Origin of the sequence: Pseudomonas sp. JDS08PS003, from assembly GCF_045013505.1 — a bacterium.
Classification (GTDB): Bacteria; Pseudomonadota; Gammaproteobacteria; order Pseudomonadales; family Pseudomonadaceae; genus Aquipseudomonas; species Aquipseudomonas protegens_B.
Window position 1 is genome coordinate 57,672 of sequence record NZ_CP120724.1, and the last position, 56,554, is coordinate 114,225.

The following is a 56,554-nucleotide window of genomic DNA, read 5'->3' on the forward strand; positions in this document are numbered from 1 at the left end:
GCCCGGCTCACCGGGTGACTGCTGGCGGAGCCCAGGCTGGCGGCAAGACTGAGCATGCCCAGCTGATCGTCCAGGGGGCTGTCGATGGCCTGCAGGCGCAAGGTGCCGAAGGTCAGGGTGCCGGTCTTGTCCACCACCAGGGAGGTCAGGTCCGCCAGCTCTTCGAGGAACGCCGAGCTGCGGATCAGAATGCCGTGGCGTGCGGCCACGGCGATCCCGGCGATGGCGGTGGCCGGAGCCGACAGCACCAGAGCACAGGGACACGCCGCCACCAGCACCGCGAGCATGGCCTGGGCATCGTTGGTGATGAACCAGGTCACCGCCGCCAACAGCAGCACCAGCACCAGATAGCTGCCGGCATAACGCTCCAGCAAACGGGTGATGGGCGGCTTGGCCCGTTCGGCGCTTTGCATCAGGGCGATCACTTTGCCCAGGGTCGACTCTTCGCCCGTGCGGGTCACTTGCAACCGCAGCAAGCCATCGAGGTTGATCGCCCCGCCAAACACCTGCATGCCCACTGAAGCTTCCAAGGGCACCGACTCGCCAGTGATCGGCGCCGTGTCCAGGCTTGCCTGGCCGGAGATCACCAGGCCATCGGCGGGCACCCGATCACCGGCGCGCACCTCCACCCGATCCCCGGCCTTGAGGCTCGCGTTGTCCACCTCCAGCACGCTGCCATCGGCCTGGACCCGACGCGCCAGGCTGCGGGTCAATCGGCCCAGAGCATCGATGGCTTCCTGGGAGCCAACCACACTGCGCTCCTCCAGCACGTGGCCGAAGATCATGATGATCGGCAACAAGGCGGCGGTCAGCAGATCACCGGTGGCCCAGGCGCCGAGCATGGCCAGGGCGATCAATTGGTCGGTGATGCCGTGCAGGCTGGGGTAACGCAGGCTGAACCAGGCCGAACGCATCACCGGCATGGCCACCAGCAGCGAGGCCACGCCCAGCAGCAATTGGCTGACGCCCACCTGCTCCGGGGCCAGCCAGCGCCACACCAGGCCAAGACCCAGCAACCCCAGGGCCAGCATGGCCAGGGTCAGTTGGCGCGCGGCGCTGCGTTGCTCGGCGCTGGTCAGCATGCTGGCGGGGGCCGCCGCCGGGGTAGAAGCAGTCATTGTTCGGCTCCCTGAATGATCAGGCGGGAATCGTCTTTAGGGTTGACCGTGGTCACCGAGCCGGCCTGGCCGAGAATCTTCGGCAAGCGCTCGCGGTAGATGCGCAGGAGCATTTGCGGATCGGTGCCATCGCGTTGTGCTTGGGCGAGGCTCTGCACCGTGGCGGTCTGGGCTTGGGCCAGGGCCAGTCGTTCACTGGCTTGGGCATGGGCCACTTGCAGGCTGCGGTCAGCTTGCTCATTGGCGCCCTGGGTCAGTTTCTCCGCCTCGGTACGGGCATTGGCCACCGCCTTGTCGGCTTGCTGGCTGGCGGTCAACACCGCATTGAAGGCACTCACTGCCGGGCCGGGCAGGCTCGACTGCACATCCACCCGCGTCACTTCGACACCCATTCCCTGGCCACTGGCCGTCAGGTCCGCCAGGCGCTGATTGATGCCTTGCAGCAAATCGCCCCGCAGCCGTTCACGACGTTCAGCAGCTTGATTGTCACTGCCGATCAATTCCGGACGGGCCACCAGAATGGTGTCCAGATCCCGACCGGCAGTCAGGGCCAGGGCACTGCGGGTCACCAGGCGATCCAGGGCCGGCAGCACATGCTCGCCCTGCAACACATAGGCGTAAGGCTCGCTGACCTTGTAGAACACCCGCACATCCAACTGCACCACCCCGGCGTCACCGGTGAGCAAGTAACCCGACCCGGCCAGAGCATCGTTCAAGGGGGTGGCCAGCGTGGCCACCCGGTCCCCTGCCAGAGCGGCGTCGGAACGCAACAAGCCTTCAATCCGGCGCTCTAGAACCCGATCGGCGGCCGGCAGCAATACCACCTGTTCAAAAGGACGGGGCCAGGCCAGCAGCAACCCAGCGTCCTGCACGCGCTGCAACGCGCCAAAGTGCAGGACCAGTGCCCGATTCTGCGGATCGATTTGCCGCACGTTGGAGAGTGCCCACGCCACCGCAGCCACTACCGTAATCGCGTACAGAGCGATAAATGCCAGACGGCCGGCCTGAATCCACGGGCTACTGAGTTCATTTGTTCCACGTGGAACCTTACTCATGGTTGCGATCCGGATGCTTTGTTCGGCAGGCTCGGCGGGCCATCCACCAGCACCCGGAACGGCGCCGCGTCGGTGCGCAAGATCAGTTTGGTGCCCGGAGTGACCACGGTTCCCAGGGTGTCCAGGGAACGCAGCAGGTTATACAGCTGGGGTGAACTGGCGTAGGCGCGACCGTAAATCTGCGCCGCTTCCACCCGGGATTGCGCTTCGATGTCCGCAGCCTTCACCGTGGCATCGGCTTGGACAATTCGCGCGTCGCGTTCAGCGGCAGAGCGGATCTGCGCCGCTTCGCGCTTGCCGATGGCGGTACGCTCAGTGGCGATGGTTTCCCGCTCGGCGCGCATGCGGTCCACGGTGGCGGTCAGTGTCACCGACGGCAGGGTCAGACGCTCGATGCCCACCTGCACCACTCGCACGCCGTAAGTGGCCAACAATTGCTGGTCGATCTGTTTGCGCAGTTGCGCTTCAAAATCGGCAATCCGCACCTTGCCGGCATCGGTGTTCACCAGATCGGCCAGATCGAAACTGCTGGCGGTGGTTTCCAGGGCCGAGCCGACAAAGGTGCGAATCTGCCGCGCCGCTTCGTCGGGCTGGTTCTGCACAGCGCGCATAAAGCGCTGCACGTTGTCCGGATCGCCCTGTACCCGCCACGCCACATACGCCTGGACGATGATGCGCAAACCGTCGCGGGTGCCCACATCCTGCAAACCGCTGGAGGTGGTGCGCAGGCGCAGATCCACCGCAATCGCCGCCTCGAAAGGCGCCGGCCAGCGCCAACTCAGGCCCGGCTCCAGCAGCACTCGCGCCGGGTTGCCAAAGCGGGTGATCACCGTGGCCTCGCCCGAGCGCACTTGCACCAGGCTGGCGGCTGCCACGGCAAACAGCACCAGCAGCAACGCCCAGCCCATGCGCCGCCAGGGAAAAGGCCCCGCCTCGGCCGGCGCACCCTGATGATGGTGGTGATGCCCGTGATGGTGATGATGGCCATGCCCATGGTCGTGAGCGGCGTGATCGTGAGAGTGGGAAGACTGGCTCAATGGACGGCTCCTGGCTGAGCGGCGTTACGCGGCGCCAACGGGTCGGCCGGCAAGGTAAATGTACGCAGGTCGAGGGTCGGCGCGCTGTCGCCCCCCAAACGGTGATCGAGGATCAGCAATCTGGCCCGGCTCAGGCCCTGGCTCAGTTGGCTCAAGTACTGCTCCAGGACGAAGGCCTGCCCTGCGCTGGCATAGGCTTTTTGCTCGGCAGCAAAACGCAGGTCGGCGGCCTCGGCGGTGGCCTGCACTTCCCGGGCAGCGGCCCGGGCCTTGTCGCTGACAACGCTGGCCTGCAACTGCGCCTGGTTGGTCTGTTCGGCGGCGGCGCCGCGCTCCCGGGAAATCAGCGCCTGGGCGCCAATCTGTGCCGCTTGCACGCTGTGGTAAGCGTTGGCGGCGCCGGCCGGCGGATGAATGGCCTCCACCACCGTGGCGAGAATCTCCACGCCACTGTCGAGCCTGGCCAGATCGGTCTGCACGGCCCTGCCGATGTCGTCCGCCAACGCCGTGCGATCCGCGCCCAGCAAACCGTCGAGGGTGCGCGAAGCAAAGTCGTGCACCAGTACCCGGCTGGCGGTGCTGCGAATCAGGGTCGGCACATCGCTGCTGTTATAGGTGGCGGCCAATGCCGCATGATCGTCCAGGCCGATGCGATAGACGAAGCGCACGTCCATGTTGACGATCTGGAAGCTCTGTTGCTGGGCGCTACCACTGGCAATCACCTGGGATTTGTCATTCACATGGCTGGCGTCCCACAGGCGATTGGCAATCGAGGGGGCGGGGCCTTCGGCCGAGGCCGGCTGCAGCGGTTGCGGGCTCTCGGCGACGCTGGTGGCCAGCTCGTGGACCACCCCGTTTTCCACACTCAAGACCCGCCCCAAAGGCCAGGGCAGCCCCACATGCAAGCCGGGACCGAAGACTTCGACCGGCTTGCCAAAGCGCTCGTAAATGCCACGATTTTGCATCGATAACTCATGAACACCGGTCAACAGCCAACCCACCAGCAGCACCAGGGCCAATACCGGGGCGAAGGCCCGGCGCATATAGGCAAAGGCCCAGATCTGCCGCAAGTCGATGCCGAACCGGTTGTGCAATTCGTGTTGCAGGCTGAGCAGGGGCTGGGGCGGCCAACGCAACATATCGGCGATAAAACTGTGGGCCAGCAAGCGCGGCTCAAGCTGTTCCCGCTGGGGGCTGAACAGCGACAACAGTGCGCGCAACAGCAGTTCACCCGCCACCAGCGCCGGCAGCACGCCGATCAATACCGCCAGGCGCGCCGGCCACAGCGCCGTCTCACTGCTGAACAACAGGCACAGGGCACTGACCAGCAAACACACAATGGCCACCCGCAGCAGTTGCGCCAGGGCCGCGGCTTCCGGCCACGCCCCTGAGTGTTCCTGAGCCAACTGACGCTCCAGCACCAGCAGGGCGAAGGCCAGCAGCAACCCCAGCACCGCCGCGACACTGGCACTCAAACCCAGGCCAGCGGCCGGCAACGCCAGGTTGAACACCTGCACCACGCTGTAGAGGATCAGCAGCGACCAGCCGGCGAGCCACAAGGTCGGTGCACCGATCTGCTGCAACACGCGGCGCCAGCGCACAGCCAGGGCTGCCGAGAGTCCTTCGTGCGGCGGCTCTGTAGTCGGTGGCGCCAGCGCCGGTGAAGGGTTGATCGCCTCTTCCCGCCAGCGACTGACCCAGCAGGCCGATTGCAGGCCTGCCACCGCCACCAGCAAAGCACAGGACAGGTTCACCAACACCGCCGGCCAGATCGTCAGCGCCGCGAACAGGTCGACAAACACCGCCGACACCAGCCCCAGCACCGCCAGCCCGAGCAAGACCGTCCCCCAGCGCTGTAGTCGACCGGCGTGGAACGCCGCCCGCTGAAACCGTGGCAAGGTCGCCACTTCGGCCCCTTGCGTCTCAAGATCGACTTGCATACCACCCCGCCGCTCTAGTCCGGCCCTGTGGATAAATCCGCGGCCGAAGAAAATCGAAATAATTCGTTACTTTATAACGCAGCAGGTGAAATTTTTGTCGCACTCCATGCCTTTTCATCCGGTGCGTGCGTCGTAGACACAGAGACAGCTGTTTGATCTGTGCAAAAACTTCTGATGTCAGCCCCCTGGCATTTAAGGCAATAATCCAGCCCTGCTCACCGCGTGCGACAAGGAACGGTCCCATCATGCTCTCGATTTACCAGCTCAAACCGCGCTTTCAGAACTTGCTGCGGCCGTTGGTGCAGCGCTTGTACGACAACGGCACCACGGCCAACCAGATCACCGTGCTGGCCGCCGTCATCTCGTTGCTGGTGGGCGCCCTGATCGCCCTGTTCGCCAGCCACACCTGGCTCTTCGTCCTGATCCCCCTGTGGATGATCCTGCGCATGGCGCTGAACGCCATCGACGGCATGCTGGCCCGGGAATTCGGCCAGCAATCGCGCCTGGGCGCCTACCTCAATGAACTCTGCGACGTGATCGCCGACAGCGCCCTGATCCTGCCTTTCGCTCTGCTCCCCGGCGTCAGCCTGCTGCTGGTGCTGGCGGTGACCCTGCTGGCGCTGTTCAGCGAATACGCCGGAGTGCTCGGGCCGATGGTTGGGGCCTCGCGGCGCTACGACGGCCCCATGGGCAAAAGCGACCGGGCCTTCATCCTCGGCGTGCTGGCCACCGGCATCGCCCTGGGCTGGCTCAGCGCCCTGTGGATAAACGGCGTGCTGGCGCTGGTCGCCGCACTGCTGGTCTACACCCTGATCAATCGGGTCCGCCAGGGCCTCAAAGAAGAAGTTCAGCACAACGCTCCCTCTGCATAAGGAAATGGTAATGCGCGACGCTCAACACCAGACGTTCCGGACCCATGACGGCGTCGAACTGTTTTACCGCCACTGGCCGGCCACTGAAGTGGTCCCTGGCGAACCGCGTCAGGCGGTGATGCTGTTCCATCGCGGTCACGAACACTCCGGGCGCATTGCCCATCTGGTGGACGAGCTGAACCTGCCGCAGTTCGACTTCTTCGCCTGGGACGCTCGCGGCCACGGCCAATCGCCGGGCGCCCGGGGCGACAGCCCGAGCTTCGCCACCAGCGTGCGTGACGTGCAGACCTTCTGCGACCACCTGGGCAGCGCTCACCAGATCGACGAAGAAAACATCGCCGTGGTGGCCCAGAGCGTTGGCGCGGTGATCGCCTCCACCTGGGTCCACGACTACGCCCCAAGGATTCGCTCCCTGGTGCTGGCGTCCCCGGCGTTCAAGGTCAAGCTGTACGTACCTTTCGCCCGCCCCGGCCTGGCCCTGATGCGGCGTTTTCGCGGCAACTTCTTCGTCAACAGCTACGTCAAGGCGCGCTTCTTGAGCCACGACCCGGAACGGGTCCACAGCTACGACGCCGACCCGCTGATCACCAAGGCCATCTCGGTCAACGTGCTGCTGGGCCTGTATGAAGCCGCCGACCGGGTAGTGGCCGACGCCCAGGCCATCCAGGTGCCGACCCAATTGCTGATCTCCGGCTCGGACTTCGTGGTGCACCGCAAGCCGCAGGAGCAGTTCTTCGAACGCCTGGGCAGCCTGCACAAGGAAAAACACATCCTTCCGGGCTTCTTCCACGACACCCTGGGGGAAAAGAACCGGGCGCCGGCCATGGCCAGCATCCGCCGCTTCATCCTGCAGAACTTCGCACGCCCGCTGAACCGCCCTGCCCTGCTGGATGCCGACCGCCTGGGCGTGACATGCGCCGAATCCGAGGCCCTGGCCGCGCCACTGCCCCACAACTCCCTGCGCGACCTGTACTGGCGCGCCACCCGCGCCAGCATGCGCCTGGGCAGCCAGCTGTCGGCGGGAGTCAAGCTGGGCTTCGACACCGGCTTCGACTCCGGCAGCACCCTGGACTACGTCTACCGCAACCAGCCCACCGGGCATTCCGCCCTGGGTCGGATGATCGACCAGAACTACCTGAACTCCATCGGCTGGCGCGGCATTCGCCAGCGCAAGCTGCACGTGGAAGAGCTGCTGCGCCAGGCCATGGAAAAGCTCCGTGAGCAGGACAGCGCAGTACGCATCGTCGACATCGCCGCCGGCCATGGCCGCTATATCCTCGAAGCCCTGCAGGGGGTCAGCCCGCTGCCGGAGTCGATCCTGCTGCGCGACTACAGCGACATCAACGTGCGCGACGGCAGTGCCCTGATCCAGGAGAAAGGCCTGGGTGACATCGCCCGCTTCGTCAAAGGCAACGCCTTCGACCGCGAGGACCTCGCCGCCCTTGATCCCAAGCCGACCCTGGCGGTGGTCTCCGGGCTCTATGAACTGTTCGCCGACAACCAGATGGTCGGCGGCTCCCTGGCCGGCCTGGCCAGCGCCGTGGAACCCGGCGGCTACCTGGTGTACACCGGCCAGCCGTGGCACCCGCAACTGGAACTGATCGCTCGCGCCCTGACCAGCCACCGCGAAGGCCAGGCCTGGGTCATGCGCCGCCGGACTCAGGCGGAAATGGATCAGTTAGTGGAGGCCGCAGGCTTTCGCAAGATCAACATGCGGGTGGATGAATGGGGGATCTTCAGCGTGTCCCTGGCGCAACGGGTGCAATGATGGCCGCTGGCGCCTTGCCGGCGCGGGAGTCGGGCCTGCTCAAGCCCGCGGTGCTCTGGCTGCTGTTGCTGGCACCGTTGTTCTTCAGCACCTACGGCTTCGCCACCTGGGTCACTGCCCAGCGCGACGACGTCGGCAGCCTGGTCTTCGACTGGGAGCGGCACATGCCGTTCTGGGCCTGGACCATCGTGCCCTATTGGTCCATCGACCTGCTCTACGGCTTCTCCCTGCTGCTGCCCCGCAGCCGGGACGAGCTCAAGCGCCACGCCCTGCGCCTGCTCACCGCCCAGGTGATCGCGGTCAGTTGCTTCCTGCTCTGGCCGCTGCGCTTCACCTTCCCCCGGCCGGAGCTGGACGGGGTTTTCGGCTGGCTGTTCGAGGTGCTGGCCGGCTTCGACAAACCCTTCAACCAGGCCCCTTCCCTGCACATCGCCCTGCTGGTGGTGCTCTGGGTCTGCTACGCACGGCATAGCCAGGGCTTCTGGCGCTGGCTGGTGCATGGCTGGTTCGGGTTGATCGGGGTTTCGGTACTCACCACTTATCAACACCACTTTGTCGATGTGCCCACCGGCGCCCTGGCCGGTTGGCTGTGCGTCTGGCTGTGGCCGCTGGATCGCCCCAGCCCGCTGTTCAGCGCACAACAAGCCCAAGACCCGCGGCGCCGTCAGCTGGCCTGGCGCTACGGCCTGGGAGCGGCGCTGTTGGCGCTGGCCGCCTTCAGCTGGGGCGGCACCGGGCTGTGGCTGATCTGGCCTGCGGTGGCCCTGCTGCTGGTGGCCCTGAACTACGGGCTGCTGGGCGCCGCAGGGTTCCAGAAGCGCGAGGACGGACGCCTGAGCCCGGCCGCCCGCTGGTTGCTGGCGCCCTATCTGGCGGCGGCCTGGATCAACTCACGGCTGTGGACAAAAAAACATCCACAACCGGATCAGGTTGTGGATAACGTCTGGCTCGGCCGCCTGCCAACCCCGGCACAGCTCAAGGACAGCCCGTTTGTCGCGGTGCTCGACCTGTGCGCCGAACTGTCCCTGGACAGCCGTGGCCTGCAGGGCTACCAGAGCCTGCCGGTGCTGGATCTGTGCGCTCCGAGCCCGGAGCAGTGCCTGGCCGCGGCGCAAACCGTTGAACGCCTGCGCCAGCAAGGCCCGCTGCTGGTGTGCTGCGCCCTCGGCTATTCCCGCAGTGCCACGGCCATTGCCGCCTGGCTGCTGCACAGCGGCCGCGCCGCCACGGTGGACGCGGCCGTGGTGCAGATCCAGCGGGCACGCCCGCAGATCGTCCTGCAAGCGGCCCATCGGCAGGCACTGGAAACCCTGATCCGCGCCAAGAGGCCGGCCCATGTCCAGTGAGATGCAGCTGTACAGCGTCGCCAGTCTGCTGCGTCGGGGCCGGGCCCTGGATCAGTTATCCACAGGCCTGACCCTGCTGGGTGCCCTGTATGGCCTGGGCCAGTACCTGCTGGCCAGTGTCAGCCTGGGGGGCCTGATCGTCAGCCTCGCCCTGGTGCTGCTGGGGCTGGTGGAAAAGTACCTGGCGCTGCGGGTGGCCTTCGACGCTGACCTGTTTCAACGAGTGGCCGATGCGCCTGTGCCCCTTGAACACAGCACCCAGGCCCTGGATCAGGCCCTGAGTGCGCTCGGCCTGCAGCCTGCGCAGCGTGGCGGCCGGCCCTGGAACGAACGCAGCCGCGGTGCCCTTGGCCTGCTGCGCCGCCAGGCGTTGCTGCTGGCGGCACAAGTGCTGGTGCTGTTGAGCTTGATCCTGGCCAGCCCCTGGCTGACCTTCGCCGGATAAGGAATGCCCATGTTCGAACCCCTGGTTGCCAATCTCATCACCTCCGCCGCCCGTAGCATCACTGGCGCCCGTAGCCTGTGGCTCGGCTCGACACCCCAGCCGGTGCAACGGATGTACTTCGCCAACCACAGCAGCCACGGCGACTTCGTGCTGCTCTGGGCCTCGTTGCCACCGGCCCTACGCAAGCTGACCCGGCCCGTGGCCGGTGCCGACTACTGGCAGAAAAGCGGCCTGCGCCGCTACATCATCAACCGGGTGTTCCATGGGGTGCTGATCGACCGCGAGCGCAAGGAGGCTGTGGATAACAATCCCTTGCAGCCGATGCTCGATGCCCTGGAGAACGGCGACTCGCTGATCATCTTCCCGGAGGGCACGCGCAACCCGGAGGACGGCCTGCTGCCGTTCAAGAGCGGGATCTATCACCTGGCCAAACGTTATCCACAGGTGGAAGTGATTCCCGTGTGGATCGACAACCTCAATCGGGTCATGCCCAAGGGTCGCTTCCTGCCCCTGCCGCTGCTGTGCACCACACGCTTTGGTGCACCGCTGACCCTGGAAGAGGATGAAAGCAAGGAACACTTCCTCGAACGCAGCCGCGCCGCGCTGCTGGCCATGGCTCCGGAGCACAGCTGAAATGGATAAGCAGACCCTGATGTTGTTCGGCGGCATCGGCGCCATTCTGGTGCTGGCCTCGCTGATCGGTTTCATCCTCAAGTGGCGCACCCGCGGCGCGCCCAACCCGGTGATCGACAACCTCAATGCGCGAATCAATGCCTGGTGGGTGATGGTGCTGGTGATCGGCATCGCCTTCTGGCTCGGCACGGCAGCGGTGATCCTGCTGTTCTACGCGGTGTCGTTCTACGCCCTGCGCGAGTTCCTCACCCTGACCCCGACCCGGCGCAGCGACTACCCGGCCCTGGTGGCAGCCTTCTACCTGGCCCTGCCCCTGCAGTACCTGCTGATCTACTCCGACTGGTACGGACTGTTCTCGATCTTCATCCCGGTCTATGTATTCCTCCTGCTGCCGATCCTGGCGTCCCTGGGGGGCGACAGCACGCACTTTCTGGAACGGGCCTCCAAGGTCCAGTGGGGGCTGATGATCGCGGTGTTCTGCGTGTCTTTCGTGCCGGCCCTGCTGACCCTGGACATCGCCGGCTACGAAGGCCGCAACCTGCTGCTGATCGCCTATCTGGTGATCGTGGTGCAGCTCTCGGATGTGCTGCAGTACGTCTGTGGAAAACTCTTCGGCAAACGCAAGATCGCCCCCAACCTGTCGCCGTCCAAGACTGTCGAGGGCTTTGTCGGCGGCATCCTCCTGGCGTCCTTGATCGGCGGCGCGCTGTTCTGGATCACCCCGTTCAACATCTGGCAGTCGTTCCTGATCGCCCTGCTGATCAACCTCCTGGGTTTTGCCGGCGGCATCGTCATGTCGGCGATCAAGCGCGATCGCGGGGTCAAGGACTGGGGGCACATGATCGAGGGCCACGGCGGCATGCTCGATCGCCTGGACTCGGTGTGCTTCGCCGCGCCGATCTTCTTCCACCTCGTGCGCTACTGGTGGACCTGACCCACCGTGGCGAGCGAGCTTGCTCGCGCTGGGCTGCAACGCAGCCCCAAAACCTGCCAGCACTGAGTGCCTGACACACTGCGTAGCCTGGTTCTGCGCCCGCTGCGCGCCGGCCGACCGAGCGGGAAAGCTCCCTCGCCACAACAGCCCCTCAGTTGGGCAGGTGCCCCAATGGCAGGGGGCCCGGGGTTTTCACCGTGTGAATCGCGAAGTTGCTGCGGATATCGCTGACCCCGGGGATCTTCAGCAAGTGGCCGGTCAGGAAGCGGTCGTAACCGCGCAGGTCCGGGACCACCACCTGCAGCAGGAAATCCGATTCGCCGGACACCAGGAACGCCGAGATCACCTCCGGCAACTGCAACACCGCCTGGCGGAAGGCTTCGGCCTCGGCGTCGTTGTGCCGCTCCACCTTGACCCCGACGAACACCGTCAGCCCCAACCCCACTTCATCCCGGTCCAGGGTCGCCTGATAGCCACGGATCACCCCGGCCTCCTCCAGCATCCGCACCCGGCGCAAACAGGGTGACGGCGACAGACCGATTTCCTCCGCCAACTGCACATTGCTCAGGCGGCCGTCGCGCTGCAGGGCGGCGAGGATCTTGCGGTCGTAGGCATCGAGTTTCATGTTTGGCATATCTGCAGGGTCAGTCCATTGAAAGTTGGAAGATTATGCCAATTTCCACCGTCTTGCTGGTTGATTACGCAAGCACCTGCTCGCCCCTGCGGCTCTAAACTGGGCGCACCGACTCGACAACGAATGGGGTGCAAGGTGGCGCAACTGTGGATGTATTTCCTGGCTCTGGCGGTGGTCTACCTGCTGCCCGGGCCCGACATGATCCTGCTGCTGCAGACCGGTGCCCGCCAGGGCAAGGCCCAGGCGCTGGCCACGGCCCTGGGGCTGGCTGTCTCCCGCGGCTGCCATGTGGCCCTGGCCGCCCTGGGCCTGGCGGCGCTGTTCAAGGCCGCGCCCTGGACCTTCGATGTGGTACGCCTGGCGGGCGCCGCCTACCTGCTGTGGATCGGTATCCAGTGCCTGCGGGCCAACCTGTTGCCTAACCTCGACAGCGCCAGCACGGCGGCCACGCCCCTGCGCTGGCGCCAGGCGATCCAGCGCGGCCTGCTGACCAACCTGCTGAACCCCAAGGTGCTGCTGTTCTGCTCGGTGCTGCTGCCGCAATTCATCGATCCCCTGGCCGGCGCGGTAGCCCCCCAATTCGTCACTCTGGGTGTGCTGCTGGTGGCGGTGGGCGGACTGTTCGACTGCTGCTACGCCCTGGCCGGTGCCGGGCTGGGCCGCTGGATGCAGCGCAGCCCCTCGGCCCAGCGCTTGCAGCAATGGCTGTTCGGCAGCCTGCTGATCGGCTTTGCCTTGCGCCTGACCTTCGTCCAGCAGGCCTGAGCCCAGCCCCACCTCAGTGGCGCGCGCGCCACTGAAAGCCCCCGAGGCACCATCAGGCCGTTCGGCGGCGGCGCCACAGCAGGTAGGCGCCAGCCAGCAGGACGCCAGCGCCACCGGCCGCTGCCAGCTTGTGCTGCACCAGGGCCGAACGGGATGCGTCCAGCCACTGGGTCAGGTAGCGCTTGTTGGCGCTGGCGAAGTCCGGCTCCTGGCAATTCATACCAAAGTTGCCGGCCCATTCCACAAAGGGACCGTTTTTCACGTAGCGCTGGTAGTAGGCGATCTCGGCATCGCTGCCACGGGTCCAGCGCGCCGCCTTGCACAGCACCGCGGCATAGGCCTGGCTGGTGTGAGGCAGGAAGTCCGCAGCCTGGTTGCCCAGTTCTCCGGCCAGGTAGCGGTAGTGGTAACGCACGTCGGGCTCGGCGCTGGTGGCTTGCTGACGCTGCACTTCGTCGGCACTGATAAAGGGCCCGACCTGCACCGGTGGGACCTCCAGGCTGTAAGCGCCCCAGAGGCTGTGGTAGTCCGGGCCCATTTCGTAACCCAGGATCTCCATCCCCGAGGCACGGGCCAGCTTGCCGGCCTGGTAATAGGCCTCCGCCCGGCGTGTGGGCAGCCAGGCCGACTCGGCACTGCGCCGGTATTCGCCGTAAGCCTTGGCGATGGCCTTGCGCTCCGGGCTGTCGAAGTAGCCCCAACCCTCTTCGTAGCGGCCTTCGCGCAGCAGGCGGCGACCCAGCACTTCACGCAGCTGGGCGGCGAGCGGCAGGCTCTCGTAGTAGGAGTATTCCGGCTTGGGCGTCGGCGGCGGCGCCGGTACCTGGGTATCGATGAATTGCTTGAGTTCATCCAGGGTCAGCACCCGCTCCGCCACCGTGGCCGCGTCGTGCCAGTAGATCTCGCCACTGCGGTAGAGCAGCTCGAACGCCTGCACATAGTCGCCCCGATCCAGGGCCAGCAGGGCGCTTTCGCCTTCTACCCGGCAACCGGGCTTGAGGTCTTCATAGTTACCGTCATAGTCGCCGCGAAAGCCCCAGCTCTCGTCTCGGGGAAAGGCGCCGGCAGCCTTGGCATAAGCCGCGGCGGCGGCGACCTTGTCGCCATCACGCAGGGCCATCTTGGCCCGCAGCCACCAGGCCAGGCCGCCATCGTCGGCATGCTCGAGCAACTGCTTGGCGGTGGTGAAATCGCCATTCTGGTAATTCAGTGCCGCCAGCCGGTCGGCGTTGTCGAAGCTGCCCGCAGTGCCCTGGCTCAGCAGCTTGATCAGTTTCACCTCGGACTCGGGCCGCTCGCCAAAGGACCAGGCCTGGTGCGAGATCAACGAGGCGGTGAGCAAGCGGGCTACGGAAGGATGCTTGAGCTGCTCCAGCAATTGCGCGGCCGGCAGGCCACTCAGTTCGCCCACCACCTGCTTCAGGGAGCTGTAGCCGACGTCCGAACCCAGCTGGTTCTGGATGGCATACAGATCGATGGCCTGGCTCCAGTCGTTCTGATCCTTGAGGATGCGGGCCTCCTCTCCCAGGCTGGCGACGCCCAGGCTCAGGGGGTCGCTGAAGGCGTCGATGCTCAGCTGACGGGTCTGGGCGAATGCCTGGCGCGCCGCCTGTCGTATGTCGCTCCGACCCTGGTCGTCCAGCTCGTTGGCTTGCTCGCTGATAAAGGACAGAGCCCGCCCCAGGGAATAGGCAGCCCAGGTGCTGCGCAAGGCGCGCTGCTCGGCAGGCAGCGCCAGCACCTTGCGGAAATACTCCGCCGCCAGCTCATGATCCCCGGCGCTGAAAGCCACGGCGCCCGCGGTGTAGAGGTTGATTTCCAGCGGCAGGCTGGCCCCTTGTTGCTCCGCCACGCGTGCGTCGTTGAGCTTGCGCAACTGGCCGACCAGGGTTTGCTGAGCCTGATCCAGCCCTTGCTGTTCGGCCCAGTTACGCTCTTGCACCGAGTAGCTGTCAGGCAGGCTGTAATCGACACTGAAGCCGTTGTCGGCGACCGGCATGAGCCCGGCGATGGGCTGACCCAGGCGGCTGATTTCGAACTGGAAACTGCCTTCGGGCAGCTGCGCCAGAGTCTGTGGACGGTCGTTCAGCAGGCGCATGGGGAAAGACGGTCCGCAGGCCAGGGCCGGAGCCAGGGGCAGGCACAGGCTCAGGCACAGCAGGTGACGGGATCTAGGGACGAACATGCGCAGCTCCTTGGTCAATTTTTGTACAGCGGGCCCAGCCCACGGCACGGCTGGCGCCTGCGGCCAGGCGGCCGGTCTGTTGGCGGGTCAACAGCAGTTGGCCGTCGCGCAGCTGTGCAGAATAACCGCCCAGCCCGTCGAATCCGTCGCATTGGGCAACGGCCAGGGTCAGTTGTTCAGGCAGGGGCCGATCGAGGTTGCCCGCGTTGCTCAAGCGGATATCCACGAGGCCGTCCTGCTCCTCCAGGCGGATGTCCAGCCGGCCGGCCAGGACGTCTCCCCGGGCCACCGCCCGCAGGGTGTCCAGGCTCCAGGCCCGCAGATCGCCCTTGAGAGGCAGGCGAAACCAGATCAGGCCGGCCAGATGCGGCGGCGAGTCGTTGCGCAAGGTCCTGGCCAACTGGCTCAGTTGCTCGGGGTCGGCCATCAGCTCCTGGCGCTGACCGCTCCGTCGCAGCGGCGCCTCGCTTTCCACCAGGGGCGCGCCTTCGGTACCGGGGAGCAAGGCGACGCCGTAGGCGGGCAAGGCCAGATAGAAGGGTTTGTCGCTGACGCGCGCCCAACGCCTGGCCCATTGCTCGGCTTGTTGCGGATCGAACAGGCCGTGCCGAGGATCACTCACGGCGTGCACCTGCAGCACGCTGCTATCGACCTTGGCCAGCAGGTCCGGCAACTCGCGACTGTCGAGCCAGGCCGGCAAGGCGGTGATGCTCAGGGCCAGTTGGCTCGGTAGCACAGCCCGCAAGCGCTCAAGCAGCGTGGCGTAGGCGGGCAATCGCGCGGTGCCGGCATCGTGGTCGATCTCGATCCCGGCCAGGGTCAGGCCCTGCTCCTGCCAGTGCGCCAGCAGTTGCTGGACCTGACGGATGATCTCGTCCTGATCCAGGGACGGCAGTTGCCCATCGAGGCGGATCACCGCAATCAGCGGACGAGCATCCTGCTTGAGCAAGGCGGCGTCGATCCGCGCGCGGCTCCAGCCGGCCTGTGGAAAAGCCTGCAGGGCCAGGACCCGGACGGTGGAAAAGTCGGCCCGCGAGCCTGCCAGGGCGTCGGCGTGGGCCGGAGTCCACTGGCGTTGCCAGATGTAGAGTTGTTGATCCAGGGGGGGAGCGTCTTGGTTGCGGCAGGCGCTGAGCAGCACCGGGCAGAGCAATAACGCGAAGAGGCGGAGCAAGACCCGGGGCAGCATGAATCGTTGATTCCCTTTAACGCAACACAGCCCTGGCATGCCGGGCGCTCTGCAGATGATCAGCCTTGAGATCGCGCCAGCCTACGCAGGGCCGAGGCTGGCGGCAATCGCTGGCGAGCGATTTTTTCTGCAGGCGTCCAGGGCCCGTTACAAGCCCCGCAGGGACAGGGCAGCCGGCCGCCGCACCAGCCGCTCCACGGTAAAGCGCCACACGCGCTCGGCCCCCTGGAAGGTGTGGACCAGCGGGCCGTCGAAGATGATCTCGGTGCGCCCACTGAGTTGCAGCAACTCGCCACTGTGAAAGTCGATGAACAGCAAACCCGCCCGGGGATTGAGCAGCAGGTTGCCCAGGGTATTGAAGTGCAGGTTGCCGGCGAAATCCGGGATGATCAGGCAGTTGCCTTCGACCCGAACGAACCCGGCCGGGCCGCCACGATGGGAGACATCCACCGCACGCTGGCCTTGCACATCGACATAGCTGGCGACGAAGAAGGTATCGACGGCGCCGATCAGGGCCCGGGCCGCCGGGTCCAGGTCCTGCCGGTGCTGAGCCGGGCGGCTGGCCGGATCGCTCAAGGGCTCCCGCTGCAGATCGCGCAACTGGATGTAACGCGGGCAGTTGCCGAACGACTGCTGCACCCTGACGCCAAAGCCCCGGCTATCGAGCCCGCCGATGCGGCCGTTGAGACGATTGCGTCGCCGGGTATGCAGCTCGATCCCCAACAGGCCCACAGCCGCGCCTTCCTGCAACTGCAGCGGATCATCGGCGGCCGGCAGGCTGTCGAGGCGCAACAGGGTGGCTTGCGGGGCCCAGGCAAAACCGGGCGGACCTTCAAGCAGGCTCGCCCAGGGATCGCCCTGGGCATCCACCGCGCCCACCAGGATGAACGGCAGTTGCCCGTAGAACTGCTGGTGCTGCTCGGGCATGGCCGGGCGAATGACTTTGGCGCCGAAGGCCTCCATGCGCTCGGCCACCCCTGCCTGGATCTGCAGTTGCCGTTCCCCGGCATGCCAAGGTGAATGGGTGCTCATGTGGCGGCCTCCGCTGAGTGGTTCTTCAGGCGCTTTTCAAACCCGCCGCCGTGGATGGCATGGGGACAAAGCCGGGCAAGGCTTCGATACGCTCCAGCCAGGCCCGTACATGGGGGTAATCGGCCAGGGACACATTGCCCTCCGGAGCGTGGGCGATGTAGCTGTAGCCCGCGACATCGGCGATGGTCGCCTGCTGCCCCACCAGGAAGGGCCGGCTGGCCAGCTCCTGGTCCATGACTTTGAGCAGCACATGGGAACGGGCGATGACTTCCTCGGCATTAAAGGAGGCACCAAACACCGTGATCAGCCGCGCAGCTGCCGGCCCGAAGGCAATCGGCCCCGCCGCCACCGACAGCCAGCGCTGTACCTGGGCTGCCCCCTCCGGGTCGGTGGGCAACCAGCGGCCACGACCGTAGCGTTGCGCCAGATACACCAGGATCGCATTGGAGTCCGCCACCACCACGCCCTGGTCATCGATCACCGGCACCTGGCCAAAGGGGTTGAGGGCCAGGAAATCCGCCTGCTTGTGAGCGCCCTTGGCCAGGTCGACAAAGATGGTTTCGCTGGGCAGGTCCAGCAGGGACAGCATCAGCTCGACCCGATGGGCATGTCCGGAACGGGGAAAGTTGTAGAACTTGATGGGCAGCAGGGACATGGTGGACTCCGCGAGCAGGAGCGCGGTCGAAGTGCCGCGCTGGGAGCCCCATCTTGATCCCTGGGGAAAAACAACAGAATCACCAGAAATCGCAATCCATCATTTCATCCTGCGCAATAACGCTGATCAAGGATTGAGCGATGGATGCTCTCGCAGGGCCTGCACGGCGAAGTCGACGAAGCTACGCACCCGCGCCGGTGCCTTGCGCCCGCCCTGGTACACCACATGGATCGGCAAGGGCGCCAGCTCGAAGGCCTGGAGGACAATTTCCAACTGCCCGGCCGCGACCTGGTCGGCGACCTGATAGGACAGCACCCGGGTCAGGCCCAACCCCAGACAGGCAGCGCTGATGGCCGCCTGGTTGGCGCTCACCAGCAAGCGCGGTTCGGGCCGAATGCTCAGGGGACGACCGGCATCGTTGAACTGCCAGTTACGCGCCTGGCCGACGGACGACGGTGCGATCACTGGCGCCTGGCGCAGGTCATCGGGATGCTGGGGACGTCCATGGACGGCAAGAAACTCCGGCGCGGCGCAGACGACGCGGCGCACCTCGCCGACTCGGACGCTGTGCTGGCCGCTGTCGGGCAACTCGCCAATGCGTATCGCCACGTCGATCCCCTCCTCCACCATGCTCGCCACCCGGTCCAGCAGCAGCGCGTTGACCCTGACCTGTGGATAACGTTGCAGGTAGCGCACCAGCAGCGGGGTGACGAAAAGGTCACCGAACAACAGCGGCGCGGTCAGGGTCAGTTGGCCCCGGGGCTGGGCATGGATGCCGGCGGCCGAAGCCTCGGCGTCCTGGACCTCGGCCAGAATGCGCCGGCAATCCTCCAGGTAGCCTTGCCCGGCTTCACTCAAGTGCACGCTGCGGGTGGTACGGATCAACAACTGAGTGCCGATGCGCTGCTCCAGCGCGGCGACGGCTCGGGTCACGCTGGCGGCCGACAGGCTCAGGCGCCGGGCGGCAGCAGCGAAGCCCTGCTCCTGAGCGACGCAAACGAACACCTGCATTTCCTGGAACCTGTCCATGCCCTACCTCAGCTGCCGGCGCCTGCCCAGTGAGCGCCGCGAGCCAGCAGCATAATCCAGGGGCCTGGCTTCAGGGGATACACCAGGTGCCGACGTCATGCCGATCGAATCCCGGGCACGGGTTGTTCTTGGCAATCAGCCGGTAGGGCTGATCTTCGGCGTAGGAAAAATAGAAGTAGTAGTGCCGATCTTCCCCGTACAACCAATAGGAAGAAGAACCCTGATTAATCAGGGTCGGTTCAAAGGTCCAGATGGAGGATTCGGCGGGAATGAAGTTGGCCCGGTCCTTCAGCAGCAACAGGCTGTTGGACAGCACCGGGGTCAGCCCGCCCAGCAGCAGGACAAGCAGCATCAGGACCATCGTCCATCCATGAATCAAGCGCAGCTTCATAGGTTTTCCACAGCTCAATAAAAAAGCCCCGGCCTGTGCACAAGCCGGGACTTTCTGGGGGATGGGTTCACAGCCGCCCGGCGGACCGCTGTGGATAACTCACTCCACCGTCACCGACTTGGCCAGGTTGCGCGGCTGGTCGACGTCGGTGCCCTTGAGCACGGCGACGTAGTAGGACAGCAACTGCAGCGGGATGGTGTAGAGGATCGGCGAGAGGATGTCGTGGATGTGCGGCATCTGGATCACGTGGGTGCCTTCGCCATTGGTCATGCCGGCTTGTTCGTCGGCAAACACAATCAGCTCACCGCCACGGGCACGCACTTCCTGAAGGTTGGATTTGAGCTTCTCCAACAGCTCGTTGTTCGGCGCCACGGTGACCACCGGCATGTCGTTATCCACAAGCGCCAGCGGGCCGTGCTTGAGCTCACCAGCCGGGTAGGCTTCGGCGTGGATGTAGGAGATCTCCTTGAGCTTGAGGGAGCCTTCCATTGCCACCGGGTACTGGGCGCCACGGCCGAGGAACAGGGTGTGGTGCTTGTCGGCAAACAGCTCGGCGGTCTTCTCCACCACACCGTCCATGGCCAGGGCTTCGCCCAGGCGGATCGGCAGGCGGCGCAGTTCTTCCACCAGCTCGGCTTCGACGCCGGCGGCCAGGGTGCCACGTACCTGACCCAGGGACAGGGTCAGCAACAGCAGGCCCACCAGTTGGGTGGTGAAGGCCTTGGTGGAGGCCACGCCGATTTCGCGACCGGCCTGGGTCAGCAGGGTCAGGTCGGACTCACGCACCAGGGAGCTGATGCCGACGTTGCAGATGGCCAGGCTGGCGAGGAAGCCCAATTCCTTGGCATTGCGCAGGGCGGCCAGGGTGTCGGCGGTTTCGCCGGACTGGGAGATGGTCACGAACAGGGTGTCGGGCTGCACCACCACCTTGCGGTAGCGGAACTCACTGGCCACTTCCACCTGGCACGGAATACCGGCCAGTTCTTCCAGCCAGTAACGGGCGACCATGCCGGCGTGATAGCTGGTGCCACAGGCGACGATCTGTACATTGCGCACCTTGGCGAACAGCTCGGCGGCTTGTGGACCGAAGGCCTGGACCAACACCTGATTGGCGCTCAGGCGACCTTCCAGGGTGCGCTGTACCACGGAAGGTTGTTCGTGGATTTCCTTGAGCATGAAGTGACGGAACTCGCCCTTCTCCGCTGCTTCGGCGCCGTCGCGGTACTGCACCGCTTCACGCTCGACGGCCTGGCCGTCGATGTCCCAGATCTGCACGCTGTCGCGGCGGATCTCGGCGATGTCGCCCTCTTCCAGGTACATGAAGCGGTCGGTGACCTGGCGCAGGGCCAGTTGGTCGGAGGCGAGGAAGTTTTCCCCCAGGCCCAGACCGATCACCAGCGGGCTGCCGCTGCGGGCTGCCACCAGGCGATCCGGCTGGCTGGCGCTGATCACGGCCAGGCCATAGGCGCCGTGCAGTTCCTTGACCGTGGCCTTGAGAGCCACTGTGAGGTCGCCCAGGTCCTTGAGTTTGTGGTTCAGCAGGTGGGCGATGACTTCGGTGTCGGTGTCCGAGGTGAACGCGTAGCCCAGGGCGCTGAGCTGCGCGCGCAGTGCTTCGTGGTTCTCGATGATGCCGTTGTGCACAATCGCCAGGTCGCCGGAGAAATGCGGGTGGGCGTTACGCTCGCACGGGGCGCCGTGGGTGGCCCAGCGGGTGTGGGCGATGCCCAGACGGCCGACCAGCGGCTCGCTGGCCAGGGCCTGTTCCAGTTCGCTGACCTTGCCCGGGCGCCGCATGCGCTCAAGCTTGCCGGCGTTGGTGTAGACCGCTACACCGGCGCTGTCGTAGCCGCGGTATTCGAGGCGCTTGAGGCCTTCCAGCAAAATGGCGGTGATATTGCGTTCAGCAACGGCGCCAACAATTCCACACATGGTTTCTCTCCTAGCTGACAGCCGCGCAAATCAGAGTTATGCCGCGGGCCTGGATTTGGTCGCGGACCTCAAAGGGCAGGCGATCATCGGTAATAAGGGTATGGACGCTGCTCCATGGCAGCTCCAGGTTGGGAATCTTGCGGCCGATCTTGTCGGATTCGACCATCACCACCACTTCACGAGCCACTTCGGCCATGACCCGGCTCAACCCCAGCAATTCGTTGAAGGTGGTGGTGCCGCGGGCCAGATCGATACCGTCGGCACCGATAAACAGCTGGTCGAAGTCGTATGAGCGTAGAACCTGTTCAGCCACCTGGCCCTGGAAGGACTCGGAATGGGGGTCCCAGGTGCCGCCGGTCATCAACAGCACCGGCTCATGCTCCAGCTCGCTCAGGGCGTTGGCCACATTCAGGGAGTTGGTCATGACCACCAGGCCCGGTTGCTGGCCCAGTTCGGGAATCATGGCGGCGGTGGTGCTGCCACTGTCGATGATGATCCGTGCGTGTTCACGGATGCGCTGTACTGCGGCCCGGGCAATCGCCTGCTTGTAGAGGGACACAGGCTGGCCAAGATCGCTCACCAGTTCCTGGGGCATGGTGATGGCGCCGCCGTAACGCCGCAGCAGCAGGCCATTGCTCTCCAGTGCGGCCAAGTCCTTTCGAATCGTAACTTCAGAGGTTTCGAAACGCTTGGCCAAGGCATCAACGCTCACTTCGCCCTGTTCATTGAGCAAGGCAAGGATGTTGTGGCGACGTTGGGGAGTGTTGCGCTTCGACATGGCGGCTTAAGTTTCGATTCGAAAGATAACAGGCGCAATAAAAACCTATGATCGAAACTTCGTCAAGCGGGGGAAGTGAAAAAATTCGCCGGCAAGCCGGCTCCTACCGATCGGTGCAGGAGCCGGCTTGCCGGCGAACAGGACTCCGCGGTTGTGGATAACCTCAGTCCTTCTTGATCTTCTCCGGCCGCTTCCAGCCGTCGATGTTCTTCTGCCGGGCCCGGCCTACCGCCAGTTGGGCTGGCGCCACGTTCTGGGTGATGGTGGAACCAGCGGCCGTGGTGGCACCGGACAAGATATCCACAGGCGCCACCAGGGAGTTGTTGGAACCAATGAACACATCTTCACCCATGACCGTCTTGTGCTTGTTCACCCCGTCGTAATTGCAGGTGATGGTCCCGGCGCCGATGTTGGTGCGGGCGCCGATCACAGCGTCGCCCAGGTAAGTCAGGTGACCGGCCTTGGCGCCCTGCCCCAGGTGGGCATTCTTCAGTTCGACAAAGTTACCCACATGGGCCTTGGCTTCCAGCACCGTGCCGGGGCGCAGGCGGGCGAACGGGCCGGCATCGCTGCCCTCACCCATTACCGCGCCGTCGAGGTGACTGTTGGCCTTGATCACCACACCCTTGCGCAGGGTGCTGTCCTTGATCACGCAGTTGGGGCCGATGATCACGTCGTCCTCGATCACCACTCGGCCTTCGAGAATCACATTGATGTCGATCAGCACGTCGCGGCCGGCGGTGACCTCACCGCGCACGTCGAAGCGTGCCGGGTCGCGCAGAGTCACGCCCTGGGCCATCAGCCGGCGCGCCGCGCGCAGCTGGTAGTGACGCTCCAGTTCCGCCAACTGCTTGCGGTCGTTGGCGCCCTGCACTTCCATGGCGTCATGGGGCTGCTCGGTGGCGACGATCAGGCCGTCGCTGACCGCCATGGCGATCACGTCGGTCAGGTAATACTCGCCCTGGGCGTTGTTGTTGGACAGACGGCCGGTCCAGTCGCCCAGGCGCTTGCCGGGCACCGCGAGGATTCCGGTGTTGCCTTCGGTAATGGCGCGCTGGGCTTCATTGGCATCTTTCTGCTCGACGATAGCGCTCACCTTGCCGGCTGCGTCGCGGACGATGCGACCGTAACCGGTGGGGTCGTCCAGCTCGACGGTCAACAGACCCAGTTGTTCCGGTCCCACCTGCTTGAGCAGGCGCTGCAGGGTCTCGACTTCGATCAGTGGTACATCGCCGTAGAGGATCAGCACTGTGTCAGCCGTGATAAAAGGTACGGCCTGGGCCACCGCGTGGCCGGTGCCCAGTTGCTTGTCCTGCAACACGAAATTCAGGTCATCGGCCGCCAAACGCTCACGCACCGCATCCGCACCGTGGCCGATCACCACGTGGATGCGCTGTGGATCAAGTTGCCGGGCGCTGTGGATAACATGCCCGAGCATGGAATTGCCGGCGACCGGATGAAGCACCTTCGGCAGCGCCGAGCGCATGCGAGTCCCTTGACCCGCGGCGAGGATAACGATTTCGAGAGACATGACTGGCTACCAATCCTGGGTGGTCGGCGACTGCGACCAGAGGGGGTGAATGGCGGAAAATAAAAAGGGTAGCCGAGGCTACCCTTTTTAATCAATCACACAGAAAGCTTGCGGCTTAGCCGCCGAACTTCTTGCGGATCTGCTGGACGGTACGCAGCTGAGCTGCGGCCTCGGCCAGACGTGCAGCAGCAGAACCGTAGTCGAAATCTGCGCCTTTTTCATTCAGGGCCTTCTCAGCAGCCTTGACGGCTTCCTGAGCGGAGGCTTCGTCCAGGTCGGCAGCACGTTGCACGGTGTCGGCAAGAACCTTGACCATGTTCGGCTGAACCTCGAGGAAACCACCGGAGATGTAGAACACCTCGGCTTCCCCGCCCTGCTTGATCAAGCGGATCGGACCTGGCTTCAGGTTGGTGATCAGCGGTGCGTGACCCAGAGCGATACCAAGATCACCCAGTTCACCGTGCGCAACCACCATCTCCACCAGACCGGAGAAGATTTCCCCTTCCGCGCTGACGATATCGCAATGGACTGTCATAGCCATCTGCTTGCCTCAACCTAAATTAGCGCCCGTTGCCGGGCGCCGGGATTACAGTTTCTTGGCTTTCTCGATCGCTTCGTCGATGCCGCCGACCATGTAGAACGCTTGTTCTGGCAGGTGGTCGTAGTCACCGTTGAGGATGCCTTTGAAGCCAGCGATGGTGTCTTTCAGGGAAACGTATTTGCCTGGAGAACCAGTGAAGACTTCAGCCACGAAGAACGGCTGCGACAAGAAGCGCTGGATCTTACGAGCGCGGGATACCAACTGCTTGTCGGTTTCCGACAGCTCGTCCATACCCAGGATCGCGATGATGTCCTTCAGCTCTTTGTAACGCTGCAGTACGTACTGAACGCCGCGAGCGGTCTCGTAGTGTTCGTTGCCGATCACGTTCGGGTCCAGCTGGCGGGAAGTCGAGTCCAGTGGGTCTACCGCTGGGTAGATACCCAGGGAAGCGATGTCACGGGACAGAACGACGGTGGCGTCCAAGTGGGCGAAGGTGGTCGCTGGCGACGGGTCGGTCAAGTCGTCCGCAGGTACGTATACCGCTTGGATCGAGGTGATCGAGCCTTGCTTGGTCGAAGTGATACGTTCTTGCAGAACGCCCATCTCTTCAGCCAGGGTCGGCTGGTAGCCTACTGCGGAAGGCATACGGCCCAGCAGTGCGGATACTTCGGTACCGGCCAGGGTGTAACGGTAGATGTTGTCGACGAACAGCAGAACGTCGTTACCTTCGTCACGGAACTTCTCGGCCATGGTCAGGCCGGTCAGGGCTACGCGCAGACGGTTTCCCGGCGGCTCGTTCATTTGGCCGTAGACCAGTGCCACTTTGTCCAGAACGTTGGAATCCTTCATCTCGTGGTAGAAGTCGTTACCCTCACGAGTACGCTCACCCACACCGGCGAACACGGAATAACCGCTGTGCTCGATGGCGATGTTACGGATCAGTTCCATCATGTTTACGGTCTTGCCTACACCGGCACCACCGAACAGACCGACTTTACCGCCCTTGGCGAACGGGCAAACCAGGTCAATTACCTTGATCCCGGTTTCCAGCAGGTCGTTGCCGCCTGCCTGTTCTGCGAAGGAAGGCGCTGGACGGTGAATGCCCCAACGCTCTTCTTCACCGATAGGACCGGCTTCGTCGATTGGGTTGCCCAGTACGTCCATGATCCGGCCCAGGGTCGCTTTACCGACCGGTACGGAGATGGCTGCGCCAGTGTTGTTGACGTCCAGACCGCGCTTCAAGCCTTCGGTGGAGCCCATCGCAATGGTACGCACCACGCCGTCGCCCAGCTGTTGCTGAACTTCCAGAGTGGTTTCGGCGCCTTGAACCTTCAAGGCGTCGTAGATGCTCGGTACGCTGTCGCGTGGAAATTCCACGTCGATAACGGCGCCGATGATTTGAACGATACGTCCGCTACTCATAGCTGGATCCTCTGAATATTTGAACCGTTAAACCGCGGCAGCGCCGCCGACGATTTCCGAGATCTCTTGGGTGATCGCAGCCTGACGCGCCTTGTTGTAGATCAGCTGCAAATCGCTGATCAAATCACCGGCGTTGTCGGTAGCGTTCTTCATTGCGATCATCCGCGCCGCTTGTTCAGCTGCGTTGTTCTCGACCACCGCCTGGTAGACCTGCGACTCCACGTAACGGACCATCAAGCCGTCCAGCAGCTCCTTGGCATCCGGTTCGTAGAGATAGTCCCAGTGGTGCTTGAGTTCTTGATCCGGGGTTGCCTCCAGTGGAATCAACTGCTCCACGGTCGGCTGCTGGGTCATGGTGTTGATGAACTTGTTGGATACCACGGACAGGCGGTCAATCCGGCCTTCCAGGTACGCATCCAGCATCACCTTGACGCTGCCGATCAGATCGTTGATCGACGGCTCTTCACCCAGATGGCTGATAGCTGCAACGACGTTACCGCCGAAGTTGCGGAAGAAGGCCGCACCCTTGCTACCGACCACACACAGATCGATCTCGACGCCTTGTTCGCGGTTTACCGCCATGTCCTTGACCAGGGCCTTGAACAGGTTGGTGTTCAAGCCACCACACAGACCACGGTCACTGCTCACCACAACGTAACCGACGCGCTTGATAGCACGGTCGATCATGAACGGGTGACGATATTCCGGGTTGGCGTTGGCCAGATGACCAATAACCTGGCGGATGCGCTCCGCATAAGGACGGCTAGCAGCCATGCGCATTTGTGCCTTGCGCATTTTGCTGACCGCCACTTTTTCCATGGCGCTGGTAATTTTTTGCGTGCTTTTGATGCTCGCAATCTTACTGCGAATCTCTTTTGCGCCTGCCATGTAACACCTATCAGGTTAGCAAGCGGGAGCCTTGCGGCTCCCGCTGCGGCTTACCAGGTTTGGGTGGCTTTGAACTTCTCGATACCGGCTTTCAGGCCAGCGTCGATTTCGTCATTGAAGTCACCCTTCACGTTGATCTTCGCCATCAGGTCGGCGTGATCGCGGTTGAAGTAAGCAATCATGGCCTGTTCGAAGCTACCAACTTTGGCAATCTCGACGTCCGTCAGGAAGCCACGTTCAGCGGCGTACAGGGACAAGGACATGTCGGCGATGGACATCGGCGCATATTGCTTCTGCTTCATCAGCTCAGTAACGCGCTGACCATGCTCAAGTTGCTTACGGGTCGCTTCGTCCAGGTCAGAAGCGAACTGGGCGAATGCCGCCAGTTCACGGTACTGAGCCAGAGCGGTACGGATACCACCGGACAGCTTCTTGATGATCTTGGTCTGAGCGGCACCACCCACACGGGATACCGAAACACCGGCGTTCACAGCCGGACGGATGCCGGAGTTGAACATGGCCGATTCCAGGAAGATCTGACCGTCGGTGATGGAAATCACGTTGGTCGGAACGAACGCGGAAACGTCGCCAGCCTGGGTTTCGATGATCGGCAGAGCGGTCAGGGAACCGGTCTTGCCAGTCACTGCGCCGTTGGTGAACTTCTCTACGTACTCTTCGGAAACGCGAGAAGCGCGCTCCAGCAGACGGGAGTGGAGATAGAACACGTCACCTGGGTAGGCTTCACGGCCTGGTGGACGGCGCAGCAGCAGGGAAATCTGGCGGTAAGCCACTGCTTGCTTGGACAGATCGTCATAAACGATCAGCGCGTCTTCACCGCGGTCGCGGAAGTATTCGCCCATGGTGCAACCGGAGTACGGAGCCAGGAATTGCAGTGCTGCAGATTCCGAAGCGCTCGCTGCAACGATGATGGTGTTAGCCAGTGCACCGTTTTCTTCCAGCTTGCGAACCACGTTGGCGATGGTCGATTGCTTCTGACCGATCGCTACGTAGACGCAGAAAATGCCGCTGTCTTTCTGGTTGATGATCGCGTCGATCGCCAGAGCGGTCTTACCGATCTGACGGTCACCGATGATCAGCTCACGCTGGCCACGGCCGACTGGGATCATGGCATCGACAGCCTTGTAGCCAGTCTGTACAGGCTGGTCTACCGACTTACGCCAGATCACGCCTGGAGCAACTTTCTCGACCGCGTCGGTCTCGGTGTTGTTCAGCGGACCTTTGCCGTCAACTGGGTTACCCAGTGCGTCGACTACGCGACCCAGCAGTTCCTTACCAACAGGAACTTCGAGGATGCGGCCAGTGCACTTGGCGCTCATGCCTTCAGCCAGACTGGTGTACGCGCCCAATACAACGGCACCTACGGAGTCTTGCTCCAGGTTGAGGGCCATACCGTAGACGCCGCCCGGAAACTCGATCATCTCGCCGTACATGACGTCGGCCAGACCGTGAATCCGCACGATGCCGTCAGATACGCTGACGACAGTGCCTTCGTTACGGGCTTGGGAGGTCACATCGAGCTTGTCGATGCGGCCCTTGATAATTTCACTTATTTCGGAAGGATTGAGTTGCTGCATTGCTCTGCTGCCCCTTCAAACTCAAGATTTCAATGCTTCGGCAAGGCTCGCGAGTTTGCCGCGAATCGAGCCATCGATAACCAGGTCGCCGGCGCGGATTACGACGCCACCAATAAGGCTGGCATCCTCCGCAGCGTGCAGTCGCACTTCCCGGCCGAGCCGTGCACTGAGAACCTTGGCGAGTTTGTCTTGCTGTTCTTGGTTCAATGCGAACGCACTGGTTACATCCACATCCACCGATTTCTCTTGCTCGGCCTTGTACAGGTCGAACTGAGCGGAGATCTCCGGCAACAGCAGGAGACGGTCGTTTTCGGCGGCAACGTGAATGAAATTCTGTGCCTGTGCATCAAACTTGTCGCCACACACTTCGATAAAAGTGCTGGCCTTTTCTGCGCTCGTCAGTCGCGGGGCCTTAAGCACGCGCTGCATGGTGTCATCTTGTGACACCGCTGCAGCCAGGCCGAGCATGGCTGACCAAGAGGCCAGCTGCTGGTGGGCCTGAGCGTGCTCGAAGGCCGCCTTAGCGTAAGGTCGGGCCAACGTGGTCAGTTCTGCCATGATCGCCCTCGCTTAAATTTCAGCAGCCAGTTTGTTAACCAGCTCTGCGTGCGCGTTTTGATCGATTGTGGCACCCAGGATCTTCTCTGCGCCGTTGACTGCCAGGCTGCCCAGTTGGGCACGCAGCGCGTCTTTGACACCGTTCAGTTCCTGTTCGATCTCGGCCTGAGCCTGAGCCTTCACACGTTCAGCTTCGACACGAGCCTGTTCACGGGCTTCGTCGACGATCTGAGAACCGCGCTTCTTGGCTTGCTCAATGATTTCAGCTGCCTGAGCTTTAGCTTCGCGCAGTTGCTGACCCGCTTTATCTTGGGCCAGTTCCAGGTCACGAGCTGCTCGGCTGGCAGCGTCCAGTCCATCCGCGATCTTCTTTTGACGTTCGTGCAAAGCAGCAATGACCGGAGGCCAAATGAACTTCATGCAGAACAATACAAAAATTAAGAACGCAACGGACTGGCCAATCAGGGTTGCATTAATGTTCACGCCAACACCTCGCTCGTTCGTTGTCCGTCACACCAATCAACTCGAATACTCGAGTGATTAGCCAGCGAGTTGACCAACGAAGGGGTTTGCGAAGGTGAAGAACAGAGCGATACCAACACCGATCATGGTTACGGCGTCGAGCAGACCGGCAACGATGAACATTTTGACTTGCAGCATTGGAACCATTTCTGGTTGACGCGCAGCGCCTTCCAGGAACTTGCCGCCCAGCAGGCCGAAACCAATTGCGGTACCCAGTGCGCCCAGGCCAATCAACAGTGCAACAGCGATAGCGGTTAGACCAACTACAGTTTCCATCTTTCCTCCCGACTTTTACGTCGTATGGTTTAGGTTTTTTAGATTAAAGCGGTAAAACAAATCGTTTCATCGAGCCCGAGACGGGCTCCCTCTCGCCGCAACGAGAGGGACATCAGACTAGTCGAGACTGGTCTTAATGGTTCTCTTCGTGCGCCATCGACAGGTAGACGATGGTCAGCATCATGAAGATAAAGGCCTGCAGGGTGATGATCAGGATGTGGAACACAGCCCACGCCCATTGCAGAACCACACCCATGCCGCTGAGCCACAGCAGACCGCTGCCGAACATCACAGCGATCAGGATGAACACCAGTTCGCCGGCATACATGTTGCCGAACAGACGCAGTGCCAGAGAGATCGGCTTGGCAATCAGGGTCACGAACTCCAGCAGGAAGTTCACCGGAATCAGCAGCGCTTGAACGAAGATGTTCTTGCTGCCGAACGGATGCAGGGTCAGTTCGCCGATGAAGCCGCCGATGCCCTTGATCTTGATGCTGTAGAAAATGATCAGCGCGAACACCGACAGGGCCATGCCCAGGGTGGCGTTCGGGTCAGTGGTGGAAACGGCACGGAATGGAATGTGCGGATCGCCCGAGATCAACATGGCCAGTTGCGGAATCCAATCCACCGGTACCAGGTCGATGGCGTTCATCAGGAACACCCAGACGAAAATGGTCAGCGCCAGCGGTGCGATCACCGGGCTGCGGCCGTGGAAGCTGTCCTTCACGCTGCCATCGACGAAGCCAACCATGACTTCAACGAAGTTCTGCAAAGCGCCCGGCACGCCGGAAGTCGCCTTCTTGGCCGCCATGCGGAACAGAAGAATGAAGATCACACCCAGTGCGACAGACCAGCCGAGGGTATCGACGTGGAATGCCCAGAAGCCCATTTCCTTGGCTTCTGCTGCGGAGTGGGCAAAGCCCCAGCTCCCATTGGGTAGCTGACCGAAGGTCAGGTTCTGCAAGTGGTGCTGGATATAGCCCGAAGCGGTTGTTTCTGCTGACATGGTTGCCTCAAACGCCCTAAGGTCTCGAAAGTCTTGTTCTCATTAGCAGGGGAGCGAACCAGCTGACCAGTTGGGTCAGCACGAAGACGCCGAATACAGCCAGCGGCGCCAATGGCTTCACACCTGCAAACGTCAGTGCAAACAGCACCGCCGTCAAAATCAGTTTGCCCGCCTCGCCGGCATAAAAAGACCGGACGATGGCTTGGGCCGCTCGGGCGCCGGAAAACCGAAATGCCCTGTGAGCGAAATACACATTGGGTAGCAAGGCTATCAGTCCTCCGCAAAGGCCTGAGTATCCGGCAACGACTCCACGCCATTGCCAAAGCGCCAGAGCGGCTATCAGTAGAATGACCAACTGAGCCAGTAAAACCGGAAAAACCGCCAAGCGATGAAACGGCAAGCGGTTTGGCGTGCGGGTTTCCATCGCTCTTGCTCCTCAAGGGTCGGCTGCCAGAATTCAATAACTTGGCATAATTTGTGCCGACAAAATGCGCGCAGAGTATAGGGGCGGTTCAGCCCCTATTCAACTGCCGGGTAGTGATTTCCGACTGCGCGCTACATAAGGAAATGTTTCAGCGGATGTGAGCGAGGACGCCTTGCAGCTCATCCAGGGAGTTATAGCCGATCACCAGCTGTCCCTTGCCCTTCTTCCCGTGGCGAATCTGCACCGCAGAGCCCAGGCGCTCAGCCAGGCGCTGCTCGAGACGGGCGATATCCGGGTCCGGCTTGACCGGTTCAGCAGGCTCCTGTTTGCCGCTCAGCCACTGGCGAACCAGTGCCTCGGTCTGACGCACAGTGAGACCTCGTGCGACAACGTGTCGCGCCCCTTCAACCTGTTGATTTTCCGGCAATCCGAGCAAAGCACGGGCATGACCCATTTCCAGGTCGCCGTGGGACAACATGGTCTTGATCACCTCAGGCAAGGCAATCAGGCGCAGCAGGTTGGCCACGCTGACACGGGACTTGCCCACTGCTTCGGCGACCTGTTGCTGAGTCAACTGGAATTCCTGCTGCAGGCGCTGCAGAGCCACCGCTTCCTCGATGGGATTGAGGTCTTCGCGCTGGATGTTCTCGATCAGCGCCATGGCGATGGCGGTTTCATCCGGCACATCGCGGACCATCGCCGGGATGGTCTCCTGGCCAGCCTGCTGGCTGGCACGCCAGCGGCGTTCACCGGCGATGATTTCAAAGCGCCCACCACCAATGGGGCGCACCACGATCGGCTGCATCACGCCCTGGGTCCTGATGGAATTCGCCAACTCTTCCAGCGCCTGTGGGTCCATATCCCGGCGCGGCTGGTACTTGCCGCGCTGGATCAGGTCCAGGGGCAGGTGCTGCAGCTCACGCTGGTCGGCCTGCACCGCTTGTTCTTCCAGGGCACTGACAGTCGGACCACTCAACAGTGCATCCAGTCCACGTCCGAGACCTCGTTTCTTGACGGCCATGGGGATTCCTTAAGTTGGCTGGGCGGCTGCGACGCGGGATTGTTTACGTTGCCGGCGAACCATCTCGCCCGCCAGGGCCAGATAGGCCAGCGCGCCACGGGATTGTTTGTCGTACGCCAATGCCGGCATGCCGTAGCTCGGCGCCTCGGCCAAACGGATGTTGCGCGGAATCACGGTGTCGTAAAGTTGCTCACCGAAGTGTTCCTTGAGCTGGGCGGAAACATCGTTCATCAGGCTCAACCGCGGGTCGAACATGGTGCGCAACAAGCCTTCGATCTTGAGCTGCGGATTGAGCAGTTCAGCGATGCGCTTGATGTTATCCACAAGGTCGCTCAAGCCTTCCAATGCGTAGTACTCGCACTGCATGGGGATAATCACCCCATCGGCGGCCACCAGGGCATTGAGTGTGAGCATCGACAACGACGGCGGGCAGTCGATCAGAATGTAGTCGTAGTTTTCACGGATCGGTGCCAGGGCGCTGCGCAGACGGCTTTCCTTCATCTGCATTTCCAGCAGCACCACTTCCGCGGCCGTCAGGTCGCGGTTGGCCGGCAGCAATTGATAACCGCCGTGCTCGGAGAAGTGCATGGCCTGGGCCAGGTCGCATTCGCCGATCAGCAGGTCGTAGACCGAGTTTTCCAAACCGTGTTTATCCACACCGCTACCCATGGTGGCGTTGCCCTGTGGATCGAGATCGATCAACAGCACCCGGCGCTTGGTCGCTACCAGGGATGCTGCGAGGTTGATGCAGGTGGTGGTCTTGCCCACGCCACCTTTCTGGTTCGCTATCGCGAATACCTTAGCCATTCTTGCTTGTGTTCCCAATCATGCCGTGCGGCGCAGTATCAGCAGATGGCGTTGGCCTTGGCAACCGGGTACGGCCAAGGCGTGTTCGCTATCGAGGTGGAAGTCTGCCGGCAATGCTAACAGCTCATCAGAGGGATGGACGCCCTTCATTGCCAGCCAGCGTGTATCGCGGTCGCCCAGGTGGCGGGTCCAACTGGTGAAGTTCTCCATGCTGCTGAACGCCCGGGAAATGATCCCATTGAATGGCCGCTCAGGGGTGAAGGCTTCGACCCGGTTGTGGATAACTTGCAGGTTATCCAGCTTGAGTTCGAGTTTTACCTGGGTCAGGAAACGGGTTTTCTTGCCATTGCTGTCCAGACAGGTGACTTGCGACTCGGGAAACAGGATCGCCAGGGGAATCCCCGGCATCCCGCCACCGCTGCCGACATCCAGCCAGCGGCCGTTTTCGATGAACGACATTACGCTCAAGCTATCGAGCAGATGGCGGGAGACCATTTCATCCGGGTCGCGCACCGCCGTCAGGTTGTAAGCCTTGTTCCACTTGATCAACAGGGCCAGGTAACCCAGCAGCAATTCGTGCTGGGTTGCGCTCAGATTGACACCGAGCTGGCGAGCGCCTGTGGATAACTCATCCGCGTGTTGTGGGGTGACCATAGAACTCAAGCGCTTTGCTCCAACTGACGGCCCGCGCCGCGTTTTTTCAAGTGAATCATCAACAGGGAAATTGCCGCGGGGGTCACGCCGGGAATTCGCGATGCCTGGCCCAGGGTTTCCGGACGGGTCGCGCCAAGCTTGCTCTGGATTTCCTTCGACAACCCGGAAATGCCGGTGTAATCGATATCCACAGGCAACTTGGTGTCTTCGCTGGCCCGCAGACGAGCAATTTCGTCCTGCTGGCGATCGATATAGCCTGCGTACTTGGTCTTGATCTCGACCTGTTCCGCGACTTGTGGATCTTCAGCGCCATGCCCGGTCACTTCGACCAGACCAGCGTAGTCGATTTCTGGACGGCTCAGCAGGTTCAGCAGGTTGTACTCGTGAGTCAGCGGGGTGCCGAATTTCTGAGCAATCGCATCGCCCTGCTCGGTTCCAGGCCGAACCCAAGTCGACTTCAAGCGCTGTTCTTCCTGGGCAATACCTTCGCGTTTCTTGCAGAAGGCGGCCCAGCGCACGTCATCCACCAGACCCAGCTCGCGACCTTTTTCGGTCAGACGCAGATCGGCGTTGTCTTCACGCAGGATCAAGCGATATTCCGCCCGGGAAGTGAACATCCGGTACGGTTCCTGGGTGCCAAGAGTAATCAGGTCATCGACCAGCACACCGATATAGGCTTCATCGCGGCGCGGGCACCAGCTGTCTTTGCCCTGGGCACGCAGTGCGGCGTTGGCACCGGCCAGCAAACCTTGGGCACCAGCTTCTTCGTACCCGGTGGTGCCGTTGATCTGACCGGCGAAGAACAAGCCGCCGATGACTTTGGTTTCCAGGCTGTATTTCAAGTCCCGCGGATCGAAGTAGTCGTACTCGATGGCATAACCCGGGCGCACGATATGAGCGTTTTCCATGCCGCGGATCGATTGCACGATCTGCAACTGCACGTCGAACGGCAAGGATGTGGATATCCCGTTCGGATACAGCTCGTGAGTGGTCAGGCCTTCGGGTTCGATAAACACCTGATGGCTTTCCTTGTCGGCGAAGCGGTGGATCTTGTCTTCGATCGACGGGCAGTAACGCGGGCCGATGCCTTCGATTACCCCGGAATACATCGGCGAACGATCGAGGTTCGAGGCAATGATCTCGTGGGTGCGGGCGTTGGTGTGGGTAATCCAGCAACTGACCTGTTGTGGATGCTGTTCTTTCGAGCCCAGGAACGACATCACCGGAATAGGTGTATCTCCTGGCTGCTCGGTCATCACCGAGAAATCCACAGAACGGCCATCGATACGCGGTGGAGTACCGGTTTTCAACCGACCAACGCGCAGCGGCAGCTCCCGTAGACGTTGGGCCAGGGCGATCGAAGGTGGATCGCCGGCTCGACCACCGGAATAGTTCTGCATCCCGATGTGGATAAGTCCGCCGAGAAAGGTCCCTGTCGTCAGGACCACGGATTCAGCGAAGAACCGCAGACCCATTTGAGTCACCACGCCTCGCACCTGATCCTGCTCGACGATCAGGTCATCGGCTGCTTGCTGAAATATCCACAGGTTGGGCTGGTTCTCGAGAATCTCGCGAACAGCGGCCTTATACAGAACGCGGTCGGCCTGGGCGCGAGTAGCACGCACGGCTGGGCCTTTACGACTGTTCAAGACACGAAACTGAATACCACCTTTATCGGTAGCCATGGCCATCGCGCCGCCCAGGGCATCGATTTCCTTGACCAGGTGGCTCTTGCCGATCCCACCAATCGCGGGGTTGCAGCTCATTGCTCCGAGGGTTTCCACGTTATGCGTCAGCAACAGGGTTTTTGCCCCCATGCGTGCTGATGCAAGTGCTGCCTCGGTACCGGCATGACCGCCGCCGATGACGATCACTTCAAAACGGGAAGGGAAATCCACCACGCACCTCGTGCCTGCTTCAAGTAGGAGTAATTAGGAGTAGTTGTCGGGTTGGTTTTTGGACCAAGGCGGCAAGTATAGGGACTTCGACCTTTCTAAAGAACCCTTTGCACAAAATTTAACCAGCTGTGGATGACTGACGGACAATAGAAATTAAAAGAGAGAAATTTATTAAATCTTTGTTTTTATGTTTATTCTTATGCAGCACCACTTCTGTGGATAGATTGCTACAGGCCTTTATATTCAATATGTACAGAGGTTTTAAACTCTGTGGTTAGGTGCCCGTGAGGCCCTTGGATAAGCGCTTTAAACCTGTGGATGAATGAGGTGGTTATCCACAGGCGTGGTTTTCCTCAGCTTTGAAGCCCGGTTATCAACTGAGCTGAGGGCCAGTTATTCACAGGGCTTAATCCACAGAAATCCGTAGCCTTGGCTAAAAGACGCCCACGCAGAAGCTCTTCGCTGAAGCCGATTCCGGCAAAGGTGCAATCAAAAAATGTCTGATAAGCGAAACAGACAGGCCTCAGCAGACCTGTCTTTGGATAATCGAGCGGACTTAAGCGGGTTTATGAGGCGATGCGTGTCAGCCGTCCCTGAATCCACCAGCTCAGTCCCAGTAGCAACACTGCCAGGGCGATCCAGTACCTTTTCAACAATGCGATACCGGTCTCCGGCAGGCTGCGTTGGGTGTACTCAAAGGCATTGGCCAGCGCTTGAGCATTGAGCCGGCCGGAATCATTGCCGGCAGCCGTTGCTGTAACGCTCAACGCGAAAGGCCTGTCGACCGAGCTGTCACCCTGTAGCAGAGCCACTATGGGATTTCTCGCTTCAGCGCCGGACTCATTTATCCAATGTGATGATTGAAGAGGTGTAAAACCCAATTCCTGGGCATTGCTGGCCTGGACATGACCAGCGTTGTAGGCGGTTCCCTGTGGATCATGGGCATCCACCGAAACGAACCACTGCTGGGAATGATCTTTGGGAAACACCAGGCCCAGGACTTCGGAGGCTAGCGCACTGGAGTCGAACGTCTGCAGAATCCGAAAGGCTTCCGGCGGTCCGACGAAAACATAGTCCTGGGCCAGTTCCAGAGTCGCCTTGCCCAGCAGCTCGATGCTCGCCGGGCCAACGACTGCGGAGCGGCTGGCCTGCTCGAAGACATTGCCGCGCTCCGTCATCGACACCTGTTCGGGCGAGGTTTGGGCCAGGGCGCCTTGCCATACAAGGACCAGACCAAAGGTTGCGACACAACGACTGAAGCGCATAAACACCTTCCACACAGTTGGTTCATACACTGGCCGGCGACAGATTCATCCGGGCACTACTTCCGGATGAGCGCGGGTCCATCCAAATACAGCAACCGGCAATGGTGGTCTGCTTTTCAGGGAAGGCATATCGGATACGTCTGATTTTCAAGCCTGAAACACGATGGATACTCCTGCGACTGGGCTGTTTGTCCACAGTGGTCCGAGAGCCCCGAACCGAACTGTGGATAACCTTTGCTCAGGTCCGTTGCCGAGGCCAGAGCTGTGGAAACAACTCATGTTGCAAAGGCGCACCAGCCGGAAGTTGCTCGCTCAAGCCGGGGAACTCGGGAGATGTTCGCCAGGGCCTTGGTGCATGTCGCATGTCTTCCCCCAGAAAGCGCAGGGAAAAGGCCCGCCGCCGCCGATCTCCGCTGACGCCACCGGCGGCGTGCAAGGTCAGCATGTGGAAAAAAACGGCATCGCCGGGCTGCAGCTCCCAGCCAAGAATGCTCCACTCCTCGCGATCGGCCTCGATGTCCGGAAGATCCGCCAGGCTGCCTTCCGGAAACCACTTGGCCTGGTTATCCAGAAAGGTGCGGGGCATCAACCAGGGCCCCAGGTGTGACCCGGCGACGAACTCCAGGGTCGACTCCCGGGCAACCGGGTCCACGGGCATCCACATGCTGCAGTTCTGCCGCCCCTCAACGTTGTAGTAAGGCTGATCCTGATGCCAGGGTGTGCGCTGCCGGGTATTGGGCTCCTTGACCAGCAGATGGTCGTGATACAGCTGCGCTTGCGCACTACCCATCAGTTGCGCGGCGACATGGCCGACTCGGCTTTCAAAGATGAACCGTCGATAGTCGGGATTCTCACGCCAGTTGCAGAAGTCCTCGAAGAACCAACCCGGATCATCAGGGCCACTGGCGACCTTGGCCCGTTCACTGGGTTGCGCCAGGTTGCGTTCGATGCCCTGCTCCAGCAAGGCAACTTCAGCAGCACTGAACAATTGGCGAATGCACACCGCGCCATCGCGCTGGAAGGCTTCGACGGTAGATAACGGCAACTCGAACGATCCCATGGGCTTATCCTTTTTCATGAGCTTCAATACCGGGCTCGATCCCTGCCTTGCTGAAGGAACCTGGTCTGATCCATATCCAATAGGCCAACGACAACAACGCTAGCCAACCCAACCCCACATACAATGCCAGGCGAGTATCGGGAAATGCGCCCAGTACACCGAAGATGAACAACATGAAGACTGCCGCGCAGAGCTGGCCTCCATTCCCCAGGGGAACCGGAAAGTGCAGCGCCTGGATCTCTTCGGCTGTCATGGCCCAACGCATGGCCATCTGCGACAACAGGATCATCAGCCAGACCCAGACCACCGAAAAGGTCACCAGAGAGGCAAAGATCAGGAACAGCTCTTCCGGTACCCAGTAGTTGAGAAGCACCCCGAGCAGCAATGCCACAGACATCACCAGCACCGTCATCCAGGGCACGCCGAATCGCGAGGTGCTGGCAAAAATGGCCGGCGCCTGACCGATGGCGGCCATGCCATACATCATGCGGCCGGCACTGAAGATATCGCTGTTGATCGCCGAAACCACCGCTGATATCACCACGATATTCAGCACTGTGGCCGCCGAACCTATCCCCAGGCTGCTGAAAATCTGCACAAATGGACTGCCCTGGTTACCGACGCTCGACCAGGGAAGCAACATCAGTAGGATCAGCAAGGTGAGGACATAGAAGATCAGGATCCGCAGCGGCACCGAGTTGATGGCCTTGGGAATCATGCGCTGCGGGTCCCTGGCCTCGCCGGCGGTGATGCCGATCACCTCGATGCCGCCGAAAGCGAACATGACGATGGTGAAGGAGGCGATCATTCCCTCCAGGCCATTGGGGAAGAAGCCGCCGTACTCCCAGAGGTTGCTCGGCCCCATGCTGGCCTGGCCCTCTCCCAGTTGGATACCGAAGAACAACAGAGTAAAGCCGCCAACGATCATGGCGAGGATGGCGCAGACCTTGAGCAGCGACAGCCAGAACTCCATCTCGCCAAATACCCGCACGCTGCACAGATTCAAGGCGCCGATGCCGAGGACAATGCTCAGTACCCAGATCCACCTCGGTGTATCGGGAAACCAAAGGCCCATGTAGACACCAAAGGCGGTGACGTCCGCCAGGCACACCATGAGCATTGAAAAGGCGTAGCTCCAACCGGTGAGAAACCCGGCGTAGCGCCCCAGATAGTGGCTGGCGTAATACCCGAAGGAGCCGGAAACCGGGGTTCTGACAGCCATTTCACCCAAGGCGCGCATGGTCAGGTAGATTGCCGCGCCGCCAATCAGGTAAGCCAGCAGGACCGAGGGGCCAGCCTTCTGGATAGCGGCCGCCGAGCCGTAGAACAACCCGGTGCCTATGGCTGAACCCAGAGCAATGAAGCGGATGTGCCGAGTGCTCAAGCCACGGTGTAAAGCAGAGCCCGCGTTTGCCATGTCTGTTCCTTGAATGCAGATTCATCGGGATCAGCCGGCGTCCGTCAGCCGGCCCAGGCCGCACATCAAGGTCAGTTTTCCCAGATGTACGAACCTGTACAGAATCATCGATGCAAATCAGGAACCACTTTTCGAATTCGGTTAACTTCGGCGATCTAGCCGCTATCTATCGCTTTGATAACGATAAATTGACGATCTGCAACTTGAAGCTGTTACCCAAGGTCGCAGATCCATGGCGGGGGGGATAAAGGTAACGGCTGAAAGCCCTGCGTTGACAGGAGTTACCCACAGGCCAATCGCCCCGGCGCCGAGCACCGGGGTCGATCGTCAGCTACTTGCCGATGCAGAAGCTGGAAAAGATCCGTCCCAACAGGTCATCGGAGCTGAATGCCCCGGTAATTTCTCCCAGGGACTGCTGTGCCTGGCGCAGATCCTCGGCCAGCAGCTCTCCGGCACCGGCCAGGGTCAGCTGGGCCCGGCCGTGTTCCAGTGCGGCACTGGCATAGCGCAGGGCCTCCAAGTGCCGGCGGCGAGCACTGAAGCTGCTTTCGGAAGTCTGTTCATAACCCATGCAAGCCTTGAGATGCTCACGCAACAAGTCCAGGCCAACACCCGCGGACATGGCACTGAGGCTGATGGTGACGTGACCATCGTCACAGGTTTCCAGAGCGATGGGCTCGCCAGTCAGATCGGCCTTGTTGCGGATCAAGGTCACCTTGGCCGGGTCCGGACGCTGCTCAAGAAATTCTGGCCACAGGGCGAAGGGGTCAGCCGCCTCTGCTGCAGTGGCGTCCACCACCAGCAGTACCCGGTCGGCTTCACTGATGGCTTTTAGCGCACGTTCGACGCCGATCTTTTCCACTTGATCCTCGGTGTCCCGCAGGCCGGCGGTGTCCACCACGTGCAACGGCATGCCGTCGATGTGGATATGTTCCTTGAGTATGTCTCGAGTGGTGCCGGCGATATCGGTGACGATGGCCGCCTCGCGCCCGGCCAGGGCATTGAGCAGACTGGACTTGCCGGCGTTCGGGCGGCCAGCGATCACCACCGTCATGCCGTCACGGAGCAAGGCGCCCTGCCCGGCTTCCCTCAGTACTGTGGATAACTCGTCGCGTACCGCATCGAGCATGCTCAACACGTGGCCATCGGCGAGGAAGTCGATTTCCTCCTCGGGAAAATCGATCGCCGCTTCGACATAGATCCGCAGGGCAATCAGCTGTTCGGTCAAGTTATGCACACGCTGGGAGAATGCCCCCTGCAACGAGCGCAAGGCATTGCGCGCTGCCTGTGCGGAACTGGCTTCGATCAAGTCGGCAATGGCTTCGGCCTGGGCCAGGTCGAGCTTGTCATTGAGAAAGGCGCGCTCGCTGAACTCTCCAGGTCGGGCCAGGCGGCAGCCCAGCTCCAGGCAACGCTGCAACAACATGTCGAGAACGATGGGGCCGCCATGGCCCTGGAGCTCCAGCACATCTTCGCCGGTGAAGGAGTTCGGCCCAGGGAAATACAGGGCGATGCCTTCATCCAGCACATCTCCCTGTTCACTGAGAAAGGGGCCGTAATGCGCGAATCGCGGTTTCAATTCGCGGCCGCTGATGGCCTTGGCGGCCAGGCTCGCCAGGGGCCCGGAAATCCGTACGATGCCCACGCCACCGCGACCTTGGGCAGTGGCGACAGCGGCGATGGTTTCACGAGGGACATTCATAACCCGACATCCAGACAAAAGTGACAGATAGCAAAACGCCCCACTAGGGGGCGTCTTGTGTGGTTATCCACAGCGTAGGTCAGGCAGCTGCTTTCTTGGTAGCCGCTTCGATCTTACGAGTGATGTACCACTGTTGTGCGATCGACAGGCAGTTGTTCACTACCCAGTACAGCACCAGACCTGCAGGGAACCACAGGAAGAAGAAGGTGAAGATGATCGGCATCATTTTCATCACCTTGGCCTGCATCGGATCCGGAGGAGTCGGGTTCAACTGCTGCTGGATGAACATGGTGGCGCCCATGATGATCGGCAGGATGAAGAACGGATCCTTGATCGACAGGTCGGTAATCCACAGCATGAACGGTGCCTGGCGCATTTCCACGCTTTCCAGGAGTACCCAGTACAGGGACAGGAAGACCGGCATCTGCACCAGGATCGGCAAGCAGCCACCCAGCGGATTGATCTTCTCTTTCTTGTACAGCTCCATCATCGCCTGGGACATTTTCTGACGATCGTCGCCGAATTTTTCCTTCAGCGCGGCCAGTTTAGGTGCCACTGCACGCATACGTGCCATGGACTTGTAGCTGGCGGCCGACAGAGGGAAGAAGATCCCTTTGATCAGCATGGTCAGGAAAATGATCGACCAGCCCCAGTTACCCACCAGGCTGTGGATATGTTGCAGCAGCCAGAAGATGGGTTGGGCGATGAACCACAGGAAACCGTAGTCCACAGTCAGTTCAAGACCTGGGGACAACTCTTTCAGCACGGCCTGGCTTTTCGGACCGGCGTACAGAATGGCGCTGGTTTCAGCCTTGGCACCTGGAGCAACAGTCATCGAAGGGCCGGTGTAGCCAATGATGTAGTTGCCTTTGCTGTCTTTACGCGCCAGGACCTGGTTATTTTCGCCTTTTGGCGGAATCCAGGCCGTCACGAAGTAGTGTTGCAGCCAAGCTACCCAGCCACCCTGAACGTTTTCAGTGATTGGGGCCTTGGATTTATCCTCGTTCACCTTGTCCATGTCTTTCATGGACACTTTTTTGTACGGCTCGGAACTTGTCCACAGGGCTGCGCCCAGGTAAGTCGCGGTGCCGGTGGCGGTGCTGGAGGACGGATCGGAACTGGCGTCGCGCTTGAGCTGGGCGAACATCGCACCGGTCCAAGGTTGCGCGCTTTCGTTATCGATCAGGTAGGAAACGGTGATGTCATACAGGCCACGCTTCAGGGTGAAGCGCTTGATGTAGTTGACGCCGTCCTTGCTGAACTTCAGGTCGACGACCAATTGGTCCTGACCTTCAGCCAGTTGATAACTTTTCTTCTCTGCCGAGTAGATCGGGCGACCGGCCGGGTTGGCGTCCGGGCCGTTGCTGCCAATCAAGCCACTTTGTGCCAGATAAGTTCGCTCGTTGCCGTTATCGAACAGCTGGAAAGGAATTTCCGGGTGGTCCTGACGACGTGGATACAGTGGCAAACGCAGTTGCGCGATATCCCCACCTTGTGGATCGACAGCCAGGTCGAGCACATCCGTTTTGATCTGAATGAGATCTTTGCTTGCAGCAACCGGCGCTTCTGCGGGTGCAGTGGTATCGCTTGCGGCGCGTGGAATGTCGTCGTTGGCAGCGGGAGTGCCAGTTGGCGTATCCGGCAAGCCCGGAGCGGTCGTGCTGGAAGCAACATTCTGAGTCGGCAGGGCAGCCTGGCCATAATCCTGGTTCCATTTAAGAACCATGACATAGGACACGATTGCCAGGGCGACGATCAGGATCGTGCGTTTGATATCCATGATTACTCGGCCATCGAAGAAGAACGGGAGGTAGGGATAGGTGGAACCGGGTCATAACCACCGGGATTCCACGGATGACAGCGACCTAAACGACGAAAGGTCAGCCAGCCACCGCGTAGAAGGCCATGATTTTCGATGGCTTCCAACGCGTAGCAGGAACAACTGGGGTAGAAACGACAGTGATTGGCCATCAGAGGACTAATGGCATAGCGGTAAAACTGGATCGGAACGAGGGCCAGTTTACGCATCGGGACTGTCTACCCCTACAGTTTCGGATTTGACTGCTGGTTCCGGCTTGTTGCGCGCCAGACGTTTCCAGAGTTTGCCGAAATGCTGAATCAATTCGGGGTTTTCTACATCGCCCAAACCTTTACGCGCGACGATAACGATATCCCATCCGACCAGTGAGTCCTGGTGGAGACGAAACGATTCGCGCATCAGACGCTTGAGGCGATTGCGCTCAACGGAGAGTTTTACGCTCTTTTTCCCGATCACGAGCCCCAAACGGGGATGATCAAGATCGTTGTTGCGCGCAAGGAGCAGGAGATTTTTCCCCGGAACCTTGCCGGTAGGGGAGTCAAAGACCGCCTTGAAGTGCCGGGGGGTAAGCAGACGCTTTTCCCGACTGAAGTCCTGACTCACCTCCAGTGCCGGATTATCAAACTGCCAGACGCGCACGACCTTTGGCGCGACGACGCGACAGGACGGCACGACCGTTCTTGGTAGCCATGCGAGCACGGAAACCGTGGGTACGAGCGCGTTTGATAGTGCTTGGTTGGAAAGTACGTTTCATGTCGTGTTACCTGGTTCGTCCACAACGGGCCGGAATGGCCCCCGTTTTAAGAGACCGGCGATTCTAGAGAAAGCAAGCCTCTAGGTCAATTTCCAACCAGCTTTTCCTTTATCTATGTATGTCCGGGTCCAGGGTTGTGACTCAGGGTTGGCTAGATATAAAAATAAAGAAGGAAAGTATTTAAAGCTTTTCTGTAAAGCTTATAAAGGCTAGGGACGCTACCTTCTGTGGATAACTGCCTTTAGCCCTTATATTCCGTGCTGTACAGAGAATGACAACACGGTTGAGAAGCCGTGCTCTGCCTGTGCTGCGCTATCGGAAAAGCTGTGTGTGGAAAGGTAGGTTATCCACAGGCGAGTTATCCACTGAGTTTCACCCCGAGTTGTACAACGACCTCAAGTGGGGTTATCCACAGAGCTTATGCACATACCATTGGTCGTGTTTATTCGGGGTAAGGCGTTGATTCTTAGTGTCCTCAGGGCACGCTACATGTGGATAAGTGGACGGCTGATCGCTACAATGGCCGCTTGTTTTTGCCTCACCGGCTTTCAACTTAGGGGATATCCGTGTCAGTGGAACTTTGGCAGCAGTGCGTGGAGCTTCTGCGTGATGAGCTGCCTGCCCAGCAATTCAACACTTGGATCCGTCCGCTACAGGTCGAAGCCGAAGGCGACGAGTTGCGTGTTTACGCACCGAATCGTTTTGTTCTCGATTGGGTCAACGAAAAGTACCTGGGCCGCGTGCTCGAGCTGCTGGATGAACACGGCAACGGCACGGCGCCGGTTCTTTCCTTATTAATAGGCAGCAAACGCAGTTCGGCGCCGCGAGCCGCGCCTAATGCGCCGCTGGCCGCAGCCGCCTCCCAGGCGTTGCAGGCTGCGGCCGCCAATGCAGTCCCGGCCGCTCCCGCGCCGACTCAGGCCACCAGCTCTGCCCCGGCCAAGAAAGCCGCGGCGCAGAAGGCAGCCGAAGTCAGTGAAGAACCCTCTCGTGACAGCTTCGACCCGATGGCGGGCGCCAGCTCGCAGCAGGCACCGGTACGCGCCGAGCAGCGTACCGTCCAGGTAGAAGGTGCGCTCAAGCACACCAGCTACCTGAACCGCACCTTCACCTTTGAAAACTTCGTTGAGGGTAAGTCCAACCAACTGGCCCGGGCTGCGGCCTGGCAGGTGGCGGACAACCCCAAGCATGGCTACAACCCGCTCTTCCTTTATGGCGGCGTCGGTCTGGGTAAGACCCACTTGATGCACGCCGTGGGTAACCACCTATTAAAGAAGAATCCGAATGCCAAGGTCGTGTACCTGCATTCCGAGCGTTTTGTTGCGGACATGGTCAAGGCGCTGCAGCTCAACGCCATCAACGAATTCAAGCGTTTCTATCGTTCGGTCGACGCATTGCTGATCGACGACATCCAGTTCTTCGCCCGCAAGGAGCGTTCCCAGGAAGAGTTCTTCCATACGTTCAACGCCCTCCTCGAAGGCGGCCAGCAGGTGATTCTCACCAGCGACCGTTATCCGAAGGAAATCGAAGGCCTGGAAGAACGCCTCAAGTCCCGCTTCGGCTGGGGCCTGACGGTGGCGGTAGAACCTCCGGAGCTGGAAACCCGGGTGGCGATCCTGATGAAAAAGGCCGACCAGGCCAAGGTCGAACTGCCCCACGATGCGGCGTTCTTCATTGCTCAACGGATTCGTTCCAACGTCCGTGAACTGGAAGGCGCACTCAAGCGTGTCATCGCCCACTCGCACTTCATGGGGCGCGACATCACCATCGAGCTGATTCGCGAATCCCTGAAGGACCTGCTGGCCCTGCAGGACAAACTGGTGTCTGTGGATAACATCCAGCGCACCGTCGCCGAGTACTACAAGATCAAGATTTCCGATCTGCTGTCCAAGCGACGTTCGCGTTCGGTGGCTCGTCCACGGCAGGTGGCTATGGCCCTGTCCAAGGAGCTGACCAACCACAGCCTGCCGGAAATCGGCGATGTGTTCGGCGGTCGCGACCACACCACGGTTCTGCACGCCTGCCGCAAGATCAATGAACTTAAGGAATCCGACGCGGACATCCGCGAGGACTACAAGAACCTGCTGCGTACTCTGACCACTTGATGACTCCAACGCAGCTTATTAAGGCAAGGGACTAGACCATGCATTTCACCATTCAACGCGAAGCCCTGTTGAAACCCCTGCAACTGGTCGCCGGCGTCGTCGAACGCCGTCAGACCTTGCCGGTACTTTCCAACGTGCTGCTGGTTGTCGAAGGCCAGCAACTGTCGCTGACCGGTACCGACCTGGAAGTCGAGCTGGTCGGTCGTGTGCAACTTGAAGAGCCCGCAGAGCCGGGGGAAATCACCGTTCCCGCGCGCAAGCTGATGGACATCTGCAAGAGCCTGCCCAACGACGCGCTGATCGATATCAAGGTCGACGAGCAGAAACTGGTGGTGAAGGCCGGGCGTAGCCGCTTCACCCTGTCGACCCTGCCAGCCAACGACTTCCCTACCGTGGAAGAAGGCCCTGGCTCGCTGACCTGCCAGCTGGAGCAAAGCCGTCTGCGTCGCTTGATCGAACGCACCAGCTTCGCCATGGCCCAGCAGGACGTGCGCTACTACCTCAACGGCATGCTGCTGGAAGTGTCCGCCGGTATCATCCGCGCCGTGGCCACCGATGGTCACCGTCTGGCCATGTGCTCGATGCAGGCGGATATCGGCCAGCCGGATCGCCACCAGGTGATCGTGCCGCGTAAAGGCATCCTGGAGCTGGCCCGTCTGCTCACCGAGCCGGATGGCAACGTCAGCATCGTCCTGGGTCAGCACCACATTCGCGCCACTACCGGCGAGTTCACCTTCACCTCCAAGCTGGTGGACGGCAAGTTCCCTGACTACGAGCGCGTGCTGCCAAAAGGCGGTGACAAGCTGGTACTGGGTGACCGTCAGGCCCTGCGTGAAGCCTTCAGCCGTACCGCGATCCTGTCCAACGAGAAGTACCGCGGCATCCGTCTGCAACTGGCCAATGGTCAGTTGAAGATCCAGGCCAACAACCCGGAGCAGGAAGAAGCGGAAGAAGAAGTGGGCGTGGAGTACAACGGCGGCTCGCTGGAAATCGGCTTCAACGTCAGCTACCTGCTGGACGTGCTGGGGGTGATGACCACCGAACAGGTGCGCCTGATTCTTTCCGACTCCAACAGCAGTGCGCTGGTGCAGGAATCCGACAACGACGACTCGGCTTACGTTGTCATGCCGATGCGCCTGTAATCATGCTCAGCAGAAGCTAGATGTCCCTCAGTCGCGTCTCGGTCACCGCGGTGCGCAATCTGCACCCGGTGACCTTCTCCCCCTCTCCCCGCATCAACCTTCTCTATGGCGCCAACGGCAGTGGAAAAACCAGCGTGCTGGAAGCCATCTATCTGCTGGGGCTTGCCCGCTCGTTTCGCAGTGCCCGCCTGTTGCCGGTGATCCAGTATGAGCAGCTGGCCTGTACGGTCTTCGGCCAGGTGGAGTTGGCTCAGGGTGGGCACAGTAGCCTGGGGATATCTCGGGATCGTCAGGGGGAGTTCCAGATCCGTATCGACGGTCAGAATGCCCGCAGCGCGGCGCAGCTGGCAGAGATCCTGCCGCTGCAACTGATCAACCCGGATAGCTTTCGCCTGCTGGAAGGCGCTCCAAAGATCCGCCGGCAGTTCCTGGACTGGGGAGTGTTCCATGTGGAACCTCGCTTCATGTCCACCTGGCAGCGCTTGCAGAAGGCCCTGCGGCAGCGGAACTCATGGCTGCGGCATGGTACACTTGACGCCGCTTCGCAAGCGGCCTGGGACCGGGAACTGTGTCAGGCCAGCGCTGAAATCGATGAATACCGCCGCGCATACATCAAAGCCTTGAAACCAGTCTTTGAGCGGACCTTGGGCGAGTTGTTGCAGCTCGAGGGCCTGACGCTTAGCTATTACCGCGGTTGGGACAAGGAACGAGAGCTCAGTGAAGTCCTCGCGACCGCCCTGCACCGCGATCAGCAAATGGGTCATACCCAGGCCGGTCCACAACGTGCTGATTTGCGTCTGCGCTTAGGCGGACACAACGCCGCGGACATCTTGTCCCGTGGCCAGCAGAAGTTGGTGGTCTGTGCCTTGCGCATTGCCCAGGGGCACTTGGTGAGCCAGGCCCGTCGCGGTCAGTGTATTTATCTGGTGGATGACTTGCCGTCCGAGTTGGACGAGCAGCATCGCCGCGCACTTTGTCGCTTGTTGGAAGACTTACGCTGCCAGGTGTTTATCACCTGTGTAGACCACGAATTATTGAGGGAAGGCTGGCAGACGGAAACGCCAGTCGCTTTGTTCCACGTGGAACAAGGCCGTATCACCCAGACCCACGACCATCGGGAGTGAAGGCATGAGCGAAGAAAATACGTACGACTCGACCAGCATCAAGGTGCTGAAAGGTTTGGATGCCGTACGCAAACGTCCCGGTATGTACATTGGCGACACCGATGACGGCAGCGGTCTGCACCACATGGTGTTCGAGGTGGTCGATAACTCCATCGACGAAGCGCTGGCCGGCCACTGCGACGACATCAGCATCATCATCCACCCGGACGAATCCATCACCGTTCGCGACAATGGTCGCGGCATCCCGGTCGATGTGCATAAAGAAGAAGGCGTCTCGGCGGCAGAGGTCATCATGACCGTGCTCCACGCTGGCGGTAAGTTCGACGATAACTCCTACAAGGTCTCCGGCGGTCTGCACGGCGTAGGTGTGTCGGTAGTGAACGCCCTGTCCGAAGAGCTGATCCTCACTGTGCGCCGCAGCGGCAAGATCTGGGAACAGACCTATGTCCACGGTGTTCCGCAAGAGCGGATGAAGATCGTTGGCGACAGCGAAACCACCGGTACCCAGATCCACTTCAAGCCTTCGGCTGAAACCTTCAAGAACATCCACTTCAGCTGGGACGTCCTGGCCAAGCGGATTCGTGAACTGTCCTTCCTCAACTCCGGCGTCGGCATCATCCTCAAGGATGAGCGCAGCGGCAAGGAAGAGCTGTTCAAGTACGAAGGTGGCCTGCGGGCGTTTGTTGAATACCTGAACACCAACAAGACAGCGGTCAACCAGGTGTTCCACTTCAACATCCAGCGTGAAGACGGCATTGGCGTGGAAATCGCCCTGCAGTGGAACGACAGCTTCAACGAGAACCTGTTGTGCTTCACCAACAACATTCCACAGCGCGATGGTGGCACCCACTTGGTGGGCTTCCGTTCTGCTCTGACTCGTAACCTGAACACCTACATCGAAGCCGAAGGCCTAGCCAAGAAGCACAAGGTTGCCACCACCGGTGACGACGCTCGTGAAGGCCTGACCGCGATCATCTCGGTGAAGGTGCCGGACCCTAAGTTCAGCTCCCAGACCAAGGACAAGCTGGTCTCTTCCGAAGTGAAGACCGCTGTTGAACAGGAGATGGGCAAGTACTTCTCCGACTTCCTGCTGGAAAACCCCAACGAAGCCAAGTTGGTGGTGGGCAAGATGATCGACGCTGCTCGTGCTCGTGAAGCGGCGCGTAAAGCCCGTGAAATGACCCGTCGTAAAGGCGCGCTGGATATCGCCGGCCTGCCGGGCAAACTGGCGGACTGCCAGGAAAAGGACCCTGCCCTGTCCGAACTCTACCTGGTGGAAGGTGACTCTGCTGGCGGCTCCGCCAAGCAGGGACGCAACCGCAAGACCCAGGCGATCCTGCCACTCAAGGGCAAGATCCTCAACGTAGAGAAAGCTCGCTTCGACAAGATGATCTCCTCGCAAGAGGTCGGCACCTTGATCACCGCACTGGGCTGCGGCATCGGCCGCGAAGAGTACAACATCGACAAGCTGCGTTATCACAACATCATCATCATGACCGATGCTGACGTCGACGGTTCGCACATCCGTACCTTGCTGCTGACCTTCTTCTTCCGTCAGCTGCCGGAGCTGATCGAGCGCGGCTACATCTACATCGCCCAGCCTCCGCTGTACAAGGTCAAGAAAGGCAAGCAAGAGCAATACATCAAAGACGACGAGGCCATGGAAGACTACATGACCCAGTCGGCTCTGGAAGATGCCAGCCTGCACCTGAACGACGAAGCTCCGGGGATCTCCGGCGAGGCGCTGGAGCGTCTGGTCAACGATTTCCGCATGGTAATGAAAACCCTCAAACGCCTGTCGCGCCTGTACCCGCAGGAACTGACCGAGCACTTCATCTACCTGCCGGCCGTGACCATGGAGCAACTGTCCGATCACGCCGCCATGCAGGATTGGCTGGCCAAGTACGACGCCCGCCTGCGCACCTCCGAGAAGTCGGGCCTGGTCTACAAGGCCAGCCTGCGGGAAGACCGTGAGCGTAATGTCTGGCTGCCAGAGGTCGAGCTGATCTCCCACGGCCTGTCCAACTACGTCACCTTCAACCGCGACTTCTTCGGCAGCAACGACTACAAGACCGTGGTCTCCCTGGGCGCTCAATTGAGCACCCTGCTGGACGAGGGCGCGTATGTTCAGCGCGGCGAGCGCAAGAAGGCCGTGACCGAGTTCAAGGAAGCCTTGGACTGGCTGATGGCGGAAAGCACCAAGCGTCACACCATCCAGCGATACAAAGGTCTGGGCGAGATGAACCCTGACCAGCTGTGGGAAACCACCATGGACCCAAGCATGCGCCGCATGCTCAAGGTGACCATCGAAGACGCCATCGGCGCCGACCAGATCTTCAACACCCTGATGGGTGATGCGGTCGAGCCACGTCGCGACTTCATCGAAAGCAATGCCCTGGCGGTGTCCAACCTGGACTTCTGATCCAGGGACACAGCTGAAAATAAAAAGGCCGACGCTTGCGTTGGCCTTTTTTATTGGCAGATTGTTCAATCCCTCATCCATAACGATTTACGTTTTTATCCGGACAAGGCAGTCATGGCGAATGCTCAAGAAAATCATTGAAGATGAATATGCCGGTAATCGTTGCCACACTCATGAGTGGTTGAACCCCGATTCGACGCAGGTGCTGTCCGCGCTCAACCGCCTGGACGGAAAGGCTTTCAGCTCGACGGTTTTTTTCTTCAGCGACGAGACCCTGATGCATATCGGAGGCGGTGCTGCCGATCAGTATGTGGTCTTTATCGCCCAGGACGTCGACCAATCGTTGCAGACCCTGCTCAGCGCAGACAGTCCTGACGATCAGCGGGTTGAATTGGTCGCAGGCGGCCAGTCCGGCAGTTACCCTCGGTATCAGTGTGTGGTTAAAGAGCGAGCGAGACAGGCCCTGGCTTATTTCTCGGCCTACGGCTCGGCTGATCCCGATCTGGCCTGGGAAGTGGAAAGCTAACTGGACAATAAGGACGTTGACCTTGGCAGGTACAAGCAGCCACCTATTCGATGAAGCACGCTTCCCCATCGCCTGGCGGTTCAATGCCGCAGATTGTGGTCTGAGTGCTGACGACAAACAGCGTGTTGTGCTGTTTGATCAGGCAGAGTCACAGGTGCTGTGGGACCGGTTCATTCCAGTGCCCAGTCTGATCACTGGGTTGCCCAGCCTGTTTCAATGCCATGAAAAAACCACGCTGGATTTTGCCCAGCGCGGTGAGTCGTCATTGTTCTTCGAGCGGCGGCTAAGCCCGGAGGCAGGCTTGTTCTGGCTGTTCTGGGGCAGGTGCTGCGCAGCACAGGTGCCCAGGGATATTTTTATAAAATGCTGGGACGACTTTTTCTATCCGTCCGATGAGAATACGGCCCTGGTCATGCCGGGCAGTGCAGAGGTCATGTTTTCCTTCGAGGAAAACCTCTTTTACGGACAGTTTGTGAGGCCCATGGCGGCGCCTTTGTGAGATGGGATGGAGACTCGACAGCAGCACATGCTTCGAGACGTGTTTGTCGGGCCGTTGACCCCGCTACGCGGCTGAGCCCGACTCGGCTCTTTTCACCCTTGGTAAAAACAGCAATCGCTCGGAAATTTGTTATGGATGATGAAAACCAGGAAATATCGATCCGGGTTGTTGCGGGGCAGAACAGCCACGGCCCGGTCTATGAGCCGCTGCATGTACGGCGGATCGATGAAGACAGTTACGAGATTCTCTATTCACCAGGGCTGACGCTGAACCTGGCCAAGGGCGACATTATCTCGATCAAGGACCCGCAGGCCCCCGCCGTGGTGCTCAAGCGTGGCGGCAACTTCTGCATCCATATTTATGCGGATCACATCCCTGAGGAATACATAGTTGCCCTGGCGGCGGATGTGGCGAGCGAATTGGGCGGCATGCTCGACGGGCGCCATAAGGGCAATCTGACATTGTCGGTGCCGGCGCGAAACGGCATGGACAACATCGCCCTGTTCTTCAACCGCTTCCGCGAGACCACGGGCATCGAGTGGTACTACGCCAACATCTACAAAAACCTCGATGACACCGATGACGAGACCTTGCTCAATTGGTGGCTGGCCCAATGAACGAAACACAGCAGCTTATCTGTGAACGCTACGACCTTGCTCCCCAGGCACCGGAGCCGATGATTGCACTGGCCACCCGCTCCCTTGCGCAGTCGCCCATCTATGGCACCCGGATCGAGTTGCCGGAGAACGGCACGGTCAGTTGGTTTATCCACTGCGGCGAACATTCCACAGCCGTGGATTTCTACCAGCCTCTGTGCGCCGAGCATCTGCTCGAGCTGTTGCCGGAGGTGATCGATTACCTGTATCTGCCGAGCGGGACGCGTTTCATCATCGACCGCGCCGGCTATGAAGATGTCTGGCAGGACCCGCAATGATATCAAGCCGCTTTTGACGGCAAGCAGTCAGTTACCCTGCTCGTCAGGCGACGTGACACTTTCCAGCCGGTAGCCGTAGCCGTAGATCGTCAGCAACTGCCAGCCACGATCCGCGGTCAGTCCGAGCTTGTTGCGCAGACGGTAGATGTGGGTATCCAGGGGCCGTGAGGAGACGATTTCCTCGTGGGTCCAGAAACGCTCGTACAGGTACTCCCGTGACAGCGGGCGACCCAGGTTGGCGAACAGGCAGCGGGCCAGGCGGTATTCGCGCTCGGTCAGGCTGATGGGGGCACCGGCACGAGTGACGGTCAGTTCGGCGTCATCGAAACTCAGGTCATTGAAGGTCAGGACCTCCTCGCTGTTGCTGCGCTGCAGGCCGTGGCGGCGCAGCACCGCATTGACCCGGGCCTTGAGTTCGTTGGGACGAAAAGGCTTGCTCAGGTAGTCATCGGCGCCGGTGTTCAGGGCCTGGACGATATCGCTCTCGGCATCACGGCTGGTGAGCATGATGGCCGCCGGAGGCGAGTCCATGTGCTCCCGGGTCCAGCGCAGCAACGACAGGCCGCTGAGGTCCGGCACTTGCCAGTCGAGAATCAGCAGGTCGAAGGTTTCCCGCCGCAGTTGGCGTAACAGGTTCTCCCCCCGTTCGAAACTGTGCAGGGTCCAGGACTGTTCGCCCGGGCCGGGAATTTCTCGCAGTGTCTGTTCCACCCGTGCCAGTTCTGCGGGTTCGTCATCCAGTATTGCGACACGCATGCGAGGCAGTTCCTTATGGTTCGAGAGTGCCCGAAGCAGCCGCTTGTGTGCTTCAGGCAGAGGGGAAGTTTAGGCGCCTTGCCTGATTCTGAACAATTGTGGCGAATTGCTCTTGAGCCCCTGGTCCCTCGGTACGCTGATATCAAATAGCCGGTAAGGCACCCGGAGCACGGGTGCCTGCGGGCTACTGCAACAGCACGATACCGGCTCGCACAAGCAAGGAAAAGAACCATGGGGAACATGCTCAGGAAAGGCCAGGTCGCGCTTGTCAGAATGTTCAGTGGCGACGACCCGGTGCGCCTCTTCAGCTTGATGCTGGCTGCTTATCTGGGGATAAGTGCCAGTGCATTGCCTTCGTTGACCAATGCTCGCTATCAGGCACCGAGCGTCGAGGGCTACCACCCGACGACAGTCTTGCCCATCAGCAGTGAATCGACCCTGACCCTGGACGCCGAACCGGTTATAGGACGGATAGCGCTACCTTCGGGTCAGCAGCAACCCGCGCCGCGGTGGGTCTTCTAAGAGGGCACGGCGATGATTCTGAACAAATATTGCAAATCCGTCGCAGCCTCCCGGCCAGCGTTACATTGCCTCCCGCTGAGTGGCACACGGGGGCACCTGGAAGTGCTCCGACACAGGGAGTGTCAACCGCCAGGCTGGCGGCACAACGCGCGCTTGCGTGCGTCGTTGAAGGGGAATACAGGGAGTGCCTCCTCAGGACTTTGGGCCGGGCGACCTGTCGCCTCGGTTCCGACACAGGGACGTGTCACTTTCTTTTGTCCCTGTGTTCTTCCCTCCCGGTTCCGACTCGCCCCCTCTCCTTGGGCGACGCCCCGCAGCGTCCGGCTTTCTGCCCATGCGCTGCCTCAGGTATGGTGCGTAGGATTTCGCCGTGGTTTTCCCAAAGGCTCAAAGCATATTCATGAATGACCTCTGCCCTTCTCCGTCCGTTGGCCGGTTGCAGGTGGCGTGCGCCGCATTGCTGCTAGTGGGCCTGAGCCTGCCACTGAGTGCCGTGCAGGCCGCCCCGCAACGCCTTCCCTATATAGATGACAACCAGCAATGCCGTGGCCAGCCCTTGCCGGCTACCGTCGAGCATCTGACCGGTGACGCCTGGAAACTGGATGCCAAGGGCCGCGAGGTGGCCCTGGAAGAAGGCATGAGCATCGATGAGAAAGAAGGGGTGAAAACCTCGCCATCGGCTTTCGTCAGCCTGTCCCTCGGCGATGGTTCGCGAGTGGTATTGCCCTCCAGTTCCCAGGTCACCCTGCAACTGAATACGCAATACAGCATTCCTCAGGTGGTCCTGGAACAGGGCCAGATCGAATCCTATGTGATCAAGCGCAACAGCGACCACGACCGCTTCCAGATCGTGACCCCCGTAGGCGTGTTGGGGGTACGGGGTACGCACTTCCGGGTGCGTAATGATGATCAGCAATCCCTGGTGGAGGTGCTCAACGGTCAGGTGGCGGTGAGCCGCGAAGACGAGCCGCCGAGCAAGGCAGCTCGGCGTTCCGGCAAGCGCGCTGTGGATAAACCGGCAGGTCCGCTGCCGGGGGAAGTCCAGGTCATGGCACGCCAGGGATTGCGCATTCAGAAGCAGGGCGACCTCAAACCGGTGGAACTGCTAGCCGCGCCCCGGCTGCTGGGACAGGCCGGACAAACCGGCGCCCTGCCCGTCTGGCAACTGATCCTGCAACCTTTGCCGGGCGCCCGTCGCTATCGGGCACAGGTGGCCACGGACAAGGATTTCCTGAACATCAAGCAGGAACAGTTCTCCAGCACCCCGGAAGTGAACTTCACTGGCCTGAAGGCGTTTTTCTATCATGTACGGCTCTCGGCATTCGACGAGCATGGCCTGGAAGGAGAAACCGGGGTCTATGACATCTTCTACTACCCCAGGACCACTCGTGTTCAATAACCCGTCGGCGGGCCGTCGATGAGTCTCTGGAAGCAACGGGCCAACGGCCGTGAACCGACCCAGGCCCAGCGCCTGTTTCGCCGCCTGGTACGTGAATGGTTGTGGGTCGGCCTGATTCTTCTGCCCCTGACCGCTGTACTGTCCCTGAGCCACGGCCTGGCTTTGAACAACCTGTTCTATGACAACCTGCGACGCTTTACCCCGCTGCCGGTAGACCCGCGCATTCTGTTGGTGACCATCGACGACTACAGCCTGCAGCAATTGGGACGTTGGCCCTGGCCGCGGGCGATCCATGGACAGTTGCTGGACCGGCTGACGGACGCCAAGGTCAAAGGCGTGCTGTTTGATGTAATCCTCAGCGAGCCCGGCAGCACTGTGGAAAACGACACGCGGCTGGCCGCCGCCCTGTGTCGCGCCGGCACGGTGTTCCTGCCGGTGCTGCGCGAGGGTGCCGCTCGTTACGGCCAGGACCTGGAGGAGATCTCTCCGGTGCCGGTGCTGCGCCACTGTGCTCGGGGCCTGGGGCACATCAACGCTGAAGCGGATGCCGACGGTACGGTGCGCAGTGTCTACCTGCGGGAAGGTCCGCAGCAGGCGCCGCGAGCGCAGCTGACCTGGTTGCTCTACCAGCTCACCGAAGCCGACCCGCTGTCGCCGCTGATGCCGGGCCCCGGAACTGCGCAGATCGCCAGGGGCTGGCTGCGAGCCAACCCGGTACGTATTGGCTTTATCGACAAGGCGGCGGGTTTTCCCAGCGTGCCCTATGTCAGCGTGCTGCGTGGCGAAGTGCCGGCCGAGTTGCTGCGTGACCGGTTGATCCTGGTGGGGTCCACCGCACCGGGGCTGGGCGACCGTTACGTCACCCCGCAATCCGGCAGTCAGGGCACCACCCCGGGCGTGGAGATCCAGGCCAACCTGCTCAATGGCCTGTTGCAGCATCGCAGCATCGTCGCCCTGGGCCAGTGGTCGGGGATGCTGTGGTCCATGGCCCTGACCGCAGCCTTGCTGGGATTGTTGCTGTGGCGTCCGCGCCACGCCTTGTGGATAACCCTGGGTTGCATGGGCCTGGCCCTGTTGGGATCGGTGCTGATGCTGCGTTTGGGCTACTGGTGGTCGCCGGTGGCTAGCCTGCTGGGCATGCTGCTGGCGTACCTGATCTGGAACTGGCGTCGGCTCAGCGTGATCCTGGCCTATTTCGGTTGGGAGCTGGAGCGCCTGGACAGCGAGCCCAAGGTGTTGCCGGAGCGCCGTCGTAGCCAGACCCCTGTCGGTGATGTGCTGCAAGGGCAGATCGTTGCTCTGGAACAGGCCCTGAGCCGGACCCGGGATACCCGGCGCTTTATCGCCGATGGCTTGGAATACCTGCCGGTGGCGACCCTGATCAGCGATCCGGACGGCAAGATTCTGCTGGCCAACCGCAATGCCCGGGAAGTGTTCGCCCACTCACTGGTCGGGCAGCCCTTGATCGCGCAATTGGCCGCCCTGGGCTATCCAGGCCTGACCGAACCTGCGGTGTATCCCAGTCTTGAGCAACTGACGGCGTTGGAGTTTCGCGACATCCAGCAACGTAGCCTGCGCATGGAACTGGCGCCGCTGTTGCCGGTGGACAGTGACAACGCCATCGGTTGGTTATTGAGCTTCACCGACCTCAGCGTCGAGCGGGACGCCGAACAGCAACGTGGCGTACTGCTGCGATTTCTATCCCATGATCTGCGCGCGCCCCATTCGGCGATCCTCGCGCTGCTGGACGTGCAGAGCCGCCAGCCTTCGCCGCCCAGGCAGGTCTACAGCCAGATCGAGCAACAGGTGCGTCGAGCCCTGGGGCTGACCGAGGCATTCGTGCAATTGGCCAAGGCCGAGTCGGAGGCCTATCAGTTTGCACCGAGCATGTTTGCCATGCTGGTCCTGGATGCCTTCGACCAGGCCACGACCCTGGCCCAGTTGAAGAATATCCACCTGGTGCACGATCTCGATGAGGAAGGCGAGAGCATGATCCTGGCGGATCAGTCGCTGCTGACCCGGGCCCTGTTCAATCTGCTGGAAAACGCCATCAAGTACAGCCCGGCGAATTCCACCGTCAATGTTCAGGTGAGTTGTGCCGAGGGCTGGCTGCGTTGCGAAATCATCGACCAGGGCCGGGGCATTGCGGCCCAGGACCTGCCCCTGCTATTCGGTCAGTACCAGCGGTTTGCCTCAGCCAAGGGCATCGATGGCCTGGGCCTGGGAC

General features: G+C 61.2%; 53 protein-coding genes and 1 pseudogene (2 of these 54 only partly in view). 18 read left to right on the forward strand and 36 right to left on the reverse strand.

Annotation, left to right across the window (positions count from 1 at the left end):
• The 4 genes in view from P7C00_RS00270 to hflK (P7C00_RS00285) are tightly spaced (each overlapping or abutting the next) and all read right to left on the reverse strand, a layout consistent with a single transcriptional unit that may run on beyond the window.
• Positions 1-1,118, reverse strand: the 5' portion of a protein-coding gene (locus P7C00_RS00270) for a heavy metal translocating P-type ATPase (RefSeq protein WP_404937952.1). 787 nt of this gene lie to the left of the window's left edge; 1,118 of the gene's 1,905 nt are visible here — the first part of the coding sequence; it begins with the start codon at positions 1,116-1,118; the stop codon falls past the left edge of the window.
• Positions 1,115-2,173: a protease modulator HflK gene (gene hflK, locus P7C00_RS00275; RefSeq protein WP_404937953.1), complete on the reverse strand. Its 1,059-nt coding sequence runs from the start codon at positions 2,171-2,173 to the stop codon at positions 1,115-1,117. Before hflK (P7C00_RS00275) ends, P7C00_RS00270 begins: the two co-directional genes overlap by 4 nt.
• Positions 2,170-3,210 carry a protease modulator HflC gene (gene hflC / locus P7C00_RS00280; protein WP_404937954.1) on the reverse strand — a complete coding sequence of 347 codons (1,041 nt, stop codon included), beginning with the start codon at positions 3,208-3,210 and terminating at the stop codon, positions 2,170-2,172. The genes hflK (P7C00_RS00275) and hflC overlap by 4 nt, the downstream gene beginning before the upstream one ends.
• Positions 3,207-5,150 (reverse strand): protease modulator HflK, encoded by a 1,944-nt coding sequence (gene hflK / locus P7C00_RS00285; RefSeq protein WP_404937955.1) that lies wholly within the window; start codon positions 5,148-5,150, stop codon positions 3,207-3,209. The genes hflC and hflK (P7C00_RS00285) overlap by 4 nt, the downstream gene beginning before the upstream one ends.
• Positions 5,151-5,395: 245 nt before the next feature.
• On the opposite strand from hflK (P7C00_RS00285), the gene P7C00_RS00290 reads away from it, so the two are divergent.
• The 6 genes from P7C00_RS00290 to P7C00_RS00315 are packed head-to-tail and all read left to right on the forward strand — an operon-like array spanning position 5,396 to position 11,148.
• The gene (locus P7C00_RS00290; RefSeq protein ID WP_346634725.1) at positions 5,396-6,022 is read left to right on the forward strand and encodes a CDP-alcohol phosphatidyltransferase family protein; all 627 of its coding nucleotides are present in this window, start codon (positions 5,396-5,398) and stop codon (positions 6,020-6,022) included.
• A 10-nt stretch (positions 6,023-6,032) separates the two neighbouring features.
• The gene (locus P7C00_RS00295; RefSeq protein WP_404937956.1) at positions 6,033-7,790 is read left to right on the forward strand and encodes a bifunctional alpha/beta hydrolase/class I SAM-dependent methyltransferase; all 1,758 of its coding nucleotides are present in this window, start codon (positions 6,033-6,035) and stop codon (positions 7,788-7,790) included.
• Positions 7,790-9,136: a phosphatase PAP2/dual specificity phosphatase family protein gene (locus tag P7C00_RS00300; protein ID WP_404937957.1), complete on the forward strand. Its 1,347-nt coding sequence runs from the start codon at positions 7,790-7,792 to the stop codon at positions 9,134-9,136. The genes P7C00_RS00295 and P7C00_RS00300 overlap by 1 nt, the downstream gene beginning before the upstream one ends.
• Positions 9,126-9,581 carry a hypothetical protein gene (locus P7C00_RS00305; RefSeq protein ID WP_346634722.1) on the forward strand — a complete coding sequence of 152 codons (456 nt, stop codon included), beginning with the start codon at positions 9,126-9,128 and terminating at the stop codon, positions 9,579-9,581. The genes P7C00_RS00300 and P7C00_RS00305 overlap by 11 nt, the downstream gene beginning before the upstream one ends.
• Before the next feature lie 9 nt (positions 9,582-9,590).
• On the forward strand, positions 9,591-10,214 hold the full coding sequence (locus tag P7C00_RS00310; RefSeq protein WP_346634721.1) for a lysophospholipid acyltransferase family protein: 624 nt from the start codon (positions 9,591-9,593) through the stop codon (positions 10,212-10,214).
• A 1-nt stretch (position 10,215) separates the two neighbouring features.
• Positions 10,216-11,148, forward strand: coding sequence for a phosphatidate cytidylyltransferase (locus P7C00_RS00315; RefSeq protein WP_102881378.1), 933 nt, complete (start codon positions 10,216-10,218; stop codon positions 11,146-11,148).
• Positions 11,149-11,299: 151 nt separating this feature from the next.
• On the opposite strand, the gene P7C00_RS00320 is transcribed toward P7C00_RS00315, so the two are convergent.
• On the reverse strand, positions 11,300-11,773 hold the full coding sequence (locus P7C00_RS00320) for an Lrp/AsnC family transcriptional regulator (RefSeq protein ID WP_317070746.1): 474 nt from the start codon (positions 11,771-11,773) through the stop codon (positions 11,300-11,302).
• A 132-nt stretch (positions 11,774-11,905) separates the two neighbouring features.
• Here P7C00_RS00320 and P7C00_RS00325 point away from each other — a divergent pair, with 132 nt between their 5' ends.
• The gene (locus tag P7C00_RS00325; RefSeq protein ID WP_404937958.1) at positions 11,906-12,547 is read left to right on the forward strand and encodes a LysE family translocator; all 642 of its coding nucleotides are present in this window, start codon (positions 11,906-11,908) and stop codon (positions 12,545-12,547) included.
• 52 nt (positions 12,548-12,599) lie between these two features.
• Here P7C00_RS00325 and P7C00_RS00330 read toward each other — a convergent pair whose 3' ends face one another.
• The 30 genes and pseudogenes from P7C00_RS00330 to rpmH form a co-directional block, all read right to left on the reverse strand.
• Positions 12,600-14,732: a hypothetical protein gene (locus tag P7C00_RS00330; protein ID WP_404937959.1), complete on the reverse strand. Its 2,133-nt coding sequence runs from the start codon at positions 14,730-14,732 to the stop codon at positions 12,600-12,602.
• Positions 14,719-15,921: a DUF3142 domain-containing protein gene (locus P7C00_RS00335; protein ID WP_404937960.1), complete on the reverse strand. Its 1,203-nt coding sequence runs from the start codon at positions 15,919-15,921 to the stop codon at positions 14,719-14,721. The genes P7C00_RS00330 and P7C00_RS00335 overlap by 14 nt, the downstream gene beginning before the upstream one ends.
• A gap of 156 nt (positions 15,922-16,077) precedes the next feature.
• Positions 16,078-16,953, reverse strand: a pseudogene (locus tag P7C00_RS00340) (pyridoxamine 5'-phosphate oxidase family protein); the annotation flags it as partial.
• 25 nt (positions 16,954-16,978) lie between these two features.
• Positions 16,979-17,608, reverse strand: coding sequence for a glutathione S-transferase family protein (locus P7C00_RS00345; protein WP_404937961.1), 630 nt, complete (start codon positions 17,606-17,608; stop codon positions 16,979-16,981).
• A gap of 126 nt (positions 17,609-17,734) precedes the next feature.
• On the reverse strand, positions 17,735-18,637 hold the full coding sequence (locus tag P7C00_RS00350) for a LysR family transcriptional regulator (RefSeq protein WP_404937962.1): 903 nt from the start codon (positions 18,635-18,637) through the stop codon (positions 17,735-17,737).
• Between the two features lie 70 nt (positions 18,638-18,707).
• Entirely contained in the window at positions 18,708-19,028 is a 321-nt protein-coding gene (locus P7C00_RS00355) for a hypothetical protein (protein WP_404937963.1), read from the reverse strand.
• Positions 19,029-19,127: 99 nt separating this feature from the next.
• Positions 19,128-20,960 (reverse strand): glutamine--fructose-6-phosphate transaminase (isomerizing), encoded by a 1,833-nt coding sequence (glmS, locus tag P7C00_RS00360; RefSeq protein ID WP_102862409.1) that lies wholly within the window; start codon positions 20,958-20,960, stop codon positions 19,128-19,130.
• 10 nt (positions 20,961-20,970) lie between these two features.
• On the reverse strand, positions 20,971-21,738 hold the full coding sequence (locus P7C00_RS00365; protein WP_102862410.1) for a DeoR/GlpR family DNA-binding transcription regulator: 768 nt from the start codon (positions 21,736-21,738) through the stop codon (positions 20,971-20,973).
• Positions 21,739-21,901: 163 nt separating this feature from the next.
• A complete protein-coding gene (gene glmU / locus P7C00_RS00370; RefSeq protein ID WP_346634716.1) occupies positions 21,902-23,269 on the reverse strand; it encodes a bifunctional UDP-N-acetylglucosamine diphosphorylase/glucosamine-1-phosphate N-acetyltransferase GlmU in 1,368 nt (455 codons plus the stop codon).
• Between the two features lie 115 nt (positions 23,270-23,384).
• Complete coding sequence (locus tag P7C00_RS00375; RefSeq protein WP_011064380.1) at positions 23,385-23,810, reverse strand: F0F1 ATP synthase subunit epsilon; 426 nt, start codon at positions 23,808-23,810, stop codon at positions 23,385-23,387.
• Positions 23,811-23,855: 45 nt separating this feature from the next.
• Positions 23,856-25,232, reverse strand: a complete 1,377-nt coding sequence (atpD, locus tag P7C00_RS00380) for a F0F1 ATP synthase subunit beta (RefSeq protein ID WP_011064381.1) — start codon at positions 25,230-25,232, stop codon at positions 23,856-23,858.
• Between the two features lie 27 nt (positions 25,233-25,259).
• A complete protein-coding gene (atpG, locus tag P7C00_RS00385; RefSeq protein WP_011064382.1) occupies positions 25,260-26,120 on the reverse strand; it encodes a F0F1 ATP synthase subunit gamma in 861 nt (286 codons plus the stop codon).
• 50 nt (positions 26,121-26,170) lie between these two features.
• Positions 26,171-27,715: a F0F1 ATP synthase subunit alpha gene (gene atpA / locus P7C00_RS00390; protein ID WP_102862412.1), complete on the reverse strand. Its 1,545-nt coding sequence runs from the start codon at positions 27,713-27,715 to the stop codon at positions 26,171-26,173.
• A 21-nt stretch (positions 27,716-27,736) separates the two neighbouring features.
• Entirely contained in the window at positions 27,737-28,273 is a 537-nt protein-coding gene (locus P7C00_RS00395; RefSeq protein WP_346634715.1) for a F0F1 ATP synthase subunit delta, read from the reverse strand.
• 12 nt (positions 28,274-28,285) lie between these two features.
• On the reverse strand, positions 28,286-28,756 hold the full coding sequence (locus P7C00_RS00400; RefSeq protein ID WP_011064385.1) for a F0F1 ATP synthase subunit B: 471 nt from the start codon (positions 28,754-28,756) through the stop codon (positions 28,286-28,288).
• 57 nt (positions 28,757-28,813) lie between these two features.
• Positions 28,814-29,071, reverse strand: coding sequence for a F0F1 ATP synthase subunit C (atpE, locus tag P7C00_RS00405; RefSeq protein ID WP_002555987.1), 258 nt, complete (start codon positions 29,069-29,071; stop codon positions 28,814-28,816).
• 133 nt (positions 29,072-29,204) lie between these two features.
• On the reverse strand, positions 29,205-30,077 hold the full coding sequence (atpB, locus tag P7C00_RS00410) for a F0F1 ATP synthase subunit A (RefSeq protein WP_102862414.1): 873 nt from the start codon (positions 30,075-30,077) through the stop codon (positions 29,205-29,207).
• Between the two features lie 16 nt (positions 30,078-30,093).
• Positions 30,094-30,501 carry a F0F1 ATP synthase subunit I gene (locus P7C00_RS00415; protein ID WP_016964883.1) on the reverse strand — a complete coding sequence of 136 codons (408 nt, stop codon included), beginning with the start codon at positions 30,499-30,501 and terminating at the stop codon, positions 30,094-30,096.
• Between the two features lie 148 nt (positions 30,502-30,649).
• Positions 30,650-31,522, reverse strand: a complete 873-nt coding sequence (locus P7C00_RS00420; RefSeq protein ID WP_047306723.1) for a ParB/RepB/Spo0J family partition protein — start codon at positions 31,520-31,522, stop codon at positions 30,650-30,652.
• Between the two features lie 9 nt (positions 31,523-31,531).
• Positions 31,532-32,329, reverse strand: coding sequence for a ParA family protein (locus tag P7C00_RS00425; RefSeq protein ID WP_317070754.1), 798 nt, complete (start codon positions 32,327-32,329; stop codon positions 31,532-31,534).
• Positions 32,330-32,347: 18 nt separating this feature from the next.
• Positions 32,348-32,983: a 16S rRNA (guanine(527)-N(7))-methyltransferase RsmG gene (rsmG, locus tag P7C00_RS00430; protein WP_404940126.1), complete on the reverse strand. Its 636-nt coding sequence runs from the start codon at positions 32,981-32,983 to the stop codon at positions 32,348-32,350.
• A gap of 5 nt (positions 32,984-32,988) precedes the next feature.
• On the reverse strand, positions 32,989-34,881 hold the full coding sequence (gene mnmG, locus P7C00_RS00435) for a tRNA uridine-5-carboxymethylaminomethyl(34) synthesis enzyme MnmG (protein ID WP_170001381.1): 1,893 nt from the start codon (positions 34,879-34,881) through the stop codon (positions 32,989-32,991).
• Positions 34,882-35,447: 566 nt separating this feature from the next.
• On the reverse strand, positions 35,448-36,146 hold the full coding sequence (locus P7C00_RS00440; RefSeq protein WP_404937964.1) for a DUF2167 domain-containing protein: 699 nt from the start codon (positions 36,144-36,146) through the stop codon (positions 35,448-35,450).
• A 238-nt stretch (positions 36,147-36,384) separates the two neighbouring features.
• Positions 36,385-37,206, reverse strand: a complete 822-nt coding sequence (locus P7C00_RS00445; protein ID WP_404937965.1) for a phytanoyl-CoA dioxygenase family protein — start codon at positions 37,204-37,206, stop codon at positions 36,385-36,387.
• Between the two features lie 4 nt (positions 37,207-37,210).
• On the reverse strand, positions 37,211-38,623 hold the full coding sequence (locus P7C00_RS00450; RefSeq protein ID WP_404937966.1) for an amino acid permease: 1,413 nt from the start codon (positions 38,621-38,623) through the stop codon (positions 37,211-37,213).
• Between the two features lie 331 nt (positions 38,624-38,954).
• Entirely contained in the window at positions 38,955-40,325 is a 1,371-nt protein-coding gene (gene mnmE, locus P7C00_RS00455) for a tRNA uridine-5-carboxymethylaminomethyl(34) synthesis GTPase MnmE (RefSeq protein ID WP_346634711.1), read from the reverse strand.
• A 79-nt stretch (positions 40,326-40,404) separates the two neighbouring features.
• Positions 40,405-42,105, reverse strand: coding sequence for a membrane protein insertase YidC (gene yidC, locus P7C00_RS00460; protein ID WP_041120515.1), 1,701 nt, complete (start codon positions 42,103-42,105; stop codon positions 40,405-40,407).
• Between the two features lie 2 nt (positions 42,106-42,107).
• Positions 42,108-42,353: a membrane protein insertion efficiency factor YidD gene (yidD, locus tag P7C00_RS00465; RefSeq protein ID WP_003213574.1), complete on the reverse strand. Its 246-nt coding sequence runs from the start codon at positions 42,351-42,353 to the stop codon at positions 42,108-42,110.
• Positions 42,346-42,747: a ribonuclease P protein component gene (rnpA, locus tag P7C00_RS00470; protein ID WP_197662869.1), complete on the reverse strand. Its 402-nt coding sequence runs from the start codon at positions 42,745-42,747 to the stop codon at positions 42,346-42,348. The genes yidD and rnpA overlap by 8 nt, the downstream gene beginning before the upstream one ends.
• A gap of 16 nt (positions 42,748-42,763) precedes the next feature.
• A complete protein-coding gene (rpmH, locus tag P7C00_RS00475; RefSeq protein WP_003213577.1) occupies positions 42,764-42,898 on the reverse strand; it encodes a 50S ribosomal protein L34 in 135 nt (44 codons plus the stop codon).
• 566 nt (positions 42,899-43,464) lie between these two features.
• Here rpmH and dnaA point away from each other — a divergent pair.
• From dnaA to P7C00_RS00515, 8 genes are all read left to right on the forward strand, one after another.
• The gene (gene dnaA, locus P7C00_RS00480) at positions 43,465-45,003 is read left to right on the forward strand and encodes a chromosomal replication initiator protein DnaA (RefSeq protein WP_346634710.1); all 1,539 of its coding nucleotides are present in this window, start codon (positions 43,465-43,467) and stop codon (positions 45,001-45,003) included.
• A gap of 38 nt (positions 45,004-45,041) precedes the next feature.
• Positions 45,042-46,145, forward strand: coding sequence for a DNA polymerase III subunit beta (gene dnaN / locus P7C00_RS00485; RefSeq protein WP_011058392.1), 1,104 nt, complete (start codon positions 45,042-45,044; stop codon positions 46,143-46,145).
• A 20-nt stretch (positions 46,146-46,165) separates the two neighbouring features.
• Positions 46,166-47,269 (forward strand): DNA replication/repair protein RecF, encoded by a 1,104-nt coding sequence (gene recF / locus P7C00_RS00490; protein ID WP_404937967.1) that lies wholly within the window; start codon positions 46,166-46,168, stop codon positions 47,267-47,269.
• Positions 47,270-47,273: 4 nt separating this feature from the next.
• Entirely contained in the window at positions 47,274-49,691 is a 2,418-nt protein-coding gene (gene gyrB, locus P7C00_RS00495) for a DNA topoisomerase (ATP-hydrolyzing) subunit B (protein ID WP_123723708.1), read from the forward strand.
• 121 nt (positions 49,692-49,812) lie between these two features.
• Complete coding sequence (locus tag P7C00_RS00500; RefSeq protein ID WP_346634708.1) at positions 49,813-50,217, forward strand: histidine kinase; 405 nt, start codon at positions 49,813-49,815, stop codon at positions 50,215-50,217.
• A gap of 22 nt (positions 50,218-50,239) precedes the next feature.
• Positions 50,240-50,716 carry a hypothetical protein gene (locus tag P7C00_RS00505; RefSeq protein WP_404937968.1) on the forward strand — a complete coding sequence of 159 codons (477 nt, stop codon included), beginning with the start codon at positions 50,240-50,242 and terminating at the stop codon, positions 50,714-50,716.
• 131 nt (positions 50,717-50,847) lie between these two features.
• The gene (locus P7C00_RS00510; RefSeq protein ID WP_346634706.1) at positions 50,848-51,333 is read left to right on the forward strand and encodes a DUF4265 domain-containing protein; all 486 of its coding nucleotides are present in this window, start codon (positions 50,848-50,850) and stop codon (positions 51,331-51,333) included.
• On the forward strand, positions 51,330-51,650 hold the full coding sequence (locus P7C00_RS00515) for a hypothetical protein (RefSeq protein WP_346634705.1): 321 nt from the start codon (positions 51,330-51,332) through the stop codon (positions 51,648-51,650). Before P7C00_RS00510 ends, P7C00_RS00515 begins: the two co-directional genes overlap by 4 nt.
• Before the next feature lie 27 nt (positions 51,651-51,677).
• Here the strand turns inward: P7C00_RS00515 and P7C00_RS00520 are convergent, their stop codons facing one another.
• Complete coding sequence (locus P7C00_RS00520) at positions 51,678-52,406, reverse strand: response regulator transcription factor (RefSeq protein WP_404937969.1); 729 nt, start codon at positions 52,404-52,406, stop codon at positions 51,678-51,680.
• Positions 52,407-52,637: 231 nt separating this feature from the next.
• Here P7C00_RS00520 and P7C00_RS00525 point away from each other — a divergent pair, with 231 nt between their 5' ends.
• From P7C00_RS00525 to P7C00_RS00535, 3 genes are all read left to right on the forward strand, one after another.
• On the forward strand, positions 52,638-52,928 hold the full coding sequence (locus P7C00_RS00525) for a hypothetical protein (protein ID WP_346634703.1): 291 nt from the start codon (positions 52,638-52,640) through the stop codon (positions 52,926-52,928).
• 400 nt (positions 52,929-53,328) lie between these two features.
• Positions 53,329-54,327 (forward strand): FecR domain-containing protein, encoded by a 999-nt coding sequence (locus tag P7C00_RS00530; RefSeq protein WP_346634702.1) that lies wholly within the window; start codon positions 53,329-53,331, stop codon positions 54,325-54,327.
• 18 nt (positions 54,328-54,345) lie between these two features.
• A protein-coding gene (locus P7C00_RS00535) for a CHASE2 domain-containing protein (protein ID WP_404937970.1) crosses the window boundary here: on the forward strand, positions 54,346-56,554 show its 5' portion. The gene runs 110 nt beyond the window's last position; 2,209 of the gene's 2,319 nt are visible here — the first part of the coding sequence; its start codon is at positions 54,346-54,348; its stop codon lies beyond the right edge, outside the window.

What these genes read in the sequence shown, in the direction of transcription:
- P7C00_RS00305 (WP_346634722.1), top strand. Translation starts at nt 9,126, where the DNA reads ATGTCCAGTGAGATGCAGCTGTACAGCGTCGCCAGTCTGCTGCGTCGG.
- P7C00_RS00315 (WP_102881378.1), top strand. Translation starts at nt 10,216, where the DNA reads ATGGATAAGCAGACCCTGATGTTGTTCGGCGGCATCGGCGCCATTCTG.
- P7C00_RS00310 (WP_346634721.1), top strand. Translation starts at nt 9,591, where the DNA reads ATGTTCGAACCCCTGGTTGCCAATCTCATCACCTCCGCCGCCCGTAGC.
- rpmH (WP_003213577.1), bottom strand. Translation starts at nt 42,898, where the DNA reads ATGAAACGTACTTTCCAACCAAGCACTATCAAACGCGCTCGTACCCAC.
- glmS (WP_102862409.1), bottom strand. Translation starts at nt 20,960, where the DNA reads ATGTGTGGAATTGTTGGCGCCGTTGCTGAACGCAATATCACCGCCATT.
- dnaN (WP_011058392.1), top strand. Translation starts at nt 45,042, where the DNA reads ATGCATTTCACCATTCAACGCGAAGCCCTGTTGAAACCCCTGCAACTG.
- hflK (WP_404937955.1), bottom strand. Translation starts at nt 5,150, where the DNA reads ATGCAAGTCGATCTTGAGACGCAAGGGGCCGAAGTGGCGACCTTGCCA.
- P7C00_RS00525 (WP_346634703.1), top strand. Translation starts at nt 52,638, where the DNA reads ATGGGGAACATGCTCAGGAAAGGCCAGGTCGCGCTTGTCAGAATGTTC.
- P7C00_RS00350 (WP_404937962.1), bottom strand. Translation starts at nt 18,637, where the DNA reads ATGGACAGGTTCCAGGAAATGCAGGTGTTCGTTTGCGTCGCTCAGGAG.
- recF (WP_404937967.1), top strand. Translation starts at nt 46,166, where the DNA reads ATGTCCCTCAGTCGCGTCTCGGTCACCGCGGTGCGCAATCTGCACCCG.
- hflK (WP_404937953.1), bottom strand. Translation starts at nt 2,173, where the DNA reads ATGAGTAAGGTTCCACGTGGAACAAATGAACTCAGTAGCCCGTGGATT.
- atpE (WP_002555987.1), bottom strand. Translation starts at nt 29,071, where the DNA reads ATGGAAACTGTAGTTGGTCTAACCGCTATCGCTGTTGCACTGTTGATT.
- mnmE (WP_346634711.1), bottom strand. Translation starts at nt 40,325, where the DNA reads ATGAATGTCCCTCGTGAAACCATCGCCGCTGTCGCCACTGCCCAAGGT.
- atpG (WP_011064382.1), bottom strand. Translation starts at nt 26,120, where the DNA reads ATGGCAGGCGCAAAAGAGATTCGCAGTAAGATTGCGAGCATCAAAAGC.
- P7C00_RS00335 (WP_404937960.1), bottom strand. Translation starts at nt 15,921, where the DNA reads ATGCTGCCCCGGGTCTTGCTCCGCCTCTTCGCGTTATTGCTCTGCCCG.
- yidD (WP_003213574.1), bottom strand. Translation starts at nt 42,353, where the DNA reads ATGCGTAAACTGGCCCTCGTTCCGATCCAGTTTTACCGCTATGCCATT.
- P7C00_RS00420 (WP_047306723.1), bottom strand. Translation starts at nt 31,522, where the DNA reads ATGGCCGTCAAGAAACGAGGTCTCGGACGTGGACTGGATGCACTGTTG.
- P7C00_RS00415 (WP_016964883.1), bottom strand. Translation starts at nt 30,501, where the DNA reads ATGGAAACCCGCACGCCAAACCGCTTGCCGTTTCATCGCTTGGCGGTT.
- atpA (WP_102862412.1), bottom strand. Translation starts at nt 27,715, where the DNA reads ATGCAGCAACTCAATCCTTCCGAAATAAGTGAAATTATCAAGGGCCGC.
- P7C00_RS00375 (WP_011064380.1), bottom strand. Translation starts at nt 23,810, where the DNA reads ATGGCTATGACAGTCCATTGCGATATCGTCAGCGCGGAAGGGGAAATC.
- atpB (WP_102862414.1), bottom strand. Translation starts at nt 30,077, where the DNA reads ATGTCAGCAGAAACAACCGCTTCGGGCTATATCCAGCACCACTTGCAG.
- P7C00_RS00530 (WP_346634702.1), top strand. Translation starts at nt 53,329, where the DNA reads ATGAATGACCTCTGCCCTTCTCCGTCCGTTGGCCGGTTGCAGGTGGCG.
- yidC (WP_041120515.1), bottom strand. Translation starts at nt 42,105, where the DNA reads ATGGATATCAAACGCACGATCCTGATCGTCGCCCTGGCAATCGTGTCC.
- P7C00_RS00290 (WP_346634725.1), top strand. Translation starts at nt 5,396, where the DNA reads ATGCTCTCGATTTACCAGCTCAAACCGCGCTTTCAGAACTTGCTGCGG.
- P7C00_RS00510 (WP_346634706.1), top strand. Translation starts at nt 50,848, where the DNA reads ATGGATGATGAAAACCAGGAAATATCGATCCGGGTTGTTGCGGGGCAG.
- P7C00_RS00295 (WP_404937956.1), top strand. Translation starts at nt 6,033, where the DNA reads ATGCGCGACGCTCAACACCAGACGTTCCGGACCCATGACGGCGTCGAA.
- P7C00_RS00520 (WP_404937969.1), bottom strand. Translation starts at nt 52,406, where the DNA reads ATGCGTGTCGCAATACTGGATGACGAACCCGCAGAACTGGCACGGGTG.
- rsmG (WP_404940126.1), bottom strand. Translation starts at nt 32,983, where the DNA reads ATGGTCACCCCACAACACGCGGATGAGTTATCCACAGGCGCTCGCCAG.
- P7C00_RS00355 (WP_404937963.1), bottom strand. Translation starts at nt 19,028, where the DNA reads ATGAAGCTGCGCTTGATTCATGGATGGACGATGGTCCTGATGCTGCTT.
- gyrB (WP_123723708.1), top strand. Translation starts at nt 47,274, where the DNA reads ATGAGCGAAGAAAATACGTACGACTCGACCAGCATCAAGGTGCTGAAA.
- P7C00_RS00330 (WP_404937959.1), bottom strand. Translation starts at nt 14,732, where the DNA reads ATGTTCGTCCCTAGATCCCGTCACCTGCTGTGCCTGAGCCTGTGCCTG.
- P7C00_RS00325 (WP_404937958.1), top strand. Translation starts at nt 11,906, where the DNA reads ATGGGGTGCAAGGTGGCGCAACTGTGGATGTATTTCCTGGCTCTGGCG.
- P7C00_RS00345 (WP_404937961.1), bottom strand. Translation starts at nt 17,608, where the DNA reads ATGTCCCTGCTGCCCATCAAGTTCTACAACTTTCCCCGTTCCGGACAT.
- P7C00_RS00500 (WP_346634708.1), top strand. Translation starts at nt 49,813, where the DNA reads ATGCTCAAGAAAATCATTGAAGATGAATATGCCGGTAATCGTTGCCAC.
- atpD (WP_011064381.1), bottom strand. Translation starts at nt 25,232, where the DNA reads ATGAGTAGCGGACGTATCGTTCAAATCATCGGCGCCGTTATCGACGTG.
- P7C00_RS00425 (WP_317070754.1), bottom strand. Translation starts at nt 32,329, where the DNA reads ATGGCTAAGGTATTCGCGATAGCGAACCAGAAAGGTGGCGTGGGCAAG.
- glmU (WP_346634716.1), bottom strand. Translation starts at nt 23,269, where the DNA reads ATGTCTCTCGAAATCGTTATCCTCGCCGCGGGTCAAGGGACTCGCATG.
- P7C00_RS00300 (WP_404937957.1), top strand. Translation starts at nt 7,790, where the DNA reads ATGGCCGCTGGCGCCTTGCCGGCGCGGGAGTCGGGCCTGCTCAAGCCC.
- P7C00_RS00395 (WP_346634715.1), bottom strand. Translation starts at nt 28,273, where the DNA reads ATGGCAGAACTGACCACGTTGGCCCGACCTTACGCTAAGGCGGCCTTC.
- P7C00_RS00365 (WP_102862410.1), bottom strand. Translation starts at nt 21,738, where the DNA reads ATGTCGAAGCGCAACACTCCCCAACGTCGCCACAACATCCTTGCCTTG.
- P7C00_RS00450 (WP_404937966.1), bottom strand. Translation starts at nt 38,623, where the DNA reads ATGGCAAACGCGGGCTCTGCTTTACACCGTGGCTTGAGCACTCGGCAC.
- P7C00_RS00445 (WP_404937965.1), bottom strand. Translation starts at nt 37,206, where the DNA reads ATGGGATCGTTCGAGTTGCCGTTATCTACCGTCGAAGCCTTCCAGCGC.
- P7C00_RS00515 (WP_346634705.1), top strand. Translation starts at nt 51,330, where the DNA reads ATGAACGAAACACAGCAGCTTATCTGTGAACGCTACGACCTTGCTCCC.
- P7C00_RS00320 (WP_317070746.1), bottom strand. Translation starts at nt 11,773, where the DNA reads ATGAAACTCGATGCCTACGACCGCAAGATCCTCGCCGCCCTGCAGCGC.
- P7C00_RS00440 (WP_404937964.1), bottom strand. Translation starts at nt 36,146, where the DNA reads ATGCGCTTCAGTCGTTGTGTCGCAACCTTTGGTCTGGTCCTTGTATGG.